This is a genomic window from Ramlibacter humi, assembly GCF_004681975.1.
Lineage (GTDB): Bacteria > Pseudomonadota > Gammaproteobacteria > Burkholderiales > Burkholderiaceae_C > Ramlibacter > Ramlibacter humi.
In genome coordinates this window covers 1-55395 of the sequence record NZ_SMLK01000003.1, presented here as the reverse complement: position 1 = coordinate 55395, position 55395 = coordinate 1, and the positions used below count along the sequence as shown (strand labels likewise).

Here is a 55395-nt window from a genome sequence, read left to right as displayed (position 1 = left end):
TGCAGCCCGGCGATGAGGTGGTGGTGGACGGCGCCGACAAGCTGCGCGACGGCGCACGCGTGAGCCTGCGCAACGCCGCCGCGCATTGAGCCCCGGAAGGTGCGCGATGAGCCCGTCCCGCCCCTTCATCCTGCGGCCCGTGGCCACCTCGCTGCTGATGCTGGCGATCCTCATCGTGGGGGCGCTGGCATTCCGCAGCCTGCCGCTGTCGGCGCTGCCCGAGGTGGACTACCCGACCATCCAGATCCAGACCTTTTATCCCGGCGCGAGCCCGGACGTGACGGGCACCTCGGTGACCGCGCCTCTGGAAGTGCAGCTGGGCCAGATGCCGGGCCTGGTGCAGATGTCGTCGTCGAGTTCGGCCGGGGCCTCGGTGATCACGCTGCAGTTCGCGCTTTCGCTGAACATCGACGTGGCCGAGCAGGAGGTGCAGGCGGCCATCAACGCGGCCGGCAACCTGCTGCCGGCCGACCTGCCCGCGCCGCCGATCTACGCCAAGGTCAACCCGGCCGACGCGCCGGTCATGACGCTCGCGCTGACCTCCAGGTCGATGCCGCTGCCCGAAGTGGAGGACCTGGCCGACACGCGGCTCGCGCAGAAGATCTCGCAGCTGGCGGGCGTGGGCCTGGTCAGCATCAGCGGCGGCCAGCGGCCGGCCGTGCGCGTCCAGGCCGATCCCCGGCAGCTGGCCGCCTACGGGCTCAACATCGACGACCTGCGCACGACCATCGCCAACGCCAACGTCGACACGCCCAAGGGCAACTTCGACGGCCCGGTGCGCGCCTACACCGTCAACGCCAACGACCAGCTGCAGGACCCGCAGGACTACGGCAAGCTGGTGATCGCCTACCGCAACGGCGCCCCCGTGCTGCTGTCCGACGTGGCCCGGGTGGTGAGCGGCGCGCAGAACAGCAAGCTCGCCGCGTGGAGCGGCGACACGCCCGCCGTCGTGATGAACATCCAGCGCCAGCCCGGCGCGAACGTCATCGCGGTGGTGGACAGCATCAAGGCGCTGCTGCCGCAGCTGCAGGCTTCGCTGCCGCCGGCCATCGACGTGGCGGTGCTCAGCGACCGCACCACCACGATCCGCGCCTCGGTGGCCGACGTGGAGTTCGAGCTGGTCCTGGCCGTCGGGCTGGTGGTGCTGGTCATCTTCCTGTTCCTGCGCAACCTGCCGGCGACGCTGATCCCGGCGCTGTCGGTGCCGCTGTCGCTGGTCGGCACGTTCGGCGCGATGTACCTGATGGGCTTCAGCATCAACAACCTCACGCTCATGGCGCTGACGGTCGCCACCGGCTTCGTGGTGGACGACGCCATCGTGATGATCGAGAACATCTCGCGCTACCTGGAGCGGGGAGAGCCTCCGCTCCAGGCGGCGCTGCAAGGCGCCAGGCAGATCGGCTTCACCATCGTGTCGCTGACGGTGTCGCTGATCGCCGTGCTGATCCCGCTGCTGTTCATGCAGGACGTCGTCGGGCGGCTGTTCCGGGAATTCGCGATCACGCTGGCCGTCACCATCCTGATCTCGGCGGTGGTGTCGCTCACGCTGGTGCCCATGCTGTGCGCCAAGGTGCTGCGGGCGCTGCCGGCTTCCTACCAGGGCGAGCCCGAGCATGGCGAGTCCGCGCCTCGCGGCTGGTACCCGCGCCTGCAGCGGCGCTACGGCCAGTCGCTGGACTGGGTGTTTGGCCACCAGCCCCTGGTGCTGGCCGTGGCGCTGGGCACGCTGGTGCTGACCATCGTGCTGTACGCGGTGGTTCCCAAAGGCCTGTTCCCCGTCCAGGACACAGGCTTGATCCAGGGGATCTCGCAGGCGCCGGCGTCCGTGTCCTTCGCCGAGATGGGGGCGCGCCAGCGCTCGCTCGCGGCGCGGATCCTGCGCGACCCGGCCGTCGCCAGCGTGTCCTCGTTCATCGGCGTGGACGGCACCAACACGACGCTCAACAGCGGACGCTTCCTGATCGGGCTCAAGCCCCGGGCCGATCGGGACGCGAGCGCCAGCGAGGTGATCCGGCGCATCACCGCCGCCACCGCGGGCGTGGCCGGCATCCGCCTGTACATGCAGCCCGTGCAGGACCTGACGATCGACACCACGCCCAGCGCCACGCAGTACAGCTTCGTGCTGGAGGATGCGAGCACCGACGAACTCGAGCGCTGGACGCCCGGGCTGGTCGACCGCCTGCGCCAGCTGCCGCAGGTGGAAGACGTGGCCAGCGACCTGCAGGAGCGGGGCCCCGCGGCCTACGTGAACATCGACCGCGCGACAGCGGCGCGCTTCGGCATCACGCCGGCGACCGTGGACAACGCCTTGTATGACGCGTACGGACAGCGCATCGTCTCGACCATCTTCACGCAGACCAACCAGTACCGCGTGATCCTCGAAGCCGTGCCGCAGGCGCAGCGCTCGCCGGCCGACCTGGCGCAGATCTACCTGCCTTCGTCGACCTCGGCCACGGGCACGGGCCAGGTGCCGTTGACGGCCATCACCACGGTGCAGGAGCGCCAGCTGCCGCTGCAGCTCAACCACCTGGGCCAGTTCCCGGCCGCTCACGTGTCGTTCAACCTGGCGCCGGGCGCCTCGCTGGGCGAGGCGGTGCGCGCCATCCAGCGCACGCTGCAGCAGGCCGGCCAGCCGGCCAGCGTGTTCGTGCTGTTCCAGGGCGCCGCCCAGGCTTTCCAGCAGGCGCTGGGCAACGAGGTGTTCCTGCTGCTGGCCGCGATCGTCACCGTCTACATCGTGCTGGGCGTGCTGTACGAGAGCTACATCCACCCGCTCACCATCCTCTCGACCCTGCCTTCGGCCGGCATCGGGGCCCTGCTCGCGCTGATGCTCGCGGGGCACGACCTGGACATCATCGGGATCATCGGCATCGTGCTGCTGATCGGGATCGTCAAGAAGAACGCGATCATGATGATCGACTTCGCGCTGGAAGCCGAGCGCGAGCAGGGGCTGAGCCCGCTGGCCGCGATCCGCCAGGCCAGCCTCCTGAGGCTGCGCCCCATCCTCATGACGACCATGGCCGCCATCTTCGGCGCGCTGCCGCTGATGCTGGGCTCGGGCGTGGGGTCCGAGCTGCGCCGGCCCCTGGGGCTGACCATCGTGGGCGGCCTGGTGCTGAGCCAGCTGCTCACGCTCTACACCACACCGGTCATCTACCTGGCGTTCGATGCGCTGGGCCGGCGTGCCCGCTCGCGCCTCGCGTCCCTGGCCGCGCCCGCCGCGCGGAGCCCGTGATGTCCATCAGCACCACCTTCATCGAGCGGCCCGTGGCGACCACGCTGCTGACGCTGGGCGTGGTGCTGTCCGGCGCCATCGGCCTGATGCTGCTGCCGGTGGCGCCGCTGCCGCAGGTGGATTTCCCGACCATCTCGGTGCAGGCCACGCTGCCCGGCGCCAGCCCGGAGGTGGTGGCCAACAGCGTGGCCACGCCGCTGGAGCGCCACCTGGGCGTGATCGCCGACGTGAGCGAGATGACATCGTCCAGCACGGTCGGCTCGGCGCGGGTCACGCTGCAGTTCGGGCTGGACCGCGACATCGACGGCGCCGCGCGCGACGTGCAGGCCGCCATCAACGCCGCGCGCGCCGACCTGCCCGCCAGCCTGCGCAGCAACCCGGTCTATCGCAAGGTGAACCCGGCGGACGCGCCCATCATGGTGCTTTCGCTGACGTCGCCCACGCTGAGCCGCGGGCAGATCTTCGACGCGGCTTCCTCGGTGCTGCAGCAGAAGTTCTCGCAGGTGCCCGGCATCGGCCAGGTCACGTTGAGCGGCTCGGCCCTGCCGGCCGTGCGCGTCGAGCTCAACCCGCGGGCCCTGAGCAAGTACGGCATCAGCCTGGAAGACGTGCGCGCCGCGCTGGCTTCGGCCAATGCCCACGCGCCCAAGGGCGCGCTGGAGGGCGGCGGCACCCATTGGCAGATCTACGACAACGACCAGGCCAGCCATGCCGCCGACTACGCGCCGCTGGTGGTCGCCTGGCGCAACAACGCGGCCGTGCACCTGTCGGACGTCGCCGAGGTCGACGACTCGGTGGAGAACATCCGCAACGACGGGCTGGCCGACGGCAAGCCCGCCGTGCTCGTGATCCTGTACCGCCAGCCGGGCGCCAACATCATCTCGACGGTCGACCAGGTGCGGCAGGCGCTGCCGTTCCTGCGTGCCTCGATCCCGCCCGCGATCGACCTGCAGGTGGCGGTGGACCGCTCCACCACCATCCGGGCGTCGCTGAAGGAGATCGAACGGTCGGCCCTGCTCGCCATCGCGCTGGTCGTCGGCGTGGTGTTCCTGTTCCTGCGCACGGCCTCGGCCACCCTGGTGCCGGCCGTGGTGGTGCCCGCGTCGCTGATCGGAACCTTCGGGATCATGTACCTGTGCGGGTACAGCCTGGACAACCTTTCGCTGATGGCCCTGACCATCGCGGCCGGCTTTGTGATGGACGACGCGATCGTGGTGATGGAGAACATCACGCGCCACGTCGAGGCCGGCATGCCGCGCATGCAGGCCGCCGTGCTCGGCGCGCGCGAAGTCGGCTTCACGGTCGTGTCGATGAGCCTGTCGCTCATCGCGGTGTTCACGCCCATCCTGCTGATGGGCGGCATCGTCGGGCGGCTGTTCCGCGAGTTCGGGGTCACGCTGTCGATCGCCATCCTGATGTCGATGGTGTTCTCGCTCACGCTGACCCCGATGATCTGCGCGCGGTTGCCCGCCGCCGCACCGAAGCCGTCGCGCTGGCCAGGCGCGATGGAGCGCTGGTTCACCCGCTGGCAACAGGCCTATGCGCGCTCGCTGGCCGGCGTGGTGCGCCATCCGGTGCTGGTGGCCGGGTTGCAGGTGGCGGTCAGCGCCATCGGCGTCGCGCTGTTCCTGGCGATCCCCAAGGGCTTCTTCCCGCAGGAGGACACCGGCCAGATCGTGGGCGGCATCCAGGCCGACCAGAGCATCTCGTTCCAGCTGATGCGCACCAAGCTGCACCAGTTCAGCGCCATCCTGCAGAAGGACCCGGCGATGGAACACGTGGTGGGCTTCACCGGCGGCGGGCAGGCCAATTCGGGCTTCATGTTCGCGTCGCTCAAGCCGCGCGACCAGCGCGCCGACCCGGCGGACCGGGTGATCCAGCGGCTGAGCCGCCAGCTTTCGCAGGTGCCGGGCGCCAGCCTGTTCCTGCAGTCCACGCAGGACATCCGCATGGGCGGGCGCCAGAGCAACGCCCAGTACCAGTTCACGCTGCAGGACAGCGACCTGGCCGAACTCTATGCGTGGGCGCCTCGCATCCTGCAGGCGCTGCAGCGCATTCCCATGCTCACGCAGGTCAACTCGGACCTGCAGCAGGGCGGGCTGCAGGTGAACGTCGGCATCGACCGCCTGACGGCGGCACGCCTGGGCGTCACCACGGGCCAGATCGACAACACCTTGTACGACGCCTTCGGCCAGCGCCAGGTCTCGACCATCTACAACCCGCTGAACCAGTACCACGTGGTGATGGAGGTCGCCCCGCAGTATTGGCAGGACCCCGCCATGCTGCAGGAGCTGTTCGTCAGCACTGCCGGCGGCAGCGTGGGCGGCACGCAGGCGACCAACGCGATCCAGGGGACGGTCAGCAGCCGCGGCCAGCCCGGTTCCGGGGCGGCGGTCGCGCAGGACGCGCAGCGCAACCTGGCCACCAACCAGATCACGGCCAGCGGCAAAGGCGCCGTGTCCACCGGCGCGGCCGTCAGCGTGTCGCGCGAAACGATGGTGCCCCTGGCCGCAGTGACGCGCTCCACGCCCGGCAGGACACCGCTGGCCGTCAACCACCATGGCCCGTTCGTGGCCAGCACCATCTCGTTCAATTTGGTGCCCGGCGCGTCGTTGAGCGATGCGGTCGCCGCCGTGCGCACGGCGATGGCGCAGCTGGGCGTTCCGGCCTCGGTGCACGGAGACTTCCAGGGCACGGCGCGGGCGTTCCAGCAATCGCTGGCCAGCCAGCCTTACCTGGTCGCCGCCGCGCTGGCCGCCATCTACATCGTGCTCGGGGTGCTGTACGAGAGCACCCTGCATCCCATCACCATCATGTCCACCCTGCCGTCCGCCGGCGTCGGCGCCATCGTGGCGCTGCTGCTGTTCCGCATGGAGTTCAGCCTGTTCGCGCTGATCGGCGTGTTCCTGCTGATCGGCCTGGTGAAGAAGAACGCCATCATGATGATCGACTTTGCGCTCCACGCGCAGCGGCACGAAGGCCTGGCGGCCCACGACGCGATCCTGCAGGCGTGCGCGCTGCGCTTCCGGCCCATCATGATGACGACCGTGGCCGCCATGCTGGGTGCGGTGCCGCTGGCCCTGAGCCGCGGCGAGGGCGCCGAGCTGCGCCATCCGCTGGGCATCACCATCATCGGCGGCCTGCTGCTGAGCCAGCTGCTCACGCTGTACACCACGCCCGTCACCTACCTGTTGCTGGAGCGTGCCCGCGTCCGTCTGGCGGGCTGGCGGCGGCGCTGGTCCGGCGCGCCCGGGGCCGCCGTGGGCACTGCTTGAAGGAGCCGCCATGCACGCCTCGCCATTGCTGTCTCGCGTGGTTGCCCTGCTGGCCGCGGCGGGGCTGTCCGCCTGCGCGGTGGGCCCGGACTATGTGCGCCCCGCGGCACCGAGCCCGGCGCAGTACAAGGAGCAGGACGGCTGGCGGCCGATCGCGCCGCAGCTGGCGGCCAGCGACATGGCCTGGTGGGCGATCTACGGCGACCCCGTGCTCGACGGGCTGGAGCGGCAGGTCGAAGTCTCCAACCAGTCGCTCAAGGCCGCCGAGTCGAACTACCGGCAGGCGTTGGCGCTGGTGCAGGAAAGCCGCGCCGGCTACAGCCCCACGCTGTCGCTCAGCGCCGCGGACCAGCGCTCGCGCGCCGCGAGCGGGAGCCCGGGCAACCGGGCCAGCGTGGGCCTGGATGCAAGCTGGGCGCCCGACCTGTGGGGCCGCGTGCGCCGTGCCGTGGAAAGCAGTACCGCTGCTGCGCAAGCCAGCGCAGCCGACCTGGCCGGCGCCCGCCTGTCGCTGCAGGCCACGCTGGCGACCGACTACTTCGGGCTGCGCGTGGACGACGAGCTCGCGCGCCTGTACGACGAGGCGGTGGCGGGCTACCAGAAGACGCTGGAGATCACGCGCAACCAGAACGCGGCCGGCACCGCGAACGAGGCCGACGTCATCACGGCCGAAACGCAGCTCGAAGGCGCGCAGGCGCAGCGCGTCGGCGTGGGCGTGCAGCGTGCCCAGCTGGAGCACGCGATCGCGGTGCTGGTCGGCAAGACGCCGGATCAGCTGTCCATCGCCGCGAGGCCGCTCGTGCGCAGCGTGCCCGCGCAGCCGCCGGGCCTGCCCTCGACGCTGCTGGAACGCCGGCCGGACATCGCCGCGGCCGAACGCGGCGCGGCCGCGGCCAGTGCGCAGATCGGCGTCGCGGTCGCGGCCTACTACCCGGACGTCACGCTGTCCGCCTCGGCGGGTGTCGCGGGCGCGGCATTGGGCGGGCTGGTCAAGGCCTCCAACGCGGTCTGGGCGCTGGGCCCGCAATTGGCCATGACGCTGCTCGATGGCGGGCTGCGCCGGGCGCAGGTCACGGCGGCACGCGCCAGCTACGATGCGGCGGTAGCCAACTACCGCCAGACGGTGCTGGCGGCCTTCGCCCAGGTGGAGGACCAGTTGGCGGCGCTGCGCATCCTGGAGGGCCAGGCCGAGATCCAGCAGCGCGCGCTGGCATCGGCGCGCCGCGCCGTGGAGGTGACGGTCAACCAGTACCAGGCGGGCACCGTCGCGTACACCGCCGTGGTGACCGCGCAGGCCACCGTCCTGGCCGACGAACAGAACCTGCTCACCAACCTCGGCAGCCGCCTGGATGCCAGCGCCTCGCTGGCCGCGGCCCTGGGCGGCGGCTGGCAAGACGGCCTGCTGCCCACGGAAGCGGCCGTGCAGCAGGAGGCGCGTTAGCGGCGCCAAGGAAAAAGGGGCGCCGGAAGCGCCCCTTTTGATCGACGAGGCCCCCACCTTCGCGGGGACCGGCGATGCGCGGCGGCTTCGCCGCCTTCACATCGCCGGCTTGTCGCTCTGCGCCTTCAGGTTGTCCTTCAGTTCCTGCGACATCGGGATGTTCAGGTTCACGCCCTTCGGGGGGATGGGCGAGGTGAACCACTTGGCGTACAGCTTCTCGAAGGTGCCGTCCTTCATCATGCCGCCGATCACGCGGTTGACCAGCGCCTGGAACTGCGGGTCGTCCTTGCGCAGCATGCAGGCGTAGGGCTCGACCTGCAGCGAGTCGCCCACCACGTCCCAGTCGGCCGGGTTCTTGTCGTTGGCCTTCAGGCCGTACAGCAGGATGTCGTCCATGCCGAACGCCACGGCGCGGCCGGTTTCCACCAGCAGCTTGGAATCGTCGTGGTCCTTGCCCGCGATGATGTTGGTGTTCAGGTTGTGGTCGGCGATGTACTTGCGCAGCACCAGCATGTTGGTGGTGCCGGTGGTGGTGGCGATGGTCTTGCCGGCCAGGTCGGCGTAGTTCTTGATGCCGCTGTTCTTCTTCACCAGCAGGCGGGTGCCGGTGTAGTAGTGGTTGATGGCGAACTGCACTTCCTTGCCGCGCGCGGTGTTGTTGGTGGTGGAGCCGCACTCCAGGTCCACCGTGCCGTTGGTCACCAGCGGGATGCGGTTGGCCGACGTCACCGCCTGCCAGCGCACTTCCATGTTCGGCTTGTTGGTCACCTTCTTCACCTCGGCCGCGATGGCTTCGGAGATCTCCACCATCATGCCCACCGGCTTGTCCGGGCCGGCCAGGTAGCTGAGCGGGGGCGAAGCCTCGCGATAGGCCAGGGTGATGCGGTTGTTGTCGGCGGCCTTCTTGATCGTGTCTTCGGCCGTGGCGGCGCCGGCGGCCAGCGCCAGCACGGCCAGGGAGACCAGGCATTTCGTTTTCATGGGGAAGCTCCTCGAAGTCATGGGTGGGACGCAGCCCATCGCTGCGGCGCCAGTGTAGGCAGGTTCCGTGCCGGCCGCCTCCGCGCAAACCCATACGCCGCCACGGCCCTGCTCCGCCGTGCTACGGTGCCGCCCCATGACCCAGGACCTCTGCGCCTTCCCCATCACACGCAAGTGGCCGGCCAGGCACCCGGACCGTCTCCAGCTGTATTCCCTGCCCACGCCCAACGGCGTGAAGGCGTCGATCATGCTGGAGGAGACCGGCCTGCCCTACGAGGTGCACAAGGTCGACTTCGGCAGCCACGACCAGACGTCGCCGGAGTTCCTGTCGCTGAACCCGAACAACAAGATCCCGGCCATCCTCGATCCCAACGGTCCCGGCGGCAAGCCGCTGGCCTTGTTCGAATCGGGCGCCATCCTGGTGTACCTGGCCAACAAGACCGGCAAGCTGCTGCCCGCCGGCGAGGCCGCGCGCTGGCACACCCTGCAGTGGGTGATGTTCCAGATGGGCGGCATCGGGCCCATGTTCGGCCAGGTCGGCTTCTTCCACAAATTCGCCGGCAAGGACTTCGAGGACAAGCGTCCGCGCGACCGCTACGTGGCCGAGTCGAAACGCCTGCTCGGCGTGGTCGACCGGCAGCTGGCTCACTCGAAGTGGATCGCCGGCGACGAGTACACCATCGCCGACATCGCCACCTTCCCGTGGATCCGCAACCTCGTGGGTTTCTACGGCGCGGGCGAACTGGTGGGCTTCGATGAGTTCAGGCACGTCAAGCGAGCGCTCGATGCGTTCGTCGCGCGTCCCGCGGTCGAGCGCGGCCTGAACATCCCGCCGCGGTGACGAACACCGCGTGGGCAGAATCGCCGCCGATGCGTTTCTTCCGCGACTTCAGCGCGTCCGCCGCGACGGCGGGCTTCGTCGCCGTGCTGGTGGGTTTCACCAGCTCGGTGGCCATCGTGTTCCAGGCCGCGCAGGCATTCCACGCCACGCCGGACCAGATCGCTTCCTGGATGTGGGCGCTGGGCCTGGGCATCGCGCTGTCTTCCGTGGTGCCGTCGCTGGTGTTGCGCCAGCCGGTGATGGTGGCCTGGTCCACGCCCGGCGCGGCGGTGCTCGCCACGGCCGGCCTGGCGGGCGGCTTCACGATGAACCAGGCGGTGGGCGCCTTCCTCGTCTGCGGCGCGCTGGTCGTGCTGTTCGGCGCCACCGGCTGGTTCGAGCGGCTGATGGACCGCATCCCGATGGCCATCGCGTTCGCGTTGCTCGCCGGGGTGCTGGCCCGCTTCGGCCTGCAGGCTTTCGCGGCGGCGCAGACGGCGCTGTGGCTGGTGCTGGCGATGCTCGCGACGTACCTCGTCGCGCGCCGCCTGTCGCCGCGGTACGCCGTGCTGGCGACGCTGCTGGTGGCCATCGTGTTGGCCGCCGCACAGGGCCGCATGGCGTGGGGCGAAGTGAAGTTCGAATTCGCCCGGCCCGTGTTCACCATGCCCGAGTTCAGCTTCGGCGCCATCACCAGCCTGGCGTTGCCGCTCTTCATCGTCACCATGGCATCGCAGAACCTGCCCGGCGTGGCGGCGATCCGCGCCGCGGGCTACCGCATGCCGATCTCCGCGCTGGTCACCATCACCGGCGGCGCGATGCTGCTGTTGGCGCCTTTCGGAGCCTTCGCGCTCTGCCTGTCGGCCATCACGGCCGCCATCTGCATGGGGCCGGAAGCGCATGAAGATCCGGCGCGGCGCTACACGGCCGCGGTGACGTCCGGCGTTCTCTACGCGCTGGTCGGCCTGGTGGGCGGCGCGGTGGCAGGGCTGCTCACCGCCTTCCCGAAAGAGCTGGTGGCCGCCATCGCGGGCATCGCGCTGCTGGGCACCATCGGCAGCGGCCTCGCGGGCGCGCTGGCGGACGAGCGCCACCGCGAAGCCGCGCTCATCACTTTCCTGGTCACGCTCAGCGGCGTCGTCATCGCCGGCATCGGCTCCGCCTTCTGGGGCGTGGTGGCGGGCGCGGCCGCGCTTTTTGTGCAACAGTGGCGGCGGCCCCCGCCGCCCGTTCCCCCGACGACTCCCCACCGATGAACATCCTTTTCGTCGCCGACCCGCTGGAAATCTTCAAGGTCTACAAGGACACCACCTTCTCGATGATGCGGGAAGCGCAGCGGCGCGGGCACCGCGTCGTGGCCTGCGAGCCGCGCCACATCACCTGGCGCTCGGGCGGGCTGGTCCACGCGAAGGTGCGCGAGATCCGCCTGACCGGCAGCGAGGACGCGTGGTTCGAGGAGACCGGCACGCCCACGCGCGCGCTGAAGGAATTCGACGCGGTGATCATGCGCAAGGACCCGCCGTTCGATTCCGAGTACTTCTACGCCACGCACCTGCTGGAGCAGGCCGAGCGCGAAGGCACGCGCGTGTTCAACAAGCCGGCGGCGCTGCGCGACCATCCGGAGAAGCTGGCGATCATGGAGTTCCCGCAGTTCGTCAGCCCCACGCTGGTGACGCGCGACCCCGAAGAGGTGCGCCGCTTCCACGCCGAGCACAGGGAGATCATCCTCAAGCCGCTGGACGGCATGGGCGGCATGGGCATCTTCCGTGTCGGCGCCGACGGCCTGAACCTGGGCTCCATCACCGAGACGCTCAACGGCCAGGGCGACACCACGCTGATGGTGCAGAAGTTCGTGCCCGAGATCACCCAGGGCGACAAGCGCGTGCTGGTGATCGGCGGCAAGGCGGTGCCCTTCAGCCTGGCGCGCATCCCGCAGGGCTCGGAGGTGCGCGGCAACCTCGCCGCCGGTGGGAAAGGCGTGGCGCAGCCGTTGTCGAAGCGTGACCTGGAGATCGCGCAGGCGCTGGGCCCCGTGCTCGCCAAACGCGGCCTGCTGCTGGTCGGCCTGGACGTGATCGGCGACTACCTCACCGAGATCAATGTCACCAGCCCCACCTGCTTCCAGGAGATCACGCAGCAGGCCGGCTTCGACGTGCCGAAGATGTTCATCGACGAGCTGGAAGCGGCGCTGGCCTAAGCCAGGGCCGCGCCGTCGACGAACACCTTCAGCTCCCCCGCCTTCATCTGCGTCCACGGCTCGTTCGTGGTCAGCGGCGCGGTGACCACCACTGCCACCCGGTCCTGCGGCGTGGTGTGCTGCGCGAAGTCGATGGCCAGGTCTTCGTCCTTCAGCTGCGCGTGCGCGAAGGGGTGCTTGCGCTCCACGTAGAACAGGTTCGTCGCGCAGTGCGCCCACAGCGCCTCGCCGTTGGACAGCAGGAAATTGAATGGCCCGTGCCTGGCGATCTGCGGCACCAGTTCGCGCAGCGTGAGCGTCAGCTCGGCGACGCTGGGCACGCCGGCGTGCGACTTCCACAGCTCCTGCATCAGCCAGGAGAAGGCGCGTTCGCTGTCGGTGGTGCCCACCGGGTGGAACTGCGCATGCAGCCGCGGCTGGTAGTCCTTCAGGTCGCCGTTGTGCGCGAACACCCAGTAGCGGCCCCACATCTCGCGCACGAACGGGTGGCAGTTCTCCAGCGTCACCTCACCCTGCGTGGCCTTGCGGATGTGGGCGATGACGTTGCGGCTGCGGATGGGGTAGCGGCGGATCAGTTCAGCCACCGGCGACTTGGCCGCCGGCTGGTGATCGACGAAGTGGCGCAGGCCGCGGCCTTCGAAGAAGGCGATGCCCCAGCCGTCGGCATGGTGGTCGGTGTGGCCGCCGCGCTGGGCGAAACCGCTGAAGCTGAACTGCACGTCCGTCGGCGTGTTGCAGTTCATCCCGAGCAACTGGCACATGGTCCCGATTATTCGCGAGGGGCCGCGTTCCGTGGCGGGTCGCGCAGCTGCCAGGCTGCGACGACGGCCAGCGCGCACACCGCGGCCAGCAGGAAGAACGATTCGTTGAAGGCCGCGAGGCGCGCGGCACTGGTCTCGGGATTGGCCAGCGAATCGCCGTGCGCGGCGATGCGCCACTCCAGCACGATGGCGCACAGGCTCACGCCGGCCGCGCCGCCCAGCATGCGCAGGAAGTTGATCGCGCTGGCGCCATGCGGGATGAGTTCCTTGCCCAGCGGGCGCATCGCGCCCAGGTTGAGCGACGGCAGGATGAAGCCCAGCCCGACGCGGCCGACGATGGCCCACGTGACCAGCAAGGCCAGCGGCGTGCCGAGCCCGACGGTGGGCATCAGCGCGAACGAGGCTGTGAGCAGCACCAGGCCGGTGGTCACCAGCACGTAGGTCGGCAGCCGGCGCGTGAGGCGGCCGACGCCGCCGATGGTGAACGCCAGCACCAGGCCGGCGGGCAGCAGGATGGTGCCCACGTGCGAAGCGGGCAGCTTGAGCCCCACCTGCATGTACACGGGCAGCAGGTACGTGGAACCGAACAGGGCCGTACCGTAGATGAACGCGACGATGGTGCCCATCGCGTAAGTGCGATAGCCGAACAGCGACAGGTTCATCAGTGGCTCACCGCCGGTGCGCGACTGCCGCTTCTGCCAGGCGATGAAAGCCACCAGCGCCACGGCAGCCAACGCCAGCAGGACGAAGGCGGAGAGGTGCGATGCGCCGTGCAGCTCGACCAGTCCGTTCAGCAGGCACAGCGTGCCGCCGGTGGCCAGCGCCAGCCCGCGCCAGTCCAGCGATGCGCCGCGCTGCGCCGCGCCGCCGCCCGGTGCCGCGTCGGGCACGTAACGGTAGGCCAGGATGAACGAGGCGATGCAGAACGGCACCACCATGAAGAAGATCGAGCGCCAGCCGAAAGCGTCGACCAGCAGGCCGCCGACGCTGGGGCCGAGCGCGGGGGCCAGCACCACGCCCATGCCGAACATGCCGCTGGCGCGGCCCTGCTCGCTGGGTTCGAACGCGCGCAGCATGATGATCGCGGGGATGGGCTGCACGGCGCCGGCGGCCAGGCCCTCCGCCACGCGCGCGGCCAGCACCAGCGGGTACCAGGGCGCCAGCCCGCCCGCGATGCCGCCGATCAGCAGCAGCGTCATCGTGCCGACATAGGTGCGGCGGTAGCCGAAGCGCGACAGCAGCCAGGGCGTGGAGAGCATCGCCACCGTCATCGCGACCATGAAGCCGGAACTCACCCACTGCGCGCGCTCCTGGCCCAGGGCGAAGTGGTGGCTCATGTCGGGGATGGCGACGTTGACGATGGTCGACGACATCACCGATGCGATGGTCCCGACCATCAGCGACATCAGCAGCAGCCAGCGGTAGCGCGGGCCGAAGCGGGCGCTCGGCGCGGCGATGCTGCCGGCCGCTTCGGCGCGGTCCAGGACGGGCGCCTCGCTCACCGCGCCGGCGCCTTCGCGGCGCATGCGGCGCAGATACAGGCCTGCCGTTGCAGGTGTTCGGGAACGCTTTCGAGCAGCTCGCGGCTGAAGTCCACCTGCGTGCACCAGCAGGGCGGCTGGGCCTGGCCTGTTTCCCGCTCGATTTCGTTGGCGCAGCGGTTGGGCTGGCCGCAGAGCGGGCAGCGCGTCGCGTCGATCGTGGCGACTGTCATCCCGGCAGTTTAGCCAGCGGGAAGTTCCTTCGACGGGCTCAGGGCAGGCGGATGGCTTCGCCCAGGTGCTGGTACACGGCCGCGATGCGCCGCAGGTGGCGCGACTCGGGATGCGCCAGCAGCCACAGCAGCGACTCGCAGCCTTCCAGCGGATCCGACAGCGGCTGCAGCTGCGGCGCGACGTCCAGCATGAAGAGCGGCACGATGCCAACGCCCAAGCCCGCCTGGATGCCGTCGACCACCCCATTGATGCCGTCGACCAGATGGCGCGGCGTGACCTTGGGCAGGTGCCTGCGGCGCCAGCGCACCGATGGGTGCTCGGGCATCGAGTCGTCCGGCGCGACCCAGTCCAGCTCCGCCAGCGGCCTGGCCTTGCGCGTGCCGCGCCCCTTCGGCCCGCACACCACGAAGTGGATGGTGCCCACCTGCCGCCCGACCAGGTGCTCCGGCGGCTTGGGTGTCGCGCGCAACGCGATGTCCGCGTCCCGCCGCGTCAGGCTCATCAGCTCGTTCGTGGCGCGCAGCTCCAGCTGCAGCAGCGGATGTTCGCGTGCCAGTGCCGGCAGGCAGGGCAGCACCACGCCGCGCAGCACCGAGTCGGTGGTGGTGAGCCGCACGCGCCCGGAGACCGGCGCGCTGGAGCCGGAAGCTGCCGCGCGCGCCGCCTCCAGTTCGGCCTCGATGCGCTCGGCGTGCCGCGCCACCTCGCTCGCCGCTTCCGTGGGCAGGTAGCCCTGGCGCGTGCGCTCGAAGAGCCGGCGCCCCAGTTGCTTCTCCAGCCGCTGCAGGTTGCGGAACACGGTGGACGGATCGCTGGCACTGCGCTGCGCGGCCTGCGCCAGCGTGCCCCCGCGTACCAGCGCCAGCACCACCTGCAGATCGGCGGCCGTCAGGTCGTATTGCGGATTTGCAATGGACGTTTTCATGATCGCTTATTTTCATTGCGATATCGCAATCCTACAGTCCGTCCACCACAACTCGCATCCCGGAGATTTCCCGCCATGTCCGCCATCCCCGCTTTCCCACAACCCGCTTCGCCGCTCGGTCCGGTGCTGCTGCGCGCCGGCCTGGGCGCCATGTGGATCTCGCACGCGCTGCTGAAGGTGCTGGTCTTCACGCTGCCCGGCGCCGCGAAGTTCTTCGACTCGGTGGGCCTGCCGGGCATCCTGGTGCACCCCGTCGTCGCCGCTGAACTGCTCGGCGGCGTGGCCATCCTGGCCGGCTTCTACGGCCGCCAGGTCTCGCTGCTGCTCATGCCCATCCTGGCTGTCGCCGCCTGGGTGCACTGGCCCAACGGCTGGGTGTTCACGTCCGCCAACGGCGGCTGGGAATACCCCATGTTCCTGCTGGTGATGTCGGCCGTGCATTGGCTGGTGGGCGACGGCGCCTATGCCGCCCGCCGCAGCCCGCTGCTCGTGCCGGCCTGATCGCCGTCCTCTCACCCATCGTTTCTTCCAAGGAAAGACCATGAAGCTGTATTACTCCCCTGGCTACTGCTCGCAGGCCGTGCACATCGCGCTGCGCGAAAGCGGCATGCCCTTCGACCTGCGCAAGGTCGACACCATCGCCGGCACCGTCGAAGACGGCGGCGACTGGAAGGCGATCCAGCCGCGCAACTACGTTCCCATGCTGGAGCTGGACGACGGCAGCCGGCACACCGAAGTCGCGGCGCTGCTGCAGTACGTGGGCGACGCCGCCCCCGCCACCGGGCTCATGCCCCTGCCTGGAAGCCGCGAGCGCTTCGAGGTGCTCCAGTGGCTGACGTTCATCTCGAGCGAGGTGCACAAGACTTTCAGCCCCTGGCTGTTCCACAAGGAAACGGCGGACAGCACGCGCAAGGAATGCAAGGACAAGATCGACCGCCGCTTCCGCGACCTCGATCGCCGGCTGGCCGGCCGCGAGTGGCTGGTGGGCGCCCGGTTCACCGTGGCCGACGCCTACTGCTTCACCATCGTGAGCTGGGCGCCGATGCTGGGCATGTCGCTGGCCGCCTGGCCCAACCTCGCCGCGCACCTGGAACGCGTGAAGGCCCGTCCCGCGGTGCGCGCGGCGCTGCAGGCCGAAGGCTTGCTCAAGGCCTGACCATGGAACTCACGCTCGTCAGCCACCACCTCTGCCCGTACGTGCAGCGCGCGGCCATCGTGCTGGCTGAAAAGGGCGTGCCGTTCGCGCGGCGCTGGGTCAACCTGGGCAACAAGCCGGACTGGTTCCTCGCCATTTCGCCCCTGGGCAAGACGCCGGTGCTCGTGGCCGACGGCGAGCCGGTGTTCGAGTCGGCCGTCATCTGCGAGTACCTGGACGAGGTGCATGCGCCGCGCCTGCATCCGGAAGATGCGCTGCAGCGCGCGAAGCACCGCGCGTGGATGGCTTTCGGCTCGGACGTGCTGGACACCATCTGGCGCTTCTACACCGCGCCGGACGACGCGGCGTTGCAGTCGCAGCGCGAGGCGCTCGTCGCGCGCTTCGCGCAACTGGAGCAGGCGCTGCATCCGCAGGGGCCCTGGTTCGCAGGCGGAACATTCGGCATGGTCGATGCGGTCTTCGGTCCCGTGTTCCGCTATTTCGACACCTTCGAATCGTTCGGGGAAACGGGCTTCTTCGAACGCACCCCGCGCATCCGTGCCTGGCGTGCGGCATTGGCGCAGCGGCCTTCGGTGCGGCACGCCGTGACGGAGGACTACCCGCAGCGGCTGCGCACCTTCCTGGTCGAGCGCAACAGCGCGTTGTCGCGCCGCATCCCGGCGTGAACCGCGGCCGCGGCCTCAGGCCGCGATGGCCTCGGGCACCGGCTGCGCCAGCGCATCCAGCGCGGGCCTCACCACCTCGCCGGTGTCCACCAGCCGCAGCATGCGCGTGGCCACCAGCCGCAGCAGGCTGCGCTTGGTCATCGAATGCGGCGCGCGGCCTTCGCTCACGAACATGAACAGCGTGCCGCGCGTGCCGCTCCAAACCAGCTGCGCGCGGCGCCATTTCTGCCGCGAGTACAGGTCCACCCAGCTGCCGTCCTGCAGCGCAGCGACGATGGCTTCGGCGTCCTCGTCGCGCAACGGCTGCGCGGGCGCATCGTCGTCCACGTGCGGGAACAGCGGCGCGTAGTCGCTGGGCACGGTGTCGTTGAAGCCGCACACCTGCAGTTCGCCCGGCGCCAGCCACATGTCTTCGCCGGCGCGCGGCTTCTGCGCGGCGGCGGGCTCCAGTTCGTCGTCCACCGGCCCCAGCGTGGGCGGCGAAGGCCAGGCCTGCTGGCGGCTGCGCGCGCGCAGCTTCATCACCGGCCGGTGCAGCTTCTCCAGCGCGGAGAAGAAGGACGCGCTCTCATGTTCCGGATGCCCGATCAGCGTGAGCCCCTCGCGCACCTTCACCAGCACGCGCGGGATGACCTCGAATGCATGCGCGGGGTCGCGCAGCAGCAGCTCGCGCTTGCTGCTCCACAGCAGATGCGACACCACGGCGAGGAAACCGCCGGGGTCCACCGCGCCCGCGGCGTTGGACATCCGCGCGTGCGCCAGCACCAGCGACCAGGTGGAGAACAGGAAGTCCTGCACCAGCGCGGGCGAGCCTTCCAGGTCGGTGCGGTGGCTCAGGTCCCAGGCGATCTGCTCGGCGTCGGCCTGGCGGCGTTCGGCGAACTTCACCGCCTCCATCACGCGGCCGCATTCTTCTTCCTGTGCGCGGTCCTGCTGTTCCCAGGCCTCTTCCAGCGCGGCCAGCGCCACCTCGAACGGCGAGGGATCCTCGATCGACTCCAGCCGGTTCAGCCGGTTGAACGCCTTGCGCACCGGCTCGTAGAACGTCTCGAACGCGGTGTCGGTTTCGTCGTTGTACTGGAAGCTGCGCACCGCCACCGACTCCACCAGCAGGCGGGCCGGGTGCTCGGCGTTGCCGAAGAACTGCGGCGCGTGCATGGCCAGGCGGGCCAGCGCGGGTTCGAGCGCGACGATGGCTTCGCGCACGGCGGGCAGCAGCCGCTGGTCCTGCGCGACTTCGTCCACCAGCTGCCGGACGACTTCCAGGCCCATGGCCTGGCCGACCTGCTGGGCCTGCTGCTTCAGGCGCGTGCGGACCAGCGAACGCTGGCGCGGCGCGGCGAACGCGCCCCATCGTTCGGCACTCAGCGCGGTCTCGGTGCCCAGCGTGACGGAAGGGCGGTCTTCCGGCGCCAGGTGCGCGTGCAGGCGCGGGTCTTGCGGCGCGGGTCCGGGTTCGTCGGCACGCGCTTCCAGCGCGGCGAGTTCCTCCTGCACGCGCTGGTAGTAGCCGGCGTCCAGTGGCTGGTGCACGGGCAACCGCCTGGCGGCATCGGCGCCGCCGCGCAGGAAGTCGCGCACCACCGGCCCGCGCAGCGCGCTGAACGCGTTGTGCAGCCAGTGCGAAACCTGCGCGACTGACCAGCCGGGCGAAGCGGGCGCGGCGCCACCGACGCCGTCCTGGTTGGCGGCAGGGCCGAAGCCGCTGGACGTGCTGGGTTCCAGCGGCGCGGGCCGCGACGCGCGGCTTTCCGGCGCGGCCACGACGCGGTAGTCCGCCGCGCGTACGCCGGCGCGCGTGAGCAGCTTGCTCGAAGCCAGGTACAGCTGCGACAGGTCGTGCGCCAGCGGCTCGGCCATGAAGCGCATCCACAGCGCCATCCACGCCGGCGACTGCTGCGCCGATTCCGCCATCAGCTTGCGCATCGCGCCCGCGATGACTTCGGGGCGCAATGGGTTGCGGTCGGATTGCACGCCATCGAGCCCGAGCGCCGCCGTCATCAGGGCATCGAGCTCCGCCAGCGGCTGCTCCACCAGCGGCAGCAGCAACTGCGCGAGGCGCGAGGTGTCCACCGACTGCGCCATCTCGGCGTCGTCCACCAGCGACAGCGACGAATGGCGCAGCGGCGTGGCCGGGTCCGACTTGGGCGGCGCGGCCGATTCAAGGACCTGCCGCAGCAGGCGGGGGAAGGTGTCGTGCCACTGCTTCTTCAGCCGCAGCAGCTCGCGGCCGGCGGCCTGGAGCTCGCGCCAGTCGGCGGAGCTGCCCGCCTGCGCCAGGGCTTCCTGGTCGAGCGCTTCGGCCGCCTTTTCGGCGGCGCGCTCGGCCATGCGCGCGGCGCGGGCTACGGCTTCGTTGATGCAGGGGCGAACGACGGCGGGCAGGTCGGCCATGGTCCGGGCATCGGAACACAGCCGGGCTGAATGGCTGTGCCAGCCATGCACGGTTTCACGGACTGATTCAGTCCGTTACAGGTGTTGCTGCAATGTCATGCAGCCCAGCAACACATCAGCTGCGCGCGGCCTTCACCTTCAGGCGCCAGGCGTGCAGCAGCGGCTCGGTGTAGCCGGAAGGCTGCTCCTTGCCCTTGAACACCAGGTCCAGTGCAGCGCGGTAGGCGTACGACGTGTCCCAGTTCCCCGCCATCGGTTGGTACAGCGGGTCGCCCGCGTTCTGCTTGTCCACCACCGCCGCCATGCGCTGGAAGGTTTCGTTCACCTGTTCCTTCGTCACCACGCCGTGCTGCAGCCAGTTGGCGATGTGCTGGCTGGAGATGCGCAGCGTGGCGCGGTCTTCCATCAGGCCCACGTTGTGGATGTCGGGCACCTTGGAGCAGCCCACGCCCTGGTCGATCCAGCGCACCACGTAACCGAGGATGCCCTGCACGTTGTTGTCCAGTTCCTGCTGGCGCTCCTGCGCGGTCCACTTGGCTTCGGCGACGACCGGCACCGTGAGCAGGCCCGTCAACAGGTTCTCGCGTTCGGCCGCCGCATCGGTCTTCTCCAGCTCCTTCTGCACCGCGGCCACGTCCACCTGGTGGTAGTGCAGCGCGTGCAGCGTGGCGGCGGTGGGCGAGGGCACCCAGGCGGTGTTGGCGCCGGCCTTGGGGTGCGCGATCTTCTGTTCCAGCATCGCCGCCATCAGGTCGGGCATGGCCCACATGCCCTTGCCGATCTGCGCGCGGCCGCGCAGGCCGCAGGCCAGGCCGACCAGCACGTTGTTCTTCTCGTAGGCCTGGATCCAGGCGCTGGTCTTCATGTCGCCCTTGCGGAACATCGGGCCCGCCAGCATGGCGGTGTGCATCTCGTCGCCGGTGCGATCGAGGAAGCCGGTGTTGATGAAGGCCACGCGCGAGGCGGCTTCGGCGATGCACGCCTGCAGGTTCACGCTGGTGCGGCGTTCCTCGTCCATGATGCCCAGCTTCACCGTGTTGGCCGGCAGGCCCAGCATCTGCTCCACGCGGCCGAACAGCTCCACCGCGAACGCGACTTCGCGCGGGCCGTGCATCTTGGGCTTCACGATGTAGACCGAGCCGGTGCGCGAATTGCGGATGCGGCCTTGGCCTTTCAGGTCGTGGATGGCGATGGCCGTCGTGACCACCGCGTCCAGGATGCCCTCGGGGATCTCCTTGCCGCCGTCCCACAGGATGGCCGGGTTGGTCATCAGGTGGCCGACGTTGCGCACGAACAGCAGCGAGCGGCCATGCAGCGTGAGCTTGCCGCCCGCGGGCGCGGTGTATTCGCGGTCCAGGTTCAGGCCGCGCGTGAAGGTGCGGCCGCCTTTGGAAACCTGCTCGGTGAGGTCGCCCTTGAGGATGCCCAGCCAGTTACCGTACGCCAGCACCTTGTCTTGCGCGTCGACGACGGCGACCGAGTCTTCCAGGTCCAGGATGGTGGAGAGCGCGGCTTCCATCGCCACGTCGTACACGCCAGCTGCATCGGTGCTGCCGATCGCCTTCTGGCGGTCGATGAGGATGTCCAGGTGGATGCCGTTGTGCTTGAGCAGCACCGACGCGGGCGCTTCCGCGGCGCCGCGGAAGCCCGCGAACTGCGCCGGGTCCTTCAGGCCCGTGCTCGTGCCGCCTTTCAGGCCGACCACCAGCTTGCCATCCTGCACGCTGTACGCCGTCGAATCGGCATGCGAGCCGTTCGCCAGCGGAGCGGCCTGGTCCAGCACATTGCGTGCGTACTCGATCACCTTGGCGCCGCGCACCTCGTTGTAGCCCGGGCCTTTCTCGGCGCCGCCGGTTTCGGGGATGGCGTCGGTGCCGTACAGCGCGTCGTACAGCGAACCCCAGCGCGCGTTCGCCGCATTCAGCGCGTAGCGCGCGTTCAGGATCGGCACCACCAGCTGCGGGCCCGCCTGGATCGCAAGTTCCGCATCGACGTTGGTCGTGGTGGCCTTCGCGCCGGCGGGCACGGGCACCAGATAGCCGATCTGCTCCAGGAAGGCGCGGTAGCCCTTCATGTCCTGGATCGGGCCCGGGTGCTGCTGGTGCCAGCGATCCAGTTCCGCCTGCAGGCGGTCACGCTCGGCGAGCAGGGCGGCGTTCTTGGGGGCCAGGTCGTGCACCAGCGCATCGAAACCTTTCCAGAACGCGGCGGCCTCGACGCCGGTGCCGGGCAGCACTTTGTCCTCGATGAAGCGGTGCAGCTCGGTGGCGACCTCGAGGCGGTGGGCGGACGTGCGGGCGGTCATGGGAACGGGCTCCTTGCGAATCGGCGAAACGGCAGACGGCCGCCAATGCGGCCGGGTCAGCGCGTGACTGTATTCGAACCCTGTCTCTGCGTTTAGGCGGCGCGCAGTGATTTGATTCTGAACTTTTGTGAGTTGAATGCCGTCTTCTGTCGACTCGCGGCGCCTATTGCGCGCGGTGAGCGCCGCCGTCGCTTCAAAATAACTCAGCAGTAAATCTCGGCCGAAAACTGGCCTATTCCAAACTTGCGTCCGCATAATTCGCCTTGGCATGGACAAACTCAAGCAGCTCGAGTCTTTCGTCTCGGTGGCCACCCGCGGCAGCTTGACGGCGGCCGCGAAAGCCGAAGGCGTGGCGCCGGCCATCATGGGCCGGCGGCTGGATGCGCTGGAGGAACGGCTGGGCGTGAAACTGCTCGTGCGCACCACGCGCCGGCTGACCTTGACGCACGAAGGCAGTGCCTTCCTGGAAGACTGCCAGCGCCTGCTGGCGGACATCAGCAACGCCGAAGCCAGCGTGATGGCCGGAGGCGTGAAAGCCAGCGGCCACCTGCGGCTCACCGCGCCGGCCGGGTTCGGCCGCCGCCATGTCGCGCCGCTGGTGCCGCGTTTCCGCGAACTGCACCAGGATGTGACGGTGTCGCTCAACCTCAGCGATCGCGTGGTGGACCTGGCGGCCGAAGGCTACGACTGCGCGGTGCGCGTGGGCGACCTGCCCGACTCTTCGCTCGTCAGCGTGCGGCTGGCGGACAACCGGCGGCTGTGCGTGGCGACGCCCGCCTACCTGGAGCGGCACGGCACGCCCGAGCACCCCAACGACCTGTCGCGCTTCGACTGCCTCATCCTGTCGAGCGACGCGTCGCAGGTGCGCGGCTGGGCCTTCAGCGTGCCGAAAGGCGAAGGCCGCGACGTCTTCCACTTCCGCCCCGGCGGTCCGCTGGACTGCTCCGACGGCCAGGTGCTGCACGACTGGTGCCTGCGCGGCTGGGGCATCGCCTGGCGCAGCACCTGGGAAGTGGAAACCGACCTGCAGGCCGGCCGGCTGGTGGAGGTGCTGGCCGATTTCGCCGCGCCGCCCAACGGCATCTACGCCGTGTTCCCGCAGCGCAAGCACCTGCCGGTGCGCGTGCGCCTGTGGATCGAGTTCCTGAAGGAACACTTCGGCCAGCCCGAGTTCTGGCGCCGCACGCCCGCCACCGGATGACCACCGAAGCCCTGCTCGCCTACGCCCACCTGCTGGCCATCCTGACCCTGGTGGTGTTCGTCGCCAGCGAAGCCGCGTTGTGCCGGACCGAGTGGCTGAACGCCGCCGTGGTGGAGAGGCTGGTGGTGGTGGACCGTGTCTACGGCATCGCGGCCATGGCCGTGCTGGCCACGGGCGCGGCGCGCGTATTCCTGGGTGCCAAGGGCGCCAGCTGGTACGGCCACAACTGGCTGCTGTGGGCCAAGCTGGTCATGTTCGCGATCGTCGGGCTGATGTCGATCGGCCCGACCCTGCGCTTCGTCGCGTGGCGCAAGGCCCTGCGCGCGGACGGCAGCCTGCCCGGCGCCGGGGAAGTGCGAAACGTGCGCCGCCAGGTGATGCGCCAGGCGCACCTCATCCCGCTGATCCCGCTGGCGGCGACGTTCCTCGCGCGCGGGTTCGGCGCGATGGGCTGACGCCGCGGGCGCGTACCCGCGGCCGCCGCGTCAGGCCTTCTTCCTGAGGCAGTCGCTCATGAAGGCCTTGCGCTCGTCGCCCTTGAGGCCCTTGGCCTTGGCATCGGCGCTGCAGGTCTTCATGCGGTTGGCCTGCGTGTGCTTGCCTTCTTCATGCTTGGCGTCGTCGTGCTTGTCGCCCGCATGGGAAGCGGCGTGAGCCGTGCCGAACGCGAGAGCCAGACCGATGGCGGCGGCGAGGGTGAGCTTGTGCATGGTTTCCTCCTGAGTCGTTAAGGACCGCCTTTGTAGAGCGCTGCCCGGCACGGACGCGTCCCCTCGTGGTGGGAGGGCGCCCTCCGGATGACCGAGGAAAAAAGCATTCCCGGCCCGTTCCTTAAAATCCCGCGATGCTCCTCGTGAAAGAAGAACTCCTGGGCGCGCTGGCGTCCGGGCTGGACAAGCTGTCGCCGGGCGCGGGCGCGAAAGCCGCGTTCGAGTCGCCCAAGGCGGCGGCGCATGGCGACCTGGCATGCACCGCGGCCATGCAGCTGGCCAAGCCGCTGAAGCTGAACCCGCGCCAGCTGGCCGAGTCGCTCAAGGCCGACCTGCTGGCGTCCCCCGCCTTCCAGCGCTGGGTGGACGCCATCGAGATCGCCGGCCCCGGCTTCCTGAACATCCGCCTCAAGCCGGCTGCCAAGCAGCAGGTGGTGCGCGAAGTGCTGGAAGACGGCGCCCGTTTCGGCAGCTGCGCCGCCAACGGCCGGCGCGTGATCGTGGAATTCGTGTCCGCCAACCCCACCGGCCCGCTGCACGTGGGCCACGGCCGCCAGGCCGCGCTGGGCGACGCCATCTGCAACCTGTACGCGTCGCAGGGCTGGGACGTGTACCGCGAGTTCTACTACAACGACGCCGGCGTGCAGATCGGCACGCTGGCCACGTCGACGCAGCTGCGCGCCAGGGGCTTCAGGCCGGGCGACGCGCAGTGGCCCGAGGCCGCGTACAACGGCGACTACATCCAGGACATCGCCAACGACTTCCTCGCGAAGAAGACGGTGAAGGCCGACGACCGCGAGTTCACTGCGTCCGGTGACGTCAACGACCTGGACGGCATCCGCCAGTTCGCCGTCGCCTACCTGCGCCACGAGCAGGACCTGGACCTGCAGGCTTTCGCGGTGAAGTTCGACAACTACTACCTCGAGTCCAGCCTGTACGCCACGGGCAAGGTGGACGACACCGTCAAGCGCCTGGTGGCCGCCGGCAAGACCTACGAGCAGGACGGCGCGCTGTGGCTGAAGTCCACCGAGTACGGCGACGACAAGGACCGCGTGATGCGCAAGTCCGACGGCACGTACACCTACTTCGTGCCCGACGTTGCGTACCACATCGGCAAGTGGGAGCGGGGCTTCCCCAAGGCGGTGAACATCCAGGGCACGGACCACCACGGCACCATCGCGCGCGTGCGCGCGGGCCTGCAGGCCGCGGGCGTGGGCATCCCGCAGGGCTTTCCCGACTACGTGCTGCACACCATGGTGCGCGTGATGCGCGGCGGCCAGGAAGTGAAGATCAGCAAGCGCGCCGGCAGCTACGTGACGTTGCGCGACCTGGTGGAGTGGACCAGCAAGGACGCGGTGCGCTTCTTCCTGCTGTCGCGCAAGCCGGACACCGAGTACGTGTTCGACGTCGACCTGGCGCTGGCGCAGAACAACGACAACCCCGTGTACTACGTCCAGTACGCGCACGCGCGCATCTGCTCCGTGCTGGCGGCGTGGGGTGGCGACGCGAACACCTTGAAATCGGCCGACCTGTCGGCGCTGGACAGCCCGGCCGCGTTGTCGCTGATGCTGGCCCTCGCGAAATATCCCGACATGCTGACGTCCGCCGCCGCCGATTTCGCCCCGCACGACGTGACGTTCTACCTGCGCGAACTCGCCGGCGCCTACCACTCCTACTATGATGCCGAGCGCATCCTGGTGGACGACCCGCGCGTGCGCGATGCGCGGCTGGCCCTGGTGGCCGCCACCGCACAGGTGCTGCGCAACGGCCTGGCGGTGCTTGGCGTCGGTGCCCCGGAGAAGATGTGAGCAATTCCTTGAACAAGCAGCGCGGCAACATCCTGGTGGGCATCGTCATCGGCGTGGTGCTGGGCCTCGGCGCGGCACTGGCGGTGGCGGTGTACGTCACCAAGGTGCCCATCCCCTTCGTCACCAAGAACCCGGCCCGCACGCCCGACCAGGACGCGGCCGAGTCGCGCAAGAACAAGGACTGGGACCCCAACGCGCCGCTGTACGGCAAGAACCCGGCCAGGCCACTGCCGCCCGCGCCCGCAGCTTCCGCCGCCTCCGGCGCGGCTTCGGCCCCCGTGGCGGCCACGCCCGACAGGCCCGCTTCCGCGCCGCGCGCGCCAGCCGCCAGCGCCGACCCGCTGGGCGACCTCGCCGCGGCCCGCTCGGCCACGCCGGGCGCCGATCCCTTCTTCTACTTCGTGCAGGTGGGTGCTTTCCGCACCCCCGAGGACGCCGAAGCGCAGCGCGCCAAGCTGTCCCTCATGGGCGTGGAAGCCAAGGTCACCGAGCGCGAGCAGTCCGGCCGCCAGGTCTTCCGCGTGCGCGTCGGCCCGTTCGAGAAAAAGGACGAGGCCGAGAAGAACAAGGAAAAGCTCGAGTCGGTGGGCCTGGAAACCGCCCTGGTGCGCGTGCAGCGCTGAGCCAATCGAGCGGAACCTTCGGCTACCGATGCGCTCAGACCCATCCTCAAGGAGAAAAACCCGACATGAACCGACGTGAGTTTTCAGTGGGCACGGCCGCCGTGGTGGCCGCCGCAGGGCTGGGCCTGCCGCACCTGGCCTGGGCGCAGAAGAAGCCCGAGGACGGCAGCGACTACAAGACGCTGGACAAGCGCGTTCCCGTGGAGGCCCCCGCCGGCAAGATCGAGGTCGTGGAATTCTTCTGGTACAGCTGCCCGCACTGCAACGCCTTCGAGCCGCAGCTGGAAGCCTGGCAGAAGAAGCTGCCGGCCGACGTCGTGCTGCGCCGCGTGCCCGTCGCCTTCCGCGACGACTTCGTGCCCCAGCAGCGCCTGTTCTACACGCTGGAAGCGCTGGGCAAGGTTGACCAGATGCAGCTGAAGGTGTTCAACGCCATCCACGTCGACAAGCAGCCGACCGCGAAGGAACCCGAGATCCTGGCCTGGGCCGAGAAGAACGGCTTCGACAAGGCCAAGTTCCAGGAGATCTACAACTCGTTCGCCGTCTCCACCAAGGCCCGCAAGGCCACGCAGCTGCAGGATGCGTTCAAGGTGGAAGGCGTGCCCGCGCTGGGCATCGCCGGCCGCTGGTACACCGACGGCACGATGGCCGGCAGCATGCCCAAGGCGCTGCAGGTCACCGACTACCTGATCGCGGAAGCGCGCAAGAGCAAGTGACGCCCGCAGCCCACGCATCGCGTGGGCCCGTGGCATCCTGCCGCTGTCAAGCGATACCGAGGATTCCGAGCCCGCTTCGGCGGGCTTTTCCTTTGGGGGCGCGAGCCTGATCGCTACAATGCATCAGCAAGATTCATGCCGCTATGAAACCAGCCTTTCGCGCCACCCTGCTTGCCCTCGGGCTGGCATCCGTCCTGTCCGCATTCGCGGAGAAGGCGGACCGCAACCAGCCGATGAACGTGGAGGCGGATGCGCTGCGCTATGACGACCTGCGCCAGACCAGCGTCTTCAGCGGCCGCGTGGTGCTGACCAAGGGCACCATCCTCATCCGTGGCGCTCGTGTCGACGTGCGCCAAGATCCCGAGGGCTACCAGTACGGCGTGGTCACGGCCGAGCCGGGCCAGCGCGCGTTCTACCGCCAGAAGCGCGAGGGCGTGGACGAGTACATCGAAGGCGAGGGCGAAGTCATCGAATACGACGGCAAGGCCGACCGGGTGAAGTTCATCCGCCGCGCCGAGATGCGCCGCTACCGCGGGGCCAACCTCACCGACGAGATGGTGGGCAGCCTGATCACCTACGACAACCCCACCGACGTGTTCACCGTCGACGGCGGCCCCACTTCGCCCAACGCGGGTGGGCGCATCCGGGCGGTGCTGTCGCCCAAGGACGCGGCGTCGGCGCCGGCCAACGGCGCGCCCCGTCCCGGCGCCGCTCCGCCCGCGCCGCTGCGCCCCAGCGCCACGCTGGGCGGGGAGCGCAAATGAAGGTGGATCCCGCCGAGGCGGCCGCTGCGGCCGCCGCCCCCGGCATGGCGACCAGCCGGCTGGAAGCCCGGCACCTGCAGAAGACCTACGGCAGCCGCAAGGTCGTCAAGGACGTCTCGCTGGGCGTGAACAACGGCGAGGTGGTGGGCCTGCTGGGGCCGAACGGCGCGGGCAAGACCACCTCGTTCTACATGATCGTCGGCCTGGTGCGCGCCGACGCCGGCGAGATCTCCATCGACGGCCGGGCGGTGGAACACATGCCCATCCACCGCCGCTCGCGCCTGGGCCTGTCGTACCTGCCGCAGGAAGCTTCGATCTTCCGCAAGCTGAACGTGGCCGACAACGTGCGCGCGGTGCTGGAACTGCAGCGCGACGCCGACGGCCGCTCGCTGACGCGCGACACCATCGAGGAGCGCCTCACCGCGCTGCTGCAGGACCTGCGGGTGGACCACCTGCGCGACTCGCCGGCGCTGGCGCTGTCCGGCGGCGAGCGCCGCCGCGTGGAGATCGCCCGCGCGCTGGCCACCCAGCCGCGCTTCATCCTGCTGGACGAACCGTTCGCCGGCATCGACCCCATCGCGGTGATCGAGATCCAGCGCATCATCGGCTTCCTGAAGTCGCGCGGCATCGGCGTGCTGATCACCGACCACAACGTGCGCGAAACGCTGGGCATCTGCGACCACGCCTACATCATCAGCGACGGCCACGTGCTGGCGCAGGGCACGCCGGCCGAGATCGTGAACAACGCCGACGTGCGCCGCGTGTACCTCGGCGAGCACTTCCGGATGTAGGGATGGTTCCGGAGCTGTACCCATGAAGCAGGGGCTCTCGCTTCGGGTCTCGCAGCACCTGGCGCTGACGCCGCAGCTGCAGCAGTCGATCCGGCTGCTCCAGCTGTCCACGCTGGAACTGTCCCAGGAAGTCGAGCAGATGCTCGGCGACAACCCCTTTCTCGAAGTCGCGCAGGAAGAGGCGCCGCGCGAGGAATTCGGCATCGCGCAGGCCGACACACCTGCGGCCGACTCGGGCGAGGAAGCGCAGGAGTTCTCCTCGTTCGAACCGGGTGAGCGGGCCACGTCGTCCAGTGCCGACGAAGGCGAGGCCGCGCCCGCGGAAGCACCCAGCGACTGGGAAGGCGACGGCAGCACAGAAGTCGTGCCCGACGACGGCGAGTGGGGCGGTGACGCGCAGCCCCGCAAGAACAACCTGGGCGGCGACGATGAAGTCGATGCCGCCGACCTGGCGCACCCGCACGAATCGCTGCAGGACCACCTGCATCGCCAGGTGCTGGCGCTTCGCCTCACCGAGGAAGACCGCGCGGCGCTGCGGTTCCTGATCGAGTCGCTGAACGACGACGGTTACCTGGAAGACACGCCGGAAGCGCTGGCTGCGGGCCTGGCGCCTGACGATGTCGAGCAGCAGGAAGAGCTGGTGCACCGCTTCACCGTGGCGCTGCGCCTGCTGCACCACCTGGAGCCCGCGGGCGTCGGCGCGCGGTCGCTGGCCGAATGCCTGACGCTGCAGCTGCTCGCACGCCAGTCGGACTGCGACGGCGACGGCGACGAGGCGTGCGCCACCGCGCTGGCGATCTGCCGCCACCCGATGGACCTGCTGGCGCGCCGCGACGTGAAGCGCCTGGCGCAGCTTTGCGCCGGGACCGAAGCGCGCATCCGCGCCGCGATGGCGCTGATCACGCGCCTGGAACCCAAGCCGGGCCGCCGCTTCGTGAACGTCGAGCGAAACATCGTCGTGCCCGACGTGCTGGTCAGCAAGGTCGGCCGCGGCGGCCAGTTCCGCTTCCGCGTGCAGCTGAACCCCGACGTCATGCCGCGGCTGCGCGTGCACGACATCTACGCCGGCGCGCTGAAGGCGCACAAGGGCGAGGGCCACCAGGCGCTGCAGCAGCGCCTGCAGGAAGCGCGCTGGTTCATCAAGAACATCCAGCAGCGCTTCGACACCATCCTGCGCGTGTCCAACGCCATCGTCGAGCGGCAGAAGAACTTCTTCGTGCACGGCGAGCTGGCCATGCGCCCGCTGGTGCTGCGCGAGATCGCCGACGAGCTGGGCCTGCACGAGTCCACCATCTCGCGCGTGACCACCGCCAAGTACATGTCCACGCCATTCGGCACCTTCGAGCTGAAGTACTTCTTCGGCTCGGCGCTCGGTACCGAGACGGGCGGCAACGCTTCGTCCACCGCGGTGCGTGCGCTGATCCGCCAGTTCGTCTCGGCGGAAGACGGCAAGAAGCCGCTGTCCGACAGCCAGATCTCCGAGATGCTGAAGGAACAGGGCATCGAGTGCGCGCGCCGCACCGTCGCCAAATACCGCGAAGCGCTGCGCATCGCACCAGCCAACCTGCGCAAGGCGCTCTGACCACTTGTCCACCCTACAACTGTTCCTGCCTTGCGCCGCCGGCGTCGAAGGCTTCCTCGCGGACGAAGTGCACCGGCTCACCGGGCTGGCGGGCGACGACCTGCTGGTCGGCCGCGCCGGCGTGATGCTGCGCGCTTCGTGGCGCGATGCGCTGAAGCTGAACCTGCACAGCCGCCTGGCGCAGCGCGTGCTGGTGCAGCTGTCGCAGACGCCGTATCGCGCCGAGCAGGACCTGTACGAAGCCGCGCGTGCCGTCGCCTGGGACGCGTGGTTCACGCCGCGCCAGAGCTTCAAGGTGGAAGTGACGGCGCAGCACAGCCCGCTCAAGAGCCTGAACTTCGCCACGCTGCGCATCAAGGACGCGGTGGCCGACCGCTTCCGCGACCGCGGCGGCGTGCGGCCCGATGTGGACACGCAGCGGCCCGACGTGCGCGTGTTCGCGCACCTCACCTCCACGCACTGCACCATCTACATCGATACCTCGGGCGAGCCCCTCTTCAAGCGCGGCTGGCGCGAAGACAAGGGCGAGGCGCCGCTGAAGGAGACGCTGGCTGCCGCGATGCTGGCCGCCAGCGGGTGGGATGCGAAAACCCCGCTCTACGACCCCTGCTGCGGCAGCGGCACCATCGCCGTCGAAGCCGCGCAGATCGCCTGCGGCATCGCCCCCGGCGTGCAGCGGCGCTTCGGCTTCGAGCGGCTGGCGGCCTTCCAGTCGCACGTCTGGCAGCAACTGCTGGAGGAAGCGAAGTCACTGCAACACGAATCCACGGCGGAGGTGTTCGGCAGCGACGTCGCTTTCCGCATGGTCGACTTCGCCAAGCGCAATGCCGAGCGCGCCGGTGTAGGCGCCGTGGTGCAATTGCGCGGCGGCGATGCGCTGCAGCGCATGCCCCCGTGCGACCGCCCCGGCGTGATGCTGGTCAACCCGCCCTACGGCGAGCGCATCGGCACGGCCGGCGTCGCGGGCCAGACGCAGCGCGGCCGCGAGCGCGCGCAGACCGATGGCGCGGAAGACTTCTTCGTGCAGCTGGCCGCGCACTGGAAGAAGCACTACGCGGGCTGGACCTCGTGGGTGCTGACGCCCGACCTGAAGCTGCCTTCGCGCATGCGGCTGAAGGAATCGCGCCGCGTGCCGATGTGGAACGGCCCCATCGAATGCCGGCTGTTCCGCTTCGACATGGTTTCCGGCTCCGCCCGCACCCGCGATGCTGCCGCTGGTGCTTGACACCAACATCGTGCTGGACGCCTACGTCTTCGCGGACGAGGCGGCCCGGCCGTTGCGCGCGCAGCTGGACGCGGGCCACTGGCGCTGGCTGGCGACGGCCGCGATGCGCGAGGAACTGCGCCGCGTGCTGGACTACCCGCAGCTGGCGCCGCGACTGGCTTTCCACGGGCTGCAGTCCACCGACGTGCTGCTTCACTTCGATTCGCGCACCAGTGTCGTGGACACCGCGCCCAAGGCACCGGTGACCTGCAAGGACCCGGACGACCAGAAATTCATCGACCTGGCCGTCGCGCACGGGGCGCTGCTGCTGTCGAAGGACCGCGCGGTGACTTCGATGCGCAAGCGGCTGGCGCTGCACGGCGTCGTGGCCGCGACCGTGCTGCCCGCCTGAAGCGGCTCAGGCCGGCGCGAACTGGTCCGCGCGCGCCTGCGGCCAGTACAGCTGGAACACGTTGTGCTGCTCCGACAGGTCGGGTTGCAGCAGTGCGCCCGGCTTCATCTGCATGATCAGGTTGGCGAGCAGCCGCACCTCGGTGTCGGTGAGACGCCGCACGATGTGGTGCGCCGTGATGTCGCCAGGGTGTTTCAGTCCCGCGGCCTGCACCAGGTCCTTCAGCGCATGCAGCGTGCTGCGGTGGAAGTTGAAGACGCGCTGCGCCTTGTCGGGCACGACCAGCGCGCGCTCGCGCACCGGGTCCTGCGTGGTCACGCCCGTGGGGCAGAAGCCGGTGTGGCAGGTCTGCGCCTGGATGCAGCCCAGCGCCATCATGAAGCCGCGCGCCGCGTTGCACCAGTCGGCGCCCAGGGCCATCATGCGCGCGATGTCGAAGGCGGTGATCACCTTGCCCGCGCAGCCGATGCGGATGTGCTTGCGCAGGTTGGTGCCCACCAGCGTGTTGTGCACCAGCAGCAGGCCTTCCTGCAGCGGTGCGCCGACGTGGTCGCTGAACTCCACCGGCGCCGCGCCGGTGCCGCCCTCCGCGCCGTCCACCACGATGAAGTCGGGCGTGATGCCCGTGTCCAGCATCGCCTTGACGATGGCGAACCACTCCCACGGGTGGCCGATGCACAGCTTGAAGCCGGTGGGCTTGCCGCCCGACAGCGTGCGCAGCTTCTCCACGAAGTGCAGCAGTTCGATGGGCGTGGAGAAGGCGCTGTGCGAGGACGGCGAGATGCAATCGACGCCGATGGGCACGCCGCGCGCCAGCGAGATGGCCGGCGTGACCTTGGCCGCCGGCAGGATGCCGCCGTGGCCGGGCTTGGCGCCCTGCGACAGCTTGATCTCCACCATCTTCACCTGCGGGTCGCGCGCGTTCCGCACGAACCGCTCTTCGCTGAAGAGGCCCTGTTCGTCGCGGCAGCCGAAGTAGCCCGAGCCGATCTCCCAGATCAGGTCGCCGCCGTGCACGCGGTGGAACGAAGAGATCGAGCCTTCGCCCGTGTCGTGCGCGAAGCGGCCCATCTTCGCGCCCTGGTTCAGCGCCAGGATGGCGTGCGAGGACAGCGAGCCGTAGCTCATCGCCGAGATGTTGAAGATGCTGGCTTCGTACGGCTGCGCGCGGCCGGCGCCGATGGTGATGCGGAAGTCGGACGAGGCCAGCACCGTGGGCTGCACCGAGTGGTTGATCCACTCGTAGCCTTGCCGCCCCACGTCCAGCTGCGTGCCGAAGGGGCGGTTGTCGGGGTCGCCCTTGGCCCGTTGGTACACGATGGAGCGCTGCGCGCGCGAGAACGGCGCCGCTTCGGTGTCGCTTTCGATGAAGTACTGGCGCATCTCCGGCCGGATGAATTCCAGCAGGAAGCGCAGGTGGCCGATCACCGGGTAGTTGCGCAGGATGGCGTGCCGCGTCTGGCGCACGTCGCGCACGCCGATGGCCACCAGGAACAGGCACACGAGGACGAGGGCTGCGCTCCAGGGCTCGGAACGCCACGCGAACAGGGCGAGCGCGGCGAGCAATCCGCCGCCGCACAACGCGAAGGCGGTGAAGCGCACGGGCAGGGGAGAAGCGGACGCCACGGCTCAGCGGCCGAAGGCGTCGTTGAACCACTTCGTGCTCGGCGCCTGCGCGGCGAAGCCGAACGTGCCTTTCAGCATCTCCTGCCCGGCCGCCACCAGGGTTCCGTACGCCGCGCGGGCCGGGGCACCGCCCACGCTGATGCGGCGCACGCCCAGCGATTGCAGCGTGGCCACATCCATCCCGGCCGGCGGGATGACGTTCACCGGCTTCTTCACCGCTGACAGCACCGCGCGAATCTCGTCCGCGTTCTTCAACCCGGGCGCGAACAACACGTCGGCGCCTGCTTCCTCGAAGGCGACCAGCCGGCGGATGGTGTCGTCCAGGCTGTTCACGCCCCAGAGCTGCGCCTCGGCGCGCGCCACGAGCGAGAACTTGAAAGGCAGCGAACGAGCGGCTTCGACCGCGGCCTGCACGCGTTCACGCGCGAGCTCGAAGTCATAGATCGGGTCGGCGCCGGGACCGCGGCAATCCTCGATGGAGCCGCCGGCCACGCCGGCTTTGGCTGCCAGGCGGATGCATTCGGCCGCGTCTTCCGGCCGGTCGCCGAAGCCGTTCTGCAGGTCGGCGCTGACCGGCAGCGACGTGGCCGCGCAAACCTCGACCAGGTGGCGCATCTTGTCTTCGCGCGTGACGCCCATGTCGGGCTTGCCGATGGAGAAGGCGAACCCCGCGCTGCTGCTGGCCAGCGCCTGGAAGCCCAGCTGCTCCAGCAATCGCGCCGAGCCCACGTCCCAGAAATTGGGAATGACGAAACAGCCTGTGCCTTCGTGCAGCTGCTGCAGCCGCTTCGCCTTGTCTGCCTGCGTTGCCATCATGAGTCTCCTTCACGGAAGAACGACCACAGGGCATCCGCGGTTTCGCGCGGAAGCTCCTCGGGGATGAAGTGGCCGCTGGGCACGGCCTGCCCGGTGACGCGGCCCGCGCACTGCGCCTGCCAGAGGTCCAGCGGCTTGAACAGCCTGTTCACCAGTCCGCGGTCGCCCCACAGCACCATGGTGTCGCAGGCGATCTTTTCGCCGCGCGCGCGGCTCTCGCGGTCGTGCTCCAGGTCGATGCCCGCGCTGGCGCGGTAGTCCTCGCAGGCGGCGTGGATGGCTTCGGGCCGGCAGAAGCTGCGCTCGTACTCGGCCACCGCCTGCGGCTCCAGGTGCGAGAGGCCGGCCGAGCCCCAGCCGCCCAGCTTGGCGTGCAGGTAGGCGCGCGCGTCGCCCGCGATCATCTTCTCGGGCAGCGGCGCGGGCTGGATCAGGTGGAACCAGTGGTGGTAGCCGCGCGCGAAATCGAAGTCCGTGGCGGCATACATGTCCAGCGTGGGCGCGATGTCCAGCACGCACAGGCGCCGCACTCGCTGCGGATGGTCCAGCGCCAGGCGATGCGCGACGCGGCCGCCGCGATCGTGGCCGCACAGGTAGAACGTGCTGGCGCCCAGCGACGACATGAGTTCGACCAGGTCCTGCGCCATCGCGCGCTTGCTGGCCTGGGCATGCTCCGGCTGGTCGGCCGGCGCGGGTGAATCCCCGTAGCCGCGCAGGTCGGGCATGACGATGAAGTAGTGGCCGGCCAGCTGCTGCGCCACGCGATGCCACAACGCATGCGTTTGCGGGAAGCCGTGCAACAGCAGCAGCGCCGGCGCGCCCTGGCGGCCGCCGTGGCGCGCGAACAGCTCGACACCGTTGACCCGGTGCCGCGCGGCGGCGAAGCCTTCAAACCACGCCATCGGGATGCTTTTCCAGCCAGCGCGCCAGGTTGCCGGCCGCGCGTTGCCGGACCTTGGTGCGCAGCATCGGCGACCAGCCGAGCAGCAGCCCCGGCGTGCCCAGCGCCTGCCGCGACCAGCGCCAGAACGGGAAGCGGTCGCGGTGGGTGACGATGCGGCCTTGCGGGTCGAAGCGGAACTCGGCGTCGATGACGTTGTGCACGTCGCGTCCCGTCGCGCTGAAGCGGTACCAGGCTTCCCAGTGCGCCCGGCCCCGGTCGCCGTCGGCCTTCACGCTGGACCACTCCAGCCGCCAGGCGGACGGGCCGCCCTGCGCCTTCACGTTCTCGGCCAGCATGGTCCACATGCCCATCACCTCGCGCTTGCCGCGCAGCGAGAAGGCTTCGTCGTCGAACGTCGTGTCGTCCGCGTAGCAGGCCGACATGCCTTGCGGGTCCAGCCGCGCGAAGGCGGCGTACAGCGTTTCGATGGTGTCGTGCGGTGCCATGCAGTCTCCTCCTCGGGCCTGTGATCAGGCCGGTGTTGTCGAACCCTGGGCGGCGGCCATGACGATGCCGCCCCAGGGTGATCCGGTCAAGCTGCGCGCACCAGCGCCAGCAGCCGCTCCAGCGCGTGTTTCGTCGTCGCTTCGCGGACGGCGGCGCGGCCGCCGTCGAACCGCACCGTCTCGCTGGACAGGCGGCCGTCCACGGAAAAGCCGAACCACACCGTGCCCACCGGCTTGTCCGGCGTGCCGCCCGTGGGCCCGGCGACGCCCGTGACCGCCACGGCGGCCTGCGCGCGCGAATGCCGTGCCGCGCCGAAAGCCATCGCGCGCGCGACCACCTCGCTCACCGCGCCGTGCGATGCGATGGCGGCCGGGTCCACGCCCAGCGATTCCGCCTTCGCCTCGTTGGAATACGTGACGTAGCCGCGTTCGAACCAGTTGCTGCTGCCCGACAGCGCGGTGCAGGCCGCCGCGATCATGCCGCCGGTACAGCTTTCAGCGGTGGCCATCATCCAGCCGCGCTGCTGCAGCGCCTCGGCCAGCTGCGTGCACAAGGGATCGGTGTTCATGCGAATTGCCTCCACGCCGCGATGACGAGCAGGGTGCAGAACGCGGCTACCAGGTCGTCGAACAGCACGCCGAAGCCGCCGCGCCAGCCGAAGCCGTGGAACAGGCGGTCGGCCCAGCCCACCGGGCCGGGCTTGACCGCGTCGAAAAAGCGGAAGAGCGCGAAAGCCACCAGCTGCGCGACCCAGCCGGCCGGCAGCACCAGCCACAGCACCAGCCAGAACGACATGATCTCATCGACGACGATCCAGCCGGGGTCCAGCACGCGGGTGTTGTTCAGGCAGCGCGTCGTGGCCCACCAGCCCACCGGGATGGAGGCGACCACCACGCCGGCCAGCACCGTCGGCGGCAGCCAGGCCTGCAGCACCAGGTAGGCGACCCAGGCCCACAGCGTGCCCACGGTGCCGGGCGCGATGGGACTCAAACCCGAGCCGAAGCCCAGCGCGATGAGGTGCGCCGGATGCGAAAGCAGGAACCGCCAGCCGGGCCGCGACGGTGCGGGCTGCGGCGGCGAATCGGGCGACATCGAAGAAGCGTTCATGCGTTGGCGGCTTTCGCGGGCTGGGCGCCGCCGAACCACTCGGCCCAGTAGTCGATGCAGGCGCGGATCTTCGGCAGGCGGTGCCGCGCGCCGGCGGTGATGGCGTGCACCGGCACCGATTGCGGATCGACGTACGCCGCCAGCACGGGCACCAGCCGGCCTTCGTGCGCCAGCGGTTCGCCCACCAGCGTGGCGAGGCGGCCGATGCCCAGGCCTTCCAGCACCATCTTGCAGGCCATGTTGGTGTCGTTGGTGCGCCAGTGGCCGTCGGCGGCGACGGCGACGGCCTTGCCCTTGATGCGGAACGGCCACTGGTTGAGCACCGGGACGGCGTTGTTCGTGACGAGCGGGTGCTTCGCGAGATCGTCCGGATGCTTGGGCAGGCCGTGCCTCTTCACGTAGGAAGGCGACGCGTAGAGCGCGCGGCCCAGCGTGCCGATCTGCCGCGCGACCACGGTGTCGGGCAGCGGGCCGGCGCTGGTGCGGATGGCCAGGTCGATGCCGTCGCGTGCCATGTCGGCCAGGCGGTCGTTGACCTCCAGCTCGACGCGCAGCTTCGGGTGGCGCCGCGACAGGCCGGCGAGGCTGGGCACCACCTGGTAGTGCGCCACCACCGTGCTGGCGGCCACGCGCACCACGCCGCTCACTTCGCGCGAGCTGGCGGCGAACTCGCCTTCCAGCTCGTCCAGCGTGCCCAGCACGCGGCGGCCATAGCCGAGAAAAGTCTCGCCTTCGGCCGTGGCCGACAGGCCGTGCGTGGAGCGGTGGATCAGGCGCGCGCCGCAGGCTTTCTCGATGCGGGCCAGCGAGCGCGAGACCTGGCTGACCGGCACGTCGCGTTCGCGCGCGACCGCCGACAGCGTGCCCAGTTCCAGCACGCGCACGAACAGCTGCAGGTCTTCGAACGCCAGCTCACGCATGGGGCAATGGTAGCGAGCGGGGTTGGGCGCGTGGCGTTGCGCTGCCGTGGCGGACGTTCAGCCCGGCGGCGGCCGGCAGGAACCGTGCAGCCGCCGGAAGCGCCGCGGCTCCATCGGCTGCGGCTGCGACCACAGCCCAAGCCTTGCCTGGCGGGCCCGTGACTCCTGCGCTTCGTAGGGGCCGGCTTCGCGCTTGAAGCGGTACGACCAGGCCCACCCATTCGCCACCAGCCAACCGCCGACGTCCCGCCCGGCAAGCCGCAGGCTGGCCAGCGTGCGGCCGTAGTTGTCACGTCCGTGGGGCTCGACCTGTACCGCCTGGTGAAGCGCCATGCGCTCCAGCGCGTCGCGCGCCTGCGGGCCGAAAGCCTGGCAAGACTCCGGCGCGTCCACGCCCTGCACGCGGATGCTGCGCGGCGCGCCGCCACGCGCGGGCCGCACCCACACGGTGTCGCCGTCGGTGACGTAGGTGACGGTGCCGGACCAGGTGCGGGCGGCGTGCGCGCCGCCGCATGCGGTGACGGCGGCCAGCAGGAGGAGGATCGCGCGGCGGTGCATCGCCCCTCAACGCGCCGCGCAGGCGGCGCGCCGACCGCTGCTCACGCGAAGTGGTCGAAAGAAGCGAAGCGCCGCGTGATGGCCCGGCCGTCGGCATCGAGCACGCGGATGCCGGGTGCCGCTTCGATGCGGCCGATGCGCGTGACGGCCGTGCCGGAATTCAGCGCCGCCTCGAGCACCGCTTCGCGGGCCGATGGCGGCGCGGTGAAAGCCAGCTCGTAGTCGTCGCCGCCCGCGAGCACGCAGTCCAGCTGTGCCGCGTCGTCCGGCAGGTCGCCCGGCCGCGCATTCACGCGCGCCGCCAGCAGGGCGATGGCTTCGCGCGCTTCGATCGTCGCGCCCACGCCGGAAGCGCGCAGCACGTGGCCGACGTCGCCCAGCAGCCCGTCGCTGACGTCGATGGCGGCCGTCGCGATGCCGCGCAGCGCCTGGCCGAGCGCGACGCGCGGCTGCGGCATCTCCATGCGCAGGCGCGTCTGCTCGAACAGCGGCGCCGGCAGGCTCAGGGTGCCGCGAAAGGCCTCGAGCGACAGCCGCGCGTCGCCCAGCGTTCCGCTGGCCCACAGGTCGTCGCCTTCGCGCGCGCCGTTGCGGCGGATCGTGGCGCCTGCCGGCACTTCGCCGAACACGGTGATGCAGATCGCCAGGGGCCCGCGCGTGGTGTCGCCGCCGGCCAGCTCGCAGCCGTGCTCGTCGGCCAGCGCGAACATCCCTTGCGCGAATCCGGCCAGCCACGCTTCATCGGCGGACGGCAGCGCGAGCGCCAGGGTGAATGCCATGGGCCGCGCCCCGCAGGCGGCCAGGTCGCTCAGGTTCACGGCCAGCGCCTTGTGGCCCAGGCGGCGCGGATCGGCGGTAGAGAGGAAGTGGCGGCCTTCCACCAGCAGGTCGGACGACACCGCCAGCTGCATGCCGGGCGCGGGCGCGAGCAGCGCGCAGTCGTCGCCGATGCCCAGCGGCACCTGCGGCGAAGGCGCGCCGTCGCGGCGGAAGTAGCGGTCGATCAGCTCGAATTCACCCATGGGCCGGGCGAGCATACCGCCCCGGCCCGAGGGGAACTCAGAGCCGGCGCGAGCTGCCGCGCAGCAAACCCACCAGCACCAGCAACACGATCGCGCCGACGATGGAGGCGATCCAGCCGACGGGATCGCCCTCCGCGTACCAGCCCATGGCCTGGCCCACGTACTTGGCCACGAACGCGCCGGCGATGCCCAGCAGCGTGGTCATGATGATGCCCATGCGGTCGTTGCCCGGCTTGATGGCGCGCGCCAGCAGGCCGACGATGAAGCCGACGACGATGGTTCCGATGATGCCCATGGGTGTCTCCCCGCAAGCGCCGCCCGCGGCGCTGCTGCAGGGCATTCTGGGCAGCAGCGGGCGGCCCGACTGTAGGACGGCGACGGCGCCGGGCATCGGTGCGCCGCCAGGGAGAAAGCTCCTAGCCGCTGCCCTTGAAGCGTTGGCCGCCCCGCCGTACGACTTCGGGCAGCAGCCGCTCGCGGGCCTGCTGCTGCCGCAGCCAGCGCGCGTCGTTGGCGCCCAGCTCGGCGTCTTCGGCCAGCAGCTGGATGGCCGGGCCCGCCCCCAGGCGCTGGGCGTGCGGCGCCAGCAGCCGCAGCGTCTGCAGGATGTGGTCGCGCAGCGGCAGGTGGCGGCCGCTTTCCGGGTCGACGTAGACCGCCTCCAGCCCGAAGCGGCAGGCCTGGAAGCGGTTGTAGGTGTAGACCATGTAGTCGTCTTCGACCGGCGTGAAAGGCTGCTCGTGCAGGAACCAGGCGGCGAGCGACTGCACCAGGCCCGCCAGCGCGGCGGCGCGCTCCACCGTCAGCGGCGTGTCGAACACGCGGATCTCGATCGTGCCGTATTCGGGCTTGGGCCGGATGTCCCAGTAGAAGTCCTTCATGCTCTTGACCACGCCGGTGCGGGTGGTCTTGTTGAAGAACCCGGTGAAGCCGTCCCACGTCAGCGTGAACGGCGCCCGGCCCGACATCGGGAAGGCGGACACCGAGTTCAGCCGCGCCGAATCGAACGAGGTGTCCTGCCCCTGCACGTAGGGCGACGAAGCCGACAGCGCGATGAAGTGCGGGATGTACCGCGACATGCGGTGCAGCATCACCAGCGCTTCGTCGGCGGAAGGGCAGCCCACGTGCACGTGCTGGCCGAACACGGTGAACTGCTTGGAGAGGTAGCCGTACAGGTCGGACAGCTCGCGAAAGCGCGGCTTGTCGTAGATGCGCTGGCGGTGCCACTGCTGGAAGGGGTGCGTGCCGCCGCCCACCACCGCGATGTTGAGCTTGTCGGCGCACTTCACCAGCGCGTCGCGCAGCTGCGTGAGTTCGCCCAGCACGTGCGCCGCGGATTCGCAGACGCCGGTGGAGATCTCGATCATGCTGGACGTCATCTCCGGCACCACCGAGCCGGGCAGCGACAGCTTGCCCATCAGCCGCAGCATCTCGTCGGAGTAGGGCGCCAGGTCGTAGTCGTGCGTGTTGACCAGCTGCAGTTCCAGCTCCACGCCCAGCGTGAGCGGGCGCGACTCGCTGAACGGCTCCAGGGTGGGCAGCGTGCCGGGTCCTTCGCCGGCGGGCGTGACGTCGGGCAGCAGGGGCTCAGGCACGAACGGCTCCCGGTGGCGCGGCGCCGCCGCGCGGGTCCGGCAGCGAACTCTCCCGCGCGCGGTGGATGACGAAGGTGGCCAGGATCGCGCCCAGCACCTCCATCAGCAGGATGGCCGGCAGCACGATGCTGGAAATGCGCGGGCCGAGGGAGGGCGAGGCCGCCGCGAACTGCGACGTGAGCAGCAGCGCGAGCGAAGACAGCGGCGTCATCGCCACGCCGACCAGCATCGCCTGTTTCGCGCTGGTGCCGCTGCCGGGGTTGGCCAACAGCAGCCCAAGGACCTTGGCCAACGCGCGCGCGCCGATGAGTGCCAGCACGAAACCCACCACGCCGGGATTCCACTCGGCCTGCGCGGCGACCACCGACACCAGCACGAAGCTCAGCATCACCAGCACCGAAGCCGCGGTGCCCAGCTGCCGCGGCCATGCCCAAGGCCGCTGGCTCACCTGCTTGAGCAGCAGGCCCGCCAGCAGCGCGGCCAGCGGCGCGGAACCCCCCAGGTGCGACGCCAGCGCGGTGACGGCCGCGATCGTGGTGATCAGCAGGATCGAGGTGTTCTCGCTCGTGGGGTTCATCACGCGCAGCGCCACGCGCAGCACGAGCGCGAGCCCGGCGCCCACCGCGACGGAGAGGCCCAGCACCACGGCCACCGGCGACAACAGCGCGAGCAGGTCCGTCTCTTCGCGATTCATCAGGCCCGCGCGTGCGGCCACCAGCGTCAGCGCGTACAGCGCGCCCAGGGTGGTCAGCGTCGTCGCCCGCTCGGTCACCGGACCCGCCGCGCGCGTGTCCTGCGTCACCTGGCCCAGCACGGCCGGCGAAGCGACGATGGCCACCAGTGCCACCGCATCGGCCACCGATGGCTTGACGCCCAGCCAGCGCAAGACCAGGTACACGGCCGCGTAGGTCAGCGCGGCCTCGAGCACGCTCTGCAGCAGCACCATGGGGTTGTGGCGGAACCAGCGCAGCGCGATGCGCCCGCCCGCTTCGAACAGCACGACCGAGACGCCCAGCTCCAGCAGGAAGAGGCCTATGCCTTGCAGCGGCCACGCGCCGCCCGGAAAGCCCGCGAGCCCGGCGACGGCGCCGACGGCGGAGTAGCCGACCACCTTGGGCAGCGCGATGTACCTTTGCACGAGATGGCCGGCGGCGGCGGCGAAAGCCAGCAGCAGGGACCACTGCACGGTCGGCAGGCCGGCCGAAGGCTTGAGCCATTGGCCCCAGATGGCCATGAATTCGTCCATGCGCTCCCTTTCGCGGCGCATTCTGCGGGGCCGCAACGGCTCAGCTTGTAGGACAAGGGCGGCGATCGGCTGCTACGGTTTGCGTAGCGGCACGCGCAAGACTGGCGCGGCTAGTGGAGCACCCGCCGCGAGCCATCCTCCAGCAGGAAAGGCGCGATCTCGCAGTCGAACTTCTCGCCGTCCTCGGCCACGCAGAAGTAGCTGCCGTGCATCGTGCCGTTGGGCGTGCGCAGCCGGGCGCCGCTGGTGTAGCGGAACGACTGGCCGGGCTGCAGCAACGGCTGGTGGCCGACGACGCCCAGGCCCTTGACCTCTTCGATGCGTCCTTCGGCGTCCGTGATGATCCAGTGGCGCGAGATCAGCTGGGCGGTCACCTCGCCGCTGTTGGTGACGGTGATGGTGTACGAGAAAGCGTACTGGCCCTGTTCGGGCGAGGACTGGTCGGGCAGGTAGGCGGGCTCGACCTCCACCTTGAACTGGTAGCGGGCCATCGCGCGATCGTACCTCCGGGGCCATTTGCGAGAATCGCGGCATGAGCAAGACCTACCGCATCGCACCGTCCATCCTCTCCGCGGATTTCGCCCGGCTGGGCGAGGAGGTGCGCAATGTCATCGCGGCGGGCGCCGACTGGATCCACTTCGACGTGATGGACAACCACTACGTGCCCAACCTCACCTTCGGGCCGATGGTCTGTTCGGCGCTGAAGCCGCACGCGAAGACCGCTGCCGGCGCCGCGGTGCCCATCGACGTGCACCTGATGATCCAGCCGGTGGACGCGCTGGCCGAAGCCTTCGCGCAGGCGGGCGCCGACTACATCAGCTTCCATCCCGACGCGTCCACGCACGCGCACCGCAGCGTGCAGGCGATCAAGGCCAAGGGCTGCAAGGCCGGCCTGGTGTTCAACCCGGGCGCGCCGCTGGACGTGCTGGACTGGCTGATCGAGGACATCGACCTGATCCTGATCATGAGCGTCAACCCCGGTTTCGGCGGCCAGGGCTTCATCGATTCGGCGCTGCGCAAGATCGAGGAGGCGCGCAAGCGCATCGACGCCAGCGGCAAGGACATCCGCCTGGAAGTGGACGGCGGCATCAAGGGCGACAACATCGCCCGCGTCGCGGCCGCGGGTGCCGACACTTTCGTCGCCGGCAGCGCGATCTTCGGCAAGCCGGACTACAAGGCCGTCATCGACGGCATGCGCACGGCCCTCAAGGCCTGAACTTCTTCTCGCCGTCCGGCGTGCTCTCGCGCAGCCGGTCGTAGGTGGCGTCGAGCTCGGCGCCCTTGCTGGTGTCGGCCACGCCGCGCTCCGTGTCCTTCTGCGCCTGGCGCGCCATGCGGCCGTGCGAGGCATCCTCCTTCGCCTGGCTGTCGCCGGACTCGTCGCGCTCGTGCGGCATGCGCGGCACGTCGTGCTGGTCCTCGCCTTGCACCATGCGCGTGTCGTCGCGGCGGCCTTCGGCATGGTCGGCGTCCAGGCCTTCGCCGGGCGGGCTGCTCCTGCGTTCACGGGTCATCGCTGGTCTCCTTGCGAAGCCATCGTGGCGCCGGCGCCGCGGGTGAACGGTAGGACCGGCGGGCCGCTTGCCGTAGGAGCGCCGGCACGGCCGGGCTGTAGTCGCTTTCCTACCGGCGTCGCCGACCCCGCCTGACAAACCGGCCCGCCGCCCGGCTACGGGGGTATCCCCATGAGCTTGGCACAGTGAAGGCGTCTCGAACAGCGGGCGCTTGGTTGAAGGAGAGTCGCCATGGACCTGATCGCCGCGATGCCTGATTGGCTGGTGTGGTGCACGGCTGCCGCCGCGGGCGTCTTCGCGCTCGCCGCCTTGGTCAACATCATCGAAGCCGCGCTGGACCTCGAGACCTGAGCCGAACAACACCCGGCGTGCGCTGCGCCACGCAGCGGGGACCGCACGCCCCCAGGAGATTCCATGGCCCAGTCCAAGCCGGACGCCGCGCGAAGAACACGGTCCGGGGAGACCACGACCGCCAAGCAGAAACAGCTGGAGCCGCACCTGCAGCCGGCCGAAGCCCAGTTGACCACCCCCGATGGCCTGGTGGTCCCCGACAACCACAACTCGCTGCGCGCCGGCGCGCGCGGCCCGGCGCTCCTGGAAGACTTCCTGCTGCGCGAGAAGCTCACGCGCTTCGACCACGAGCGCATTCCTGAACGCGTGGTGAACGCGCGCGGCGCGGGCGCGCACGGCTGGTTCGAGCTGTACAAGTCGCTGGGCCAGTACACGCGCGCCGACTTCCTGCAGGAAGCCGGGCTGAAGACGCCGGTGTTTGTGCGCTTCTCGGGCTTCACCGGCGAGCGCGGCTCGGCCGACACCGTGCGTGACCTGCGCGGGTTCGCCGTCAAGTTCTACACGCGCGAAGGCAACTTCGACCTGGTGGGCGCGAGCTTCCCGGTGTTCTTCATCCAGGACGCGATCAAGTTCCCGGACCTGGTGCACGCGCTGCGGCCCGAGCCGCACCACGGCATGCCGCAGGCTTCCAGCGCGCACGACACGTTCTGGGACTTCGTCTCGCTCATGCCAGAGAGCACGCACGCGGCGATGTGGCTGATGTCCGACCGTGCGCTGCCGCGAAGCTGGCGGATGATGGAAGGCTTCGGCGTGCACACCTACCGCTTCGTCAATGCGCATGGGGCGGCGCACTACGCGAAGTTCCACTGGAAGCCCAAGCTGGGCCGGCACGCGATGGCGTGGGACGAGGCGCAGAAGCTGGCGGGGCTCGACCCCGACTTCCATCGGCGCGACCTGTGGGAAGCCATCCAGCGCGGCCACGCCCCCGAGTGGGAATTGGGCGTGCAGCTGGTGGAGGAGGGCAAGGCGGATGCGCTCGGCTTCGACCTGCTGGACCCGACCAAGCTGATCCCCGAGGAAGTGGTGCCGGTGCTGCCGGTGGGCAAGCTGGTGCTGCACCGCAATCCGGAGAACGTGTTCGCCGAGACCGAGCAGGTGGCGTTCAACCCCGGCCACCTGGTGCCGGGCATCGACTTCAGCCACGACCCGCTGCTGCAGGGACGCCTGTTCGCTTACCTGGACGCGCAGGTCGCGCGCCTGTCGGGGCCGAACTTCAGCGAGCTGCCGATCAACAAGCCGGTGTGCCCGTTCCACCACCACGGGCGCGACGGCGCGCACCGCTACGGCATCCCACGCGGCGCGGTGGCGTATGAGCCGAACTCGCTGGTCAGCGGCTCGGAGTTCCGCGCCGACGGCGGGCAGCAAGGTTTCCAGAGCATCGCCGACGAGTTCGAGTCGCCGAAGGTCCGGCGGCGCAGTGCCTCTTTCGACGACCACTTCAGCCAGGCGACCTTGTTTTGGAACAGCCAGAGCCCGGCCGAGAAGGACCACCTGGTGTGCGCGTTCCAGCATGAGCTGGCGCGCGTGGAGACGCCCGCGATCCGCCAGCGCGTGATCGACAACCTGACGCACGTGGACGCCAAGCTGGCGCGCAAGATCGGCGATGCGCTGGGCCTGGTGCCCGACGCGAAGGCGGCCGCGGGCCGGCCGGGGTTCCGCGAGCACCGCGGAAAGCTGCCGGTGGAGACATCGCCTTCGCTCAGCCTGGAGAGCGCGGCCAGCCCTGTCACGACACGGCGCGTGGCGGTGCTGGTGGCGCCCGGCGTGGAGATCGGCGCACTGAAGATCATCCAGCAGGTGCTGGGCGAGCAGCAGGTGGCCTGCCGCATCGTCGCGGCGCAGATGGGCTCGGTGGCGACTTCCTCGGGCCAGCAGCTGGCGGTGGACCATTGCCTGCAGACGACTTCGTCGCTGGTGTTCGACGCCGTGCTGGTGCCCGGCGGCGCGGCGCACGCGAAGTCCCTGGTCGCCAATGGCCGTGCGGTGCACTTCGTGCTGGAGGCGTACCGGCATTGCAAGCCCGTGTGCGTGATCGGCGACGGCGTGGAATTGCTGGCGACACTGGGCATCGATGCCCGCACGCCTTCGGCGGACGGCGTGCTGGTGAGCAAGGCCGACCCGGCCGAGCGCATCCCGCTGGCGCAGGAGTTCCTGGCGGCCATCGCGAAGCACCGGCACTGGGGCCGCGCGAAGCTGGACGCGGTGATCGCCTGAGGGGAGCCGCCACAGCGCGGATGGCCGCGCGTGGACCCTACTTTTCCTTGACCCGGCTGACCTCGATCTCGTCGCGAGCGAGCTTCAGGACCACCGCCTGCCCGTCGAATGGGATGCGAAATTCGCCGGCAGGGCTGAATCGCACCGGGGTCGGCAACTGCCCAAGGTCGGGCGAAAACCAGAGGGCACCCGCCGCCGGGGCCTTGGTGGCCAGTTGAACGGGGTTCTCGACGAGATGCGGCTTGACTTTCACGCCGCGTGAAGCGGCAGCCTGGATCTGCGCAGCCTCGAAGTTCGACGGATCGAGATCGATGGCCTGCGCCGTGCGGCCCGGCTGGTCGGCGCCGGCCGGGACCAGGATGAAGATCGACGGGCGGATCGAGGTGAGGAAAAACTCGTAGGGAGCCTTGGGCCGGCGAAATTCGATGAGCCTTCCTGCATCGTCGATCATGCCGACATTGGCGGCGTCCTCAGGCGCTGCCCAATCACGGCCGTAGCCGGCCAGCAACAGATAGCGGATCCCGTCGTAGGCCGTTCGGGACGGCATGTCCTCCGGCGCGCGCCCGCCGGCCCAGACGAAATGGCGGGTGCAGTCGCGCATGTAGCTCCACGTGGAGACGTACTGCAAGGTCGCGTGCGTGGCGGGACCCCGCCATGGCAGGTCCGGGATCTCCGGCCCCTTCGACCTGAACGGGCACAGCGGGAACGCCAAGGCCTGCCCGGCGTGAAGCAGGACAGATGCGCAGTACACCAGGAAGATCGGGGCGAGATTCCTGAGCGATGGGGGAAATAGGTTTCGCACTCGACGTTCCAACATGACCAAGGGGGCTTCGGAGCACGAACGTTACAGCATCGCACCTCGGGCACACTCGGGCGATGCCGTTCGCACTCGCGCCGCTCGATCTTCAAGCCGCCATCGTCGACCTCGATGGGACGATGGTGGACACGCTGGGGGACTTCACCGAAGCATTGCGGCGGGTGCACCAGGACCTCGGCCTGCCGGTGCTGGACTCGCCATCGATCGAGCGCATGGTCGGCAAAGGCTCGGAGCACCTGATCCGCTCGGCGCTGGCCGCGGCCGGCGGCGCGGCGTCGCTGTATGACCCGGCCTGGGATGCTTACCAGCGGCACTACGGGCGCATCAACGGGCGGCACTCGGATGTCTTTCCGGGCGTGGCCGAAGGGCTGCAGTCACTGCGTGGGCGCGGCCTGCGACTGGCTTGCCTGACCAACAAGCCGACCGGGTTCGCGCGTGAACTGCTGGCGGAGAAGGGGCTCGCGGAGTTCTTCGACGTGGTGTTCGGCGGCGACGCGTTCGAGCGAAAGAAGCCCGATCCTTTGCCTTTGCTGCGCACCTGCGAGGCGCTGGGCACGGCGACCGCGCGCACGCTGGCGATCGGCGATTCCAGCAACGATGCGGCCGCCGCGCGCGCGGCGGGGTGCCCGGTGGTGCTGGTGACCTACGGCTACAACCACGGCGAACCGGTGCGCGCCGTCGATGCCGACGGCTTCGTCGATTCGCTCGCGGAGCTGGCCTAGGAAGCGGACTTGCCCAGCAGGGCGTCCTTCAGCTTGTAGTCGGCGGGGCTGGAGCCCAGCCAGATGCGCAGCAGCGCGTTGTAGAACTCCGGCTCCTTGAACGGCTCGCCCTGCGGCACGCCTTTCACCGTGACGACGGTGCCGGTGCCCGGGATCCAGTCGATCTGGAAGTTCTCGCCGGGATTGAGCTTCTTGTGCTCGCTGAAGATCTGGCTCATGCGCACGACGCCGGGCACCAGCTTGGAGAAAGCGGCCTTGTCCATGTTGTCTTCCATGCCGCGCGAGAACAACTTGCCCAGCTCGGACGAATCGATCTCGCGCAGCATGGTGATGCTCATGCGCCTGGCACCGGGCATGGCCAGCACTTCTTCGGTGGTGGACGCCTTCTTCGGCAGGTACAGGCCCGCCGTGTAGACCTTGAACACGGCCTTGTAGCGGATGCCTGCGCCGTTGAGCTGCAGCTTGGTGCCGCGCACGTCGGCAGTTTCTTCGTACTTCACGCCCGACACGGTGGCCTGCGCCGCGGCGCCCCATGCAAACGTTGCGGCGGCCAATGCGAGCACCGCGTTTCGGATGGCTTTCATTCGGATCGACTCCTTCGGCAAGAAATAGAACGGCCGTACGATTTAACGAATTGTTGCAACGGGGCGGATGCGCCGCATCGGGGTTTTCGCTCGGCGAGGCCCCTTTGCTACACTCCGCCGCGATGTTCATCCACCGCACCATCACCACAGGTTGCAGCGACCGGGGAGCCTGGCCCTGGCGCAAGCCTGTCGACGTGCGCTCCTGACCTGCACGGGGCCGACCCGTGCGCCCCGCGTCCCCACCGGGACATCCCAGTCGTCGATAAGCGGCATTCGCCGCCTGAGCTTGTGGAGGCTCACCCGTGATCACCGAACTCGAATTCAAGAGCCTTGCGCTTCAAGGCTTCAACCGCATCCCCTTGATGGCGGAGGCATTCGCCGATCTCGAAACCCCGCTGTCGCTGTACCTGAAGCTGGCGCACGCCCGCGGCAACGGCAAGCACAGCTTCCTGCTGGAGTCCGTCGTCGGCGGCGAGCGCTTCGGCCGCTACAGCTTCATCGGCCTGCCGGCGCGCACCCTGCTGCGTGCCAGCGGCTTCGGCGCCGATGCGGCGACGGAAGTCGTCACCGACGGCGAAGTGGTGGAGCGCGCGCGCGGCAATCCGCTGGATTTCGTCGCCGACTACCAGAAGCGTTTCAAGGTGGCGCTGAGTCCCGGCCTGCCGCGGTTCTGCGGCGGGCTGGCCGGCTACTTCGGCTACGACGTGGTGCGCCACATCGAGAAGAAGCTGGAGAAGACCTGCCCGCCCGACACGCTGGGCTGCCCGGACATCCTGCTGCTGCAATGCGAGGAGCTGGCGGTCATCGACAATCTTTCGGGCAAGTTGTACCTGATCGTCTACGCCGACCCGGCGAAGCCCGAGGCGTACGCCAACGCGAAGAAGCGCCTGCGTGAACTCAAGGACCTGCTGAAGTATTCGGTCAGCGCGCCGCAGGTGAAGCAGACCCAGTCTTTCGACGCCGAGCGCGAGTTCGCCAAGGCCGACTACCTGAAGGCGGTGGAGCGCGCCAAGGACCTGATCGCCGCGGGCGACTTCATGCAGGTGCAGGTCGGCCAGCGGATCAAGAAGCGCTACACCGAGTCGCCGCTGTCGCTGTACCGCGCGCTGCGGTCGCTGAATCCCAGCCCCTACATGTACTACTACGACTTCGGCGGCTTCCAGGTGGTGGGCGCCTCGCCGGAGATCCTGGTGCGGCAGGAGCAGACCCCCGAAGGCGAGAAGATCACCATCCGCCCGCTGGCCGGCACGCGGCCGCGCGGCGCCACGCCCGCGCAGGACAAGGCGGTGGAGCAGGAACTGGTGAACGATCCCAAGGAGCGCGCCGAGCACGTCATGCTGATCGACCTGGCGCGCAACGACATCGGCCGCATCGCAAAGACCGGCACCGTGAAGGTGACCGAAGCTTTCGCGGTGGAGCGGTACAGCCACGTGATGCACATCGTGAGCAACGTGGAAGGCATCCTGAAGGACGGCATGAGCAACATGGACGTGCTGCGCGCCACCTTCCCGGCCGGCACGTTGACCGGCGCGCCCAAGGTGCACGCGATGGAGCTGATCGACCAGCTGGAGCCGAGCAAGCGCGGGTTGTACGGCGGCGCCTGCGGCTACCTCAGCTACGCGGGCGACATGGACGTGGCCATCGCCATCCGCACCGGCATCGTGAAAGACCAGGTGCTCTACGTGCAGGCTGCCGCGGGCGTTGTGGCCGATTCGGTGCCGGAGCTGGAGTGGAAGGAAACAGAGGCGAAGGCGCGCGCGCTGCTGCGCGCTTCGGAGCTGGTGGAGGAGGGGCTGGAATGAAACTCCTGATGATCGACAACTACGACAGCTTCACTTACAACCTGGTGCAGTACTTCGGTGAGCTGGGCGTCGACGTGGAAGTGTTCCGCAACGACGAGATCGACGTCGCGGGCATCGCGTCGCGCAAGCCCGATCGGCTGGTGGTGTCGCCCGGCCCGTGCTCGCCCGCCGAAGCCGGCATCTCGGTGGAAGCGATCCGGCATTTCGCCGGCAAGCTGCCGATCCTGGGCGTGTGCCTGGGGCACCAGAGCATCGGCGCGGCGTTCGGCGGAAAGATCATCCGCGCCGCGCAGCTGATGCACGGCAAGACCAGCGAGATCACCACCACGCGGCAAGGCGTGTTCGCCAACCTGCCGGAACGCTTCACGGTCAACCGCTACCACTCCCTGGCCATCGAGCAGGCCACCTGCCCGGCGGAACTGGAGAGGACCGCGTGGACGGACGACGGCGAGATCATGGGCGTGCGCCACCGCGAGCTGCCCATCCAGGGCGTGCAGTTCCATCCCGAATCCATCCTCACCGAGCACGGCCACGCGATGTTGAAGAACTTCCTGGAGCAGGCATGAAGCCGGTCGACCTGCGCAGCGATACCGTCACGCAGCCGACCGCGGCCATGCGCGCCGCGATGATGGCCGCGCCGCTGGGCGACGACGTGTTCGGCGACGACCCCAGCGTCAACGCGCTGCAGGAGAAGATCGCCGGCCTGCTGGGCTTCGAGGCCGCGCTGTTCATGCCGACGGGGACGCAATCGAACCTGTGCGCCATCCTGGCGCATTGCCAGCGCGGCGACGAGTACATCGCGGGCCAGCAGGCCCACTGCTACCGCTGGGAAGGCGGCGGTGCCGCGGTCTTCGGCAGCGTGCAGCCACAGCCGCTGGATCACGCGCCCGACGGCACGCTGCCGCTGGACGCGATCGAAGCGGCGATCAAGCCGGACGACCCGCATTGCGCGCGCACGCGGCTGCTGGCGCTGGAGAACACGCTGGGCGGCAAGGTGATCGCGCTGGACTACCTGGCGCGGGCGGCGGAGCTGGCGAAGCGCCGCGGCTTGTCGCACCACCTGGATGGCGCGCGCCTGTTCAATGCCGCGGTGGCCATCGCGCAGGGCGGCGACGCGTACGCGGCGGCCCGGCGCATCGCCGGCCATTTCGATTCCGTGTCGGTGTGCTTCAGCAAGGGCCTGGGCGCGCCGGTGGGTTCAGCGCTGTGCGGCTCGAAAGACTTCATCGCGCGTGCCCGCCGTGTGCGCAAGATGGCGGGCGGCACCCTGCGCCAGGCCGGCGTGCTGGCCGCGGCTGCGTCGTACGGCCTGGACCACCATGTCGAGCGACTTGCGCAAGACCACGCGCTGGCCAAGCGGCTGGCCGAGGGCCTGGCCGGCATCGAAGGCCTGAAGGTCGAGGCGCCGCAGACCAACATGGTGTTCGCCGACCTGACCGGCGCCGCGCGCGACAAATCGCCGCAGCTGCTCGAGGCGCTGAAGGGCGAGGGCGTGCTGGCCACGGGCCTGTACCGGCTGCGCTTCGTCACGCACCTGGACGTCGATGCGGAGGGCGTCGACCGCGCCATCGCCGCGATCCGCCGCTTCTTCAAGGCCTGAGCCATGCCCGACCTGCAACACCTGCTCGTCTTCATCGCCGCCGGCTGGCTGCTCAACCTCACGCCGGGGCCGGACGTGCTCTACATCGTCACCAACTCGCTGCGTTCGGGCGCGAAGTCCGGCGTGGTCGCGGGCCTGGGCATCACCGCCGGCTGCTTTGTCCATGTGTTCGCCGCGGCGCTGGGCGTCAGCGCGCTGCTGGCGACTTCCGCCACCGCGTTCACCGTGCTGAAGTGGGCGGGCGCCGCCTACCTGCTGTTCATGGGCGTGAAGCTGCTGTTCTCGCGCGCACCGCAAGCCGCCGCCGACCTGCAGGCGCTGGCGCGGACCAAGGCCCCCGACACGCTGCGCGCGGTGTTCATGGGCGGTTTCTGGACCAACGTGCTCAACCCCAAGGTCGCGATCTTCTTCCTGGCGTTCGTCCCCCAGTTCATCGCGCCCGACACGCCGGACAAGGCACTGGCGTTCGTGCTGCTGGGCGTGCTGTTCAACGTGAACAGCGTGCCGGTGAATTCCGGCTGGGCGCTGGCCGCCGCCTGGATGGCGCGCCGCGACGCCGTGCAGCGCGGCATGCACTGGCTCGACCGCGCCGCCGGCGCCATGTTCATCGCGTTCGGCGTGAAGCTGGCGCTGACCGAGAATCCGTCCCGCTGACCCGAGGAGACAGGACATGTCCATCACCCCCCAGGAAGCGCTGCAGCGCACCATCGAACACCGCGAGATCTTCCACGACGAGATGCTGAACGTCGTGCGGCTGATCATGAGCGGCGAGCTGTCGCCCGTGATGACCGCGGCCCTGATCACCGGCCTGCGCGTGAAGAAGGAAACCATCGGCGAGATCACCGCGGCGGCGCAGGTCATGCGCGAGTTCTCCACCAAGGTGAACATCGCGGACAAGTCGCACCTCGTGGACATCGTCGGCACAGGGGGCGACGGCTCGCACACCTTCAACATCTCCACCTGCTCGATGTTCGTGGCCGCGGCCGCGGGCGCCAAGGTCAGCAAGCACGGCGGCCGCAGCGTCAGCAGCAAGTCCGGCAGCGCCGACGTGCTGGAAAGCCTGGGCGTCAACATCAACCTGCCGCCCGAAGCCATCGCCAAGTGCGTGCAGGAAACCGGCATCGGCTTCATGTTCGCGCCCAACCACCATCCCGCGATGAAGAACGTCGCGCCGGTGCGCAAGGAACTGGGCGTGCGCACCATCTTCAACATCCTGGGGCCGCTGACCAACCCCGCGGACGCGCCGAACATCCTGATGGGCGTGTTCCACCCCGACCTGGTCGGCATCCAGGTGCGCGCGCTGCAGCGCCTGGGCGCCGAGCACGCGCTGGTGGTCTACGGCCGCGACGGCATGGACGAAGTGAGCCTGGGCGCCGCCACCATGGTGGGCGAACTGAAAGATGGTTCGGTGACCGAATACGAGATCCATCCCGAGGACTTCGGCCTGCCGATGGCCAGCAACCGCGCGCTGAAGGTGGAGACGCCCGATCAGTCGAAGGCGATGCTGATGTCCGTGCTGGACAACCAGCCGGGCGCCGCGCGCGACATCGTGCTGTTCAACGCCGGCGTGGCGCTGTACGCGGCCAACGTGACGGCCGACATCAAGGCCGGCATCGACCGTGCGCGCGAAGCGTTGGCGGGCGGCGCGGCGAAGGCGCGGCTGGAGAAGCTGGTGGCCGTTTCGAAGAGGTTGTCGGCCTGATGAGCGATATCCTGGACAAGATCGTTGCCGTCAAGCGCGAAGAGATCGCGGCGGCGAAGAAGAAGGTTTCGCTCGAGGCGATGCGGCAGGACGCGGAAAGCCGCGTGCTGACGCGCGACTTCGTCGGCGCATTGCGCAAGAAGATCGCGGCGGGCCGCGGCGCGGTGATCGCGGAGGTGAAGAAGGCCAGCCCCAGCAAGGGCGTGCTGCGCCAGGACTTCATCCCGGCGGACATCGCGCAGAGCTACGCGGAGCATGGCGCGGCATGCCTGTCGGTGCTGACCGACCGCCAGTTCTTCCAGGGCCAGCCCGACTACCTGAAGCAGGCGCGCGCTTCGTGCGACCTGCCAGTGCTGCGCAAGGACTTCATGGTCGATCCGTACCAGGTGTACGAGTCGCGCGCGATGGGCGCCGATTGCATCCTGCTGATCGCCGCCTGCCTGGACGACGCGCAAATGGCCGAGCTGGAACGCATCGCGTTCTCGCTGGACATGGCGGTGCTGGTGGAGGTGCACGACGCGGCCGAGCTGCAGCGCGCGCTGAGGCTGAAGACGCCTCTGGTGGGCATCAACAACCGCAACCTGCGGACGTTCGAGGTGTCGCTGGACACGACGATCGGGATGCTGAAGGACGTGCCGGCCGATCGCCTGCTGGTCACCGAATCCGGCATCCTCGCGCCCGCCGACGTCAAGCGCATGCGCGATGCCGGCGTGCACGCCTTCCTGGTGGGCGAGGCGTTCATGCGCGCGCCCGAGCCGGGCGAGGCGCTGGCCGCGCTGTTCGGGGGCTGAGCTTGCCCGCGAATGCCAAGGCGGCCGCGCCGCTGCCGGACTTCTGCGCGCCGCTCTCGCGCTCGTTGGGCGAGGCGTTCGGCGACCTTCCCCCGGCGTGGCGCGAACTGGCGCACGGACTGGAGCCGCTGCAGCACCGCATCACCGAGGCGGTCGATGCCGATCGCGCGCTGTTCGCCATAGCGCCGGCTCGGCCGTTCCGCGCCTTCGAGCTGCTCGCGCCCGATCAAGTGCGGCTGGTACTGATCGGCCAGGACCCGTACCCGTTGCCGGGCGACGCGACCGGACTGGCGTTCTCCTGCCTGCGCGGCATCCCGGCCTCGATGCGGAATGTGTACGCAGCGCTCGAGCAGGCGATGCCGGGTTTCAGGCGTCCGGCAGTCGCCGACCTCGAGCCGTGGGCGCGGCAGGGCGTGCTGCTGCTCAACGCCGCGCTGACGGTGCGCATGGGCAAGAAGATGGCCGGTACGCACCTCGGGCTGGGCTGGCAGGCATGGACCGGCGGCGTGCTACGCGCGCTCTACGAGCGGCGTCTGGCGGCCGGCGAATCGCTGCCCGTGGCGTGGCTGTGGGGCAAGCCGGCGGCCCAGTTCCTTGACGCCGCCACGGATGGGCTGGCGGTGCCCGCCGAGCGCGTGCTGCGGGCGCGCCACCCGTCGCAGGACTTCAAACGTGAGTTCCCGCCGCAGGCCTCGGGACACCTGGCGCAGCTCGGCCGGCTGCTTTCGCCGCCGGTGCAATGGTGAGAAGGGGCTAATGCCTCGGAAACATGGTATATTTCGAGGTTCGCCGGAGGGGTGCCCGAGTGGCTAAAGGGGGCAGACTGTAAATCTGTTGGCTTACGCCTACGCTGGTTCGAATCCAGCCTCCTCCACCAGGCTTCGCAAGAAGCTCGGCGAATGTGCGAAAGACGAGTGGCAGCGACGAAGGAAGGCCGCCGATGAGGCGGCTCCGCAGGGGTCCTGTGAACCACCCCCGAACGCGGGAGTAGTTCAATGGCAGAACCTTAGCCTTCCAAGCTAATGACGCGGGTTCGATTCCCGTCTCCCGCTCCACGTGTCGATCGCCGGCAGAGATTGAGACGCCGCCTTCGGGGCGGCGAAGATTTCGCCCTTGTGGCTCAGTGGTAGAGCACTCCCTTGGTAAGGGAGAGGTCGCGGGTCCGATTCCCGCCAAGGGCACCAGTTTCGAGTTGATGTTCTTTTTTCGGAAGGCGAAAAAATGGCAAAAGGTAAGTTCGAGCGGACCAAGCCGCACGTTAACGTTGGCACGATCGGCCACGTGGACCACGGCAAGACGACGCTGACGGCGGCCATCACGACGGTGCTGTCCACCAA

Annotated in this window: 55 protein-coding genes and 3 tRNA genes (1 of these 58 only partly in view); 34 read left to right on the top strand and 24 right to left on the bottom strand. The window is 69.5% G+C overall.

The features are described from left to right. The 4 genes in view from EZ216_RS11240 to EZ216_RS11225 are tightly spaced (at most 17 nt apart) and all read left to right on the top strand, a layout consistent with a single transcriptional unit that may run on beyond the window. A protein-coding gene (locus tag EZ216_RS11240) for an efflux RND transporter periplasmic adaptor subunit (RefSeq protein WP_135249862.1) crosses the window boundary here: on the top strand, positions 1-89 show its 3' end. Its footprint begins 1102 nt before the window's first position; 89 of the gene's 1191 nt are visible here — the last part of the coding sequence; its start codon lies beyond the left edge, outside the window; the stop codon is at positions 87-89. 17 nt (positions 90-106) lie between these two features. Continuing rightward, positions 107-3235, top strand: a complete 3129-nt coding sequence (locus EZ216_RS11235; protein WP_135249861.1) for a multidrug efflux RND transporter permease subunit — start codon at positions 107-109, stop codon at positions 3233-3235. Continuing rightward, positions 3235-6510: an efflux RND transporter permease subunit gene (locus EZ216_RS11230; protein WP_135249860.1), complete on the top strand. Its 3276-nt coding sequence runs from the start codon at positions 3235-3237 to the stop codon at positions 6508-6510. The genes EZ216_RS11235 and EZ216_RS11230 overlap by 1 nt, the downstream gene beginning before the upstream one ends. A 10-nt stretch (positions 6511-6520) precedes the next feature. Beyond that, positions 6521-7951, top strand: coding sequence for an efflux transporter outer membrane subunit (locus tag EZ216_RS11225; protein WP_135249859.1), 1431 nt, complete (start codon positions 6521-6523; stop codon positions 7949-7951). A gap of 96 nt (positions 7952-8047) precedes the next feature. On the opposite strand, the gene EZ216_RS11220 is transcribed toward EZ216_RS11225, so the two are convergent. Beyond that, positions 8048-8932 (bottom strand): amino acid ABC transporter substrate-binding protein, encoded by an 885-nt coding sequence (locus EZ216_RS11220; RefSeq protein WP_135249858.1) that lies wholly within the window; start codon positions 8930-8932, stop codon positions 8048-8050. A gap of 136 nt (positions 8933-9068) precedes the next feature. Between EZ216_RS11220 and EZ216_RS11215 the strand changes: the two genes are divergently transcribed. The 3 genes from EZ216_RS11215 to gshB are packed head-to-tail and all read left to right on the top strand — an operon-like array spanning position 9069 to position 11949. Next, positions 9069-9773, top strand: a complete 705-nt coding sequence (locus EZ216_RS11215; protein WP_135249857.1) for a glutathione S-transferase N-terminal domain-containing protein — start codon at positions 9069-9071, stop codon at positions 9771-9773. A 29-nt stretch (positions 9774-9802) separates the two neighbouring features. Next, positions 9803-11008 (top strand): benzoate/H(+) symporter BenE family transporter, encoded by a 1206-nt coding sequence (locus tag EZ216_RS11210; RefSeq protein ID WP_135249856.1) that lies wholly within the window; start codon positions 9803-9805, stop codon positions 11006-11008. Further along, positions 11005-11949: a glutathione synthase gene (gene gshB, locus EZ216_RS11205; RefSeq protein ID WP_135249855.1), complete on the top strand. Its 945-nt coding sequence runs from the start codon at positions 11005-11007 to the stop codon at positions 11947-11949. Before EZ216_RS11210 ends, gshB begins: the two co-directional genes overlap by 4 nt. On the opposite strand, the gene EZ216_RS11200 is transcribed toward gshB, so the two are convergent. The 4 genes from EZ216_RS11200 to EZ216_RS11185 are packed head-to-tail and all read right to left on the bottom strand — an operon-like array spanning position 11946 to position 15350. Continuing rightward, positions 11946-12710, bottom strand: a complete 765-nt coding sequence (locus EZ216_RS11200; RefSeq protein ID WP_135249854.1) for a class II glutamine amidotransferase — start codon at positions 12708-12710, stop codon at positions 11946-11948. The genes gshB and EZ216_RS11200 overlap by 4 nt on opposite strands. An 8-nt stretch (positions 12711-12718) precedes the next feature. Continuing rightward, a complete protein-coding gene (locus EZ216_RS11195) occupies positions 12719-14194 on the bottom strand; it encodes an MFS transporter (RefSeq protein ID WP_239024369.1) in 1476 nt (491 codons plus the stop codon). Positions 14195-14208: 14 nt separating this feature from the next. Beyond that, the gene (locus EZ216_RS11190; RefSeq protein WP_135249852.1) at positions 14209-14424 is read right to left on the bottom strand and encodes a cysteine-rich CWC family protein; all 216 of its coding nucleotides are present in this window, start codon (positions 14422-14424) and stop codon (positions 14209-14211) included. Positions 14425-14462: 38 nt separating this feature from the next. After that, positions 14463-15350, bottom strand: a complete 888-nt coding sequence (locus EZ216_RS11185) for a LysR family transcriptional regulator (protein ID WP_135249851.1) — start codon at positions 15348-15350, stop codon at positions 14463-14465. 75 nt (positions 15351-15425) lie between these two features. Between EZ216_RS11185 and EZ216_RS11180 the strand changes: the two genes are divergently transcribed. Genes EZ216_RS11180 through EZ216_RS11170 form a run of 3 tightly spaced genes read left to right on the top strand, consistent with a single transcriptional unit; the run spans position 15426 to position 17171 of the window. After that, positions 15426-15851 carry a DoxX family protein gene (locus tag EZ216_RS11180; RefSeq protein WP_135249850.1) on the top strand — a complete coding sequence of 142 codons (426 nt, stop codon included), beginning with the start codon at positions 15426-15428 and terminating at the stop codon, positions 15849-15851. Between the two features lie 40 nt (positions 15852-15891). After that, a complete protein-coding gene (gstA, locus tag EZ216_RS11175; protein WP_135249849.1) occupies positions 15892-16506 on the top strand; it encodes a glutathione transferase GstA in 615 nt (204 codons plus the stop codon). Between the two features lie 2 nt (positions 16507-16508). Beyond that, a complete protein-coding gene (locus EZ216_RS11170) occupies positions 16509-17171 on the top strand; it encodes a glutathione S-transferase family protein (RefSeq protein WP_135249848.1) in 663 nt (220 codons plus the stop codon). Positions 17172-17186: 15 nt separating this feature from the next. Here EZ216_RS11170 and EZ216_RS11165 read toward each other — a convergent pair whose 3' ends face one another. After that, a complete protein-coding gene (locus EZ216_RS11165; RefSeq protein WP_135249847.1) occupies positions 17187-19565 on the bottom strand; it encodes a DUF1631 family protein in 2379 nt (792 codons plus the stop codon). 115 nt (positions 19566-19680) lie between these two features. Beyond that, positions 19681-21870: a malate synthase G gene (locus EZ216_RS11160; protein ID WP_135249846.1), complete on the bottom strand. Its 2190-nt coding sequence runs from the start codon at positions 21868-21870 to the stop codon at positions 19681-19683. A 268-nt stretch (positions 21871-22138) separates the two neighbouring features. On the opposite strand from EZ216_RS11160, the gene EZ216_RS11155 reads away from it, so the two are divergent. Continuing rightward, complete coding sequence (locus tag EZ216_RS11155; RefSeq protein WP_135249845.1) at positions 22139-23071, top strand: LysR family transcriptional regulator; 933 nt, start codon at positions 22139-22141, stop codon at positions 23069-23071. Next, the gene (locus EZ216_RS11150; RefSeq protein ID WP_135249844.1) at positions 23068-23526 is read left to right on the top strand and encodes a DUF2214 family protein; all 459 of its coding nucleotides are present in this window, start codon (positions 23068-23070) and stop codon (positions 23524-23526) included. The genes EZ216_RS11155 and EZ216_RS11150 overlap by 4 nt, the downstream gene beginning before the upstream one ends. Before the next feature lie 30 nt (positions 23527-23556). Here EZ216_RS11150 and EZ216_RS11145 read toward each other — a convergent pair whose 3' ends face one another. After that, the gene (locus EZ216_RS11145; RefSeq protein ID WP_135249843.1) at positions 23557-23781 is read right to left on the bottom strand and encodes a PsiF family protein; all 225 of its coding nucleotides are present in this window, start codon (positions 23779-23781) and stop codon (positions 23557-23559) included. A 134-nt stretch (positions 23782-23915) separates the two neighbouring features. Between EZ216_RS11145 and argS the strand changes: the two genes are divergently transcribed. The 8 genes from argS to EZ216_RS11105 all read left to right on the top strand — a co-directional run bounded on the left by argS (position 23916) and on the right by EZ216_RS11105 (position 31681). Then, positions 23916-25589: an arginine--tRNA ligase gene (gene argS / locus EZ216_RS11140; RefSeq protein WP_135249842.1), complete on the top strand. Its 1674-nt coding sequence runs from the start codon at positions 23916-23918 to the stop codon at positions 25587-25589. Continuing rightward, complete coding sequence (locus EZ216_RS11135) at positions 25586-26212, top strand: SPOR domain-containing protein (RefSeq protein WP_239024348.1); 627 nt, start codon at positions 25586-25588, stop codon at positions 26210-26212. The genes argS and EZ216_RS11135 overlap by 4 nt, the downstream gene beginning before the upstream one ends. A 65-nt stretch (positions 26213-26277) precedes the next feature. After that, on the top strand, positions 26278-26928 hold the full coding sequence (locus EZ216_RS11130) for a thiol:disulfide interchange protein DsbA/DsbL (RefSeq protein ID WP_135249841.1): 651 nt from the start codon (positions 26278-26280) through the stop codon (positions 26926-26928). A gap of 143 nt (positions 26929-27071) precedes the next feature. Next, on the top strand, positions 27072-27692 hold the full coding sequence (gene lptA, locus EZ216_RS11125) for a lipopolysaccharide transport periplasmic protein LptA (protein WP_135249840.1): 621 nt from the start codon (positions 27072-27074) through the stop codon (positions 27690-27692). Then, complete coding sequence (gene lptB, locus EZ216_RS11120) at positions 27689-28483, top strand: LPS export ABC transporter ATP-binding protein (RefSeq protein ID WP_439126732.1); 795 nt, start codon at positions 27689-27691, stop codon at positions 28481-28483. The genes lptA and lptB overlap by 4 nt, the downstream gene beginning before the upstream one ends. A gap of 22 nt (positions 28484-28505) precedes the next feature. Next, the gene (locus EZ216_RS11115; RefSeq protein WP_135249839.1) at positions 28506-30065 is read left to right on the top strand and encodes an RNA polymerase factor sigma-54; all 1560 of its coding nucleotides are present in this window, start codon (positions 28506-28508) and stop codon (positions 30063-30065) included. A 4-nt stretch (positions 30066-30069) separates the two neighbouring features. Beyond that, a complete protein-coding gene (locus EZ216_RS11110) occupies positions 30070-31290 on the top strand; it encodes a THUMP domain-containing class I SAM-dependent RNA methyltransferase (protein WP_135249838.1) in 1221 nt (406 codons plus the stop codon). After that, positions 31271-31681 carry a putative toxin-antitoxin system toxin component, PIN family gene (locus tag EZ216_RS11105; RefSeq protein WP_135249837.1) on the top strand — a complete coding sequence of 137 codons (411 nt, stop codon included), beginning with the start codon at positions 31271-31273 and terminating at the stop codon, positions 31679-31681. The genes EZ216_RS11110 and EZ216_RS11105 overlap by 20 nt, the downstream gene beginning before the upstream one ends. Positions 31682-31687: 6 nt before the next feature. On the opposite strand, the gene EZ216_RS11100 is transcribed toward EZ216_RS11105, so the two are convergent. The 13 genes from EZ216_RS11100 to apaG all read right to left on the bottom strand — a co-directional run bounded on the left by EZ216_RS11100 (position 31688) and on the right by apaG (position 42452). After that, the gene (locus EZ216_RS11100) at positions 31688-33307 is read right to left on the bottom strand and encodes an FMN-binding glutamate synthase family protein (protein WP_135249836.1); all 1620 of its coding nucleotides are present in this window, start codon (positions 33305-33307) and stop codon (positions 31688-31690) included. A 3-nt stretch (positions 33308-33310) separates the two neighbouring features. Continuing rightward, positions 33311-34120 carry an isocitrate lyase/PEP mutase family protein gene (locus EZ216_RS11095; protein WP_239024347.1) on the bottom strand — a complete coding sequence of 270 codons (810 nt, stop codon included), beginning with the start codon at positions 34118-34120 and terminating at the stop codon, positions 33311-33313. Continuing rightward, positions 34120-35025 (bottom strand): alpha/beta fold hydrolase, encoded by a 906-nt coding sequence (locus EZ216_RS11090; RefSeq protein WP_135249834.1) that lies wholly within the window; start codon positions 35023-35025, stop codon positions 34120-34122. Before EZ216_RS11090 ends, EZ216_RS11095 begins: the two co-directional genes overlap by 1 nt. Next, entirely contained in the window at positions 35012-35512 is a 501-nt protein-coding gene (locus EZ216_RS11085; RefSeq protein ID WP_135249833.1) for a nuclear transport factor 2 family protein, read from the bottom strand. The genes EZ216_RS11090 and EZ216_RS11085 overlap by 14 nt, the downstream gene beginning before the upstream one ends. An 86-nt stretch (positions 35513-35598) precedes the next feature. Next, complete coding sequence (locus EZ216_RS11080; protein ID WP_135249832.1) at positions 35599-36081, bottom strand: CinA family protein; 483 nt, start codon at positions 36079-36081, stop codon at positions 35599-35601. Further along, the gene (locus EZ216_RS11075; RefSeq protein ID WP_135249831.1) at positions 36078-36620 is read right to left on the bottom strand and encodes a phosphatidylglycerophosphatase A family protein; all 543 of its coding nucleotides are present in this window, start codon (positions 36618-36620) and stop codon (positions 36078-36080) included. Before EZ216_RS11075 ends, EZ216_RS11080 begins: the two co-directional genes overlap by 4 nt. Beyond that, positions 36617-37540, bottom strand: a complete 924-nt coding sequence (locus EZ216_RS11070) for a LysR family transcriptional regulator (RefSeq protein ID WP_135249830.1) — start codon at positions 37538-37540, stop codon at positions 36617-36619. Before EZ216_RS11070 ends, EZ216_RS11075 begins: the two co-directional genes overlap by 4 nt. A 57-nt stretch (positions 37541-37597) precedes the next feature. Continuing rightward, positions 37598-38098, bottom strand: a complete 501-nt coding sequence (locus tag EZ216_RS11065) for a thermonuclease family protein (protein ID WP_135249829.1) — start codon at positions 38096-38098, stop codon at positions 37598-37600. Positions 38099-38139: 41 nt separating this feature from the next. Next, positions 38140-39120, bottom strand: coding sequence for a thiamine-phosphate kinase (gene thiL / locus EZ216_RS11060; RefSeq protein ID WP_135249828.1), 981 nt, complete (start codon positions 39118-39120; stop codon positions 38140-38142). A gap of 37 nt (positions 39121-39157) precedes the next feature. Continuing rightward, entirely contained in the window at positions 39158-39415 is a 258-nt protein-coding gene (locus tag EZ216_RS11055) for a GlsB/YeaQ/YmgE family stress response membrane protein (protein WP_135249827.1), read from the bottom strand. Positions 39416-39536: 121 nt separating this feature from the next. Further along, the gene (locus EZ216_RS11050; protein ID WP_239024346.1) at positions 39537-40715 is read right to left on the bottom strand and encodes a YbdK family carboxylate-amine ligase; all 1179 of its coding nucleotides are present in this window, start codon (positions 40713-40715) and stop codon (positions 39537-39539) included. Further along, entirely contained in the window at positions 40708-41961 is a 1254-nt protein-coding gene (locus tag EZ216_RS11045) for a cation:proton antiporter domain-containing protein (protein ID WP_135249826.1), read from the bottom strand. Before EZ216_RS11045 ends, EZ216_RS11050 begins: the two co-directional genes overlap by 8 nt. Before the next feature lie 110 nt (positions 41962-42071). Continuing rightward, positions 42072-42452 (bottom strand): Co2+/Mg2+ efflux facilitator ApaG/CorD, encoded by a 381-nt coding sequence (apaG, locus tag EZ216_RS11040; RefSeq protein WP_135249825.1) that lies wholly within the window; start codon positions 42450-42452, stop codon positions 42072-42074. 41 nt (positions 42453-42493) lie between these two features. Here apaG and rpe point away from each other — a divergent pair, with 41 nt between their 5' ends. Beyond that, entirely contained in the window at positions 42494-43177 is a 684-nt protein-coding gene (rpe, locus tag EZ216_RS11035) for a ribulose-phosphate 3-epimerase (RefSeq protein ID WP_135249824.1), read from the top strand. Here the strand turns inward: rpe and EZ216_RS11030 are convergent. Beyond that, a complete protein-coding gene (locus EZ216_RS11030; RefSeq protein ID WP_135249823.1) occupies positions 43167-43475 on the bottom strand; it encodes a hypothetical protein in 309 nt (102 codons plus the stop codon). The two genes, rpe and EZ216_RS11030, sit on opposite strands and share 11 nt — an antisense overlap. Positions 43476-43889: 414 nt before the next feature. Between EZ216_RS11030 and EZ216_RS11025 the strand changes: the two genes are divergently transcribed. Then, positions 43890-46040 carry a catalase gene (locus tag EZ216_RS11025; RefSeq protein ID WP_135249822.1) on the top strand — a complete coding sequence of 717 codons (2151 nt, stop codon included), beginning with the start codon at positions 43890-43892 and terminating at the stop codon, positions 46038-46040. Positions 46041-46077: 37 nt separating this feature from the next. Here EZ216_RS11025 and EZ216_RS11020 read toward each other — a convergent pair whose 3' ends face one another. After that, positions 46078-46668: a hypothetical protein gene (locus EZ216_RS11020; protein WP_205959662.1), complete on the bottom strand. Its 591-nt coding sequence runs from the start codon at positions 46666-46668 to the stop codon at positions 46078-46080. A 248-nt stretch (positions 46669-46916) separates the two neighbouring features. Here EZ216_RS11020 and gph point away from each other — a divergent pair, with 248 nt between their 5' ends. Continuing rightward, positions 46917-47579 carry a phosphoglycolate phosphatase gene (gph, locus tag EZ216_RS11015; RefSeq protein ID WP_135249820.1) on the top strand — a complete coding sequence of 221 codons (663 nt, stop codon included), beginning with the start codon at positions 46917-46919 and terminating at the stop codon, positions 47577-47579. Here gph and EZ216_RS11010 read toward each other — a convergent pair. Next, a complete protein-coding gene (locus EZ216_RS11010; RefSeq protein WP_135249819.1) occupies positions 47576-48163 on the bottom strand; it encodes a chalcone isomerase family protein in 588 nt (195 codons plus the stop codon). The genes gph and EZ216_RS11010 overlap by 4 nt on opposite strands. Before the next feature lie 302 nt (positions 48164-48465). On the opposite strand from EZ216_RS11010, the gene trpE reads away from it, so the two are divergent. From trpE to EZ216_RS10955, 11 genes are all read left to right on the top strand, one after another. Further along, entirely contained in the window at positions 48466-49965 is a 1500-nt protein-coding gene (gene trpE / locus EZ216_RS11005) for an anthranilate synthase component I (protein ID WP_135249818.1), read from the top strand. After that, positions 49962-50531 (top strand): anthranilate synthase component II, encoded by a 570-nt coding sequence (locus EZ216_RS11000; protein WP_135249817.1) that lies wholly within the window; start codon positions 49962-49964, stop codon positions 50529-50531. Before trpE ends, EZ216_RS11000 begins: the two co-directional genes overlap by 4 nt. Beyond that, positions 50528-51565, top strand: coding sequence for a low-specificity L-threonine aldolase (ltaE, locus tag EZ216_RS10995; protein ID WP_135249816.1), 1038 nt, complete (start codon positions 50528-50530; stop codon positions 51563-51565). The genes EZ216_RS11000 and ltaE overlap by 4 nt, the downstream gene beginning before the upstream one ends. Positions 51566-51568: 3 nt before the next feature. Further along, on the top strand, positions 51569-52219 hold the full coding sequence (locus tag EZ216_RS10990; RefSeq protein WP_135249815.1) for a LysE family translocator: 651 nt from the start codon (positions 51569-51571) through the stop codon (positions 52217-52219). A gap of 16 nt (positions 52220-52235) precedes the next feature. Further along, complete coding sequence (gene trpD / locus EZ216_RS10985; protein WP_135249814.1) at positions 52236-53267, top strand: anthranilate phosphoribosyltransferase; 1032 nt, start codon at positions 52236-52238, stop codon at positions 53265-53267. Then, complete coding sequence (trpC, locus tag EZ216_RS10980) at positions 53267-54058, top strand: indole-3-glycerol phosphate synthase TrpC (RefSeq protein ID WP_135249813.1); 792 nt, start codon at positions 53267-53269, stop codon at positions 54056-54058. Before trpD ends, trpC begins: the two co-directional genes overlap by 1 nt. Positions 54059-54060: 2 nt before the next feature. After that, a complete protein-coding gene (locus EZ216_RS10975) occupies positions 54061-54804 on the top strand; it encodes a uracil-DNA glycosylase (RefSeq protein WP_167772876.1) in 744 nt (247 codons plus the stop codon). Positions 54805-54849: 45 nt separating this feature from the next. Next, positions 54850-54935, top strand: a tRNA-Tyr gene (locus tag EZ216_RS10970). A gap of 104 nt (positions 54936-55039) precedes the next feature. Continuing rightward, positions 55040-55113, top strand: a tRNA-Gly gene (locus tag EZ216_RS10965). Between the two features lie 54 nt (positions 55114-55167). Further along, positions 55168-55242, top strand: a tRNA-Thr gene (locus EZ216_RS10960). Positions 55243-55279: 37 nt separating this feature from the next. Continuing rightward, the coding region (locus EZ216_RS10955; RefSeq protein WP_049059127.1) for a GTP-binding protein at positions 55280-55395 on the top strand (116 nt) is incomplete at its 3' end.

Bases quoted from the DNA above. Each gene is read 5' to 3' on its own strand.
- EZ216_RS11210 (WP_135249856.1), top strand. From the start codon at position 9,803: ATGCGTTTCTTCCGCGACTTCAGCGCGTCCGCCGCGACGGCGGGCTTC.
- EZ216_RS11085 (WP_135249833.1), bottom strand. From the start codon at position 35,512: ATGGCACCGCACGACACCATCGAAACGCTGTACGCCGCCTTCGCGCGG.
- trpC (WP_135249813.1), top strand. From the start codon at position 53,267: ATGAGCGATATCCTGGACAAGATCGTTGCCGTCAAGCGCGAAGAGATC.
- EZ216_RS11065 (WP_135249829.1), bottom strand. From the start codon at position 38,098: ATGCACCGCCGCGCGATCCTCCTCCTGCTGGCCGCCGTCACCGCATGC.
- EZ216_RS11030 (WP_135249823.1), bottom strand. From the start codon at position 43,475: ATGACCCGTGAACGCAGGAGCAGCCCGCCCGGCGAAGGCCTGGACGCC.
- EZ216_RS11010 (WP_135249819.1), bottom strand. From the start codon at position 48,163: ATGAAAGCCATCCGAAACGCGGTGCTCGCATTGGCCGCCGCAACGTTT.
- lptA (WP_135249840.1), top strand. From the start codon at position 27,072: ATGAAACCAGCCTTTCGCGCCACCCTGCTTGCCCTCGGGCTGGCATCC.
- EZ216_RS11045 (WP_135249826.1), bottom strand. From the start codon at position 41,961: ATGGACGAATTCATGGCCATCTGGGGCCAATGGCTCAAGCCTTCGGCC.
- EZ216_RS11235 (WP_135249861.1), top strand. From the start codon at position 107: ATGAGCCCGTCCCGCCCCTTCATCCTGCGGCCCGTGGCCACCTCGCTG.
- gstA (WP_135249849.1), top strand. From the start codon at position 15,892: ATGAAGCTGTATTACTCCCCTGGCTACTGCTCGCAGGCCGTGCACATC.
- EZ216_RS11090 (WP_135249834.1), bottom strand. From the start codon at position 35,025: ATGGCGTGGTTTGAAGGCTTCGCCGCCGCGCGGCACCGGGTCAACGGT.
- trpD (WP_135249814.1), top strand. From the start codon at position 52,236: ATGTCCATCACCCCCCAGGAAGCGCTGCAGCGCACCATCGAACACCGC.
- EZ216_RS11155 (WP_135249845.1), top strand. From the start codon at position 22,139: ATGGACAAACTCAAGCAGCTCGAGTCTTTCGTCTCGGTGGCCACCCGC.
- EZ216_RS11000 (WP_135249817.1), top strand. From the start codon at position 49,962: ATGAAACTCCTGATGATCGACAACTACGACAGCTTCACTTACAACCTG.
- EZ216_RS11055 (WP_135249827.1), bottom strand. From the start codon at position 39,415: ATGGGCATCATCGGAACCATCGTCGTCGGCTTCATCGTCGGCCTGCTG.
- EZ216_RS10990 (WP_135249815.1), top strand. From the start codon at position 51,569: ATGCCCGACCTGCAACACCTGCTCGTCTTCATCGCCGCCGGCTGGCTG.
- EZ216_RS11185 (WP_135249851.1), bottom strand. From the start codon at position 15,350: ATGAAAACGTCCATTGCAAATCCGCAATACGACCTGACGGCCGCCGAT.
- EZ216_RS11115 (WP_135249839.1), top strand. From the start codon at position 28,506: ATGAAGCAGGGGCTCTCGCTTCGGGTCTCGCAGCACCTGGCGCTGACG.
- EZ216_RS11145 (WP_135249843.1), bottom strand. From the start codon at position 23,781: ATGCACAAGCTCACCCTCGCCGCCGCCATCGGTCTGGCTCTCGCGTTC.
- lptB (WP_439126732.1), top strand. From the start codon at position 27,689: ATGAAGGTGGATCCCGCCGAGGCGGCCGCTGCGGCCGCCGCCCCCGGC.
- EZ216_RS11180 (WP_135249850.1), top strand. From the start codon at position 15,426: ATGTCCGCCATCCCCGCTTTCCCACAACCCGCTTCGCCGCTCGGTCCG.
- EZ216_RS11220 (WP_135249858.1), bottom strand. From the start codon at position 8,932: ATGAAAACGAAATGCCTGGTCTCCCTGGCCGTGCTGGCGCTGGCCGCC.
- EZ216_RS11230 (WP_135249860.1), top strand. From the start codon at position 3,235: ATGTCCATCAGCACCACCTTCATCGAGCGGCCCGTGGCGACCACGCTG.
- EZ216_RS11225 (WP_135249859.1), top strand. From the start codon at position 6,521: ATGCACGCCTCGCCATTGCTGTCTCGCGTGGTTGCCCTGCTGGCCGCG.
- EZ216_RS11165 (WP_135249847.1), bottom strand. From the start codon at position 19,565: ATGGCCGACCTGCCCGCCGTCGTTCGCCCCTGCATCAACGAAGCCGTA.
- EZ216_RS11150 (WP_135249844.1), top strand. From the start codon at position 23,068: ATGACCACCGAAGCCCTGCTCGCCTACGCCCACCTGCTGGCCATCCTG.
- thiL (WP_135249828.1), bottom strand. From the start codon at position 39,120: ATGGGTGAATTCGAGCTGATCGACCGCTACTTCCGCCGCGACGGCGCG.
- EZ216_RS11095 (WP_239024347.1), bottom strand. From the start codon at position 34,120: ATGGCAACGCAGGCAGACAAGGCGAAGCGGCTGCAGCAGCTGCACGAA.
- EZ216_RS11215 (WP_135249857.1), top strand. From the start codon at position 9,069: ATGACCCAGGACCTCTGCGCCTTCCCCATCACACGCAAGTGGCCGGCC.
- EZ216_RS11200 (WP_135249854.1), bottom strand. From the start codon at position 12,710: ATGTGCCAGTTGCTCGGGATGAACTGCAACACGCCGACGGACGTGCAG.
- EZ216_RS11025 (WP_135249822.1), top strand. From the start codon at position 43,890: ATGGCCCAGTCCAAGCCGGACGCCGCGCGAAGAACACGGTCCGGGGAG.
- EZ216_RS11160 (WP_135249846.1), bottom strand. From the start codon at position 21,870: ATGACCGCCCGCACGTCCGCCCACCGCCTCGAGGTCGCCACCGAGCTG.
- gshB (WP_135249855.1), top strand. From the start codon at position 11,005: ATGAACATCCTTTTCGTCGCCGACCCGCTGGAAATCTTCAAGGTCTAC.
- EZ216_RS11130 (WP_135249841.1), top strand. From the start codon at position 26,278: ATGAACCGACGTGAGTTTTCAGTGGGCACGGCCGCCGTGGTGGCCGCC.
- gph (WP_135249820.1), top strand. From the start codon at position 46,917: ATGCCGTTCGCACTCGCGCCGCTCGATCTTCAAGCCGCCATCGTCGAC.
- ltaE (WP_135249816.1), top strand. From the start codon at position 50,528: ATGAAGCCGGTCGACCTGCGCAGCGATACCGTCACGCAGCCGACCGCG.
- EZ216_RS11080 (WP_135249832.1), bottom strand. From the start codon at position 36,081: ATGAACACCGATCCCTTGTGCACGCAGCTGGCCGAGGCGCTGCAGCAG.
- apaG (WP_135249825.1), bottom strand. From the start codon at position 42,452: ATGGCCCGCTACCAGTTCAAGGTGGAGGTCGAGCCCGCCTACCTGCCC.
- rpe (WP_135249824.1), top strand. From the start codon at position 42,494: ATGAGCAAGACCTACCGCATCGCACCGTCCATCCTCTCCGCGGATTTC.
- EZ216_RS11105 (WP_135249837.1), top strand. From the start codon at position 31,271: ATGCTGCCGCTGGTGCTTGACACCAACATCGTGCTGGACGCCTACGTC.
- EZ216_RS11070 (WP_135249830.1), bottom strand. From the start codon at position 37,540: ATGCGTGAGCTGGCGTTCGAAGACCTGCAGCTGTTCGTGCGCGTGCTG.
- EZ216_RS11170 (WP_135249848.1), top strand. From the start codon at position 16,509: ATGGAACTCACGCTCGTCAGCCACCACCTCTGCCCGTACGTGCAGCGC.
- EZ216_RS11075 (WP_135249831.1), bottom strand. From the start codon at position 36,620: ATGAACGCTTCTTCGATGTCGCCCGATTCGCCGCCGCAGCCCGCACCG.
- EZ216_RS11190 (WP_135249852.1), bottom strand. From the start codon at position 14,424: ATGACAGTCGCCACGATCGACGCGACGCGCTGCCCGCTCTGCGGCCAG.
- argS (WP_135249842.1), top strand. From the start codon at position 23,916: ATGCTCCTCGTGAAAGAAGAACTCCTGGGCGCGCTGGCGTCCGGGCTG.